The organism is Oryzisolibacter propanilivorax, from assembly GCF_900103645.1.
GTDB classification, from domain to species: domain Bacteria; phylum Pseudomonadota; class Gammaproteobacteria; order Burkholderiales; family Burkholderiaceae_C; genus Melaminivora; species Melaminivora propanilivorax.
In genome coordinates, this window is the sequence record NZ_FNHP01000011.1 from 1 (window position 1) to 54,365 (window position 54,365).

A 54,365-nucleotide genomic window follows, 5' to 3' on the forward strand; every position below is an offset into this window, starting at 1 on the left:
TGCAACTCAAAGCACTTCAACCACCACAGAGATCAATTAATCTTGCAACCCCGGACTTCCTCGTTATGAATGGCACGGCGGAAGGGGGCAGGTCATCAGCATGAAAACATGCCGAAGTCATTGTTTTACGTGGGCATGCAGCTCTCTTTTCGAGAGCACCCTTAAATCCGGTGATGCACCCGATCACTGGCGCCGCGCAGACGCGCGACCAGCGCCGGCGCGATCTGCGTCAGCGGCAGCACCTCATCGGCGGCGCCGTGGGCGATGGCCTCGCGCGGCATGCCGAAGACGATGCAGCTGGCCTCGTCCTGCACGTAGTTGTAGCTGCCGGCGTCCTTCATTTCGCGCATGGCGGCGGCGCCGTCGGCGCCCATGCCGGTCAGCATGATGCCGTAGGCGTTGCGCCCGACCACCGCCGCGGCCGACTTGAACAGCACCTCCACCGACGGCTTGTGCCGGTTCACCGGCGGGCCGTCGTCCACCACGGCGACGTAGTTGGCGCCGCTGCGCGCCAGGGCGAACTGCCTGCCGCCCGGGGCGATGTAGGCGTGGCCGGGCAAGATGCGCTCGCCGTGCACCGCCTCCTTGACGGTGATGCGGCACAGCCCGTCCAGGCGCGCGGCGAAGCTGGTGGTGAAGCCCGGCGGCATGTGCTGGGTGATGACGATGGCCGGCGAGTCGGCCGGCATGTGCACCAGCACCTCACGGATGGCTTCCGTGCCGCCGGTGGAGGCGCCGATGCAGATCACTTTCTCGGTCGACAGCCGGCCCAGCAGCGGCGACGCAGCGGGCCGCGCCGGCGCCGCGGCGTCGCCGGCCCCTGGGTGCACGATGGCCGCGGCGCTGGCCGCCGGCACGCGCCGCACCTGCGCCACGGCAGCCACACGGATCTTGTCCACGATTTGCGTGGCCAGCTCGTTCAGCCCACTGGCCAGCCCCACGCGCGGCTTGGCGACGAAGTCCACCGCGCCCAGCTCCAGCGCGCGCATGGTGACCTCGGCGCCGCGCTCGGTCAGCGTGGAGATCATGACCACCGGCATCGGCCGCAGGCGCATCAGCCGGCCCAGGAAGTCGATGCCGTCCATGCGCGGCATCTCCACGTCCAGCGTGATCACGTCGGGGTTCAGCTCGCGGATCAGCTCGCGCGCCACCAGCGGGTCGTTGGCGGTGCCGATGCACTCCATGTCGCCCTGGCGGTTGATGATCTCGCTCAGCAGGCTGCGCACCAGCGCCGAGTCGTCCACCACGATCACCCGAATCTTGCCCCTGCTCATCTTGTGTCTATCCTCTTCATCGATGGCCCACTGCCACAAGTCCTGACATCCGTCAGAACAGATCGATCGACCCGCCGTGGTTGACCTGCGCCACGACGGCGGCGTTGCCGCGCACCTTCTCCTGCACCAGCACGTCGGGATGGGCATGCGCCAGGCGCTTGACCATGGCCTTGCCGGTGGCCGGGAAGAACACCACCTTGCGCGGATGGATGTCCAGCACGTCCTCGGAGACGATGGGGATGCGCTCGGCGGCCAGGTAGTCCTGCACGAAGCGGGTATTGCGCTCGCCCACGTTCATGGTGGTGAAGTTGGCCATGACCTGCCCACCGCCGAAGATCTTGGCCTGCAGCGTCTCGCGGCGCGCGCCGCGCTTCATCATCTCGTTGATCAGCAACTCCATGGCATACGAGCCATAGCGGCCCGAGGTATCGCCGCTCTCGCCCTCGGGCAGCATGAAATGGTTCATGCCGCCCACGTGCGCGCGGCTGTCCCACAGGCAGGCGGCGATGCACGAGCCCAGCACGGTGACGATGGTCAGGCGCTCGCGGGCGACGAAATACTCGCCCGGCAGCACCTTCACCGCGTTGTGCTGGAAGTGGTGGTCGAAGAAGAAGAACGATGCCTGGCCCGGCTGGCGCGGCCGGGCCTTGAGCTCGTCCAGCGTCACCTCGGGCGCGGGAGCCGCGCTGCCCGGCACCGGAGCGACGCGCGGCACGTGCCGGCGCTCGTGCAGCGGCGCAGGCGCTGGCGCAGCGGCAGACGGGGAAAAGGCGCGGGGCAGGTTCATGGGGCTGTGGCTGGGCTTGCAGGTTCGGGGGTGCGGCCGGGCTGGTTCACGGGTCAGACGCGCTCGTACACCGTCTTGCCACGCAGCGCGAACAGGTCGCGCGAGTCGCTGAAGTTCTCCGCATGGCCGACGAACAGCATGCCGCCGGGCTTGAGCACGCGGTGGATGCGCTCGAGCACGCGCCGCTGGGTCGGGGCATCGAAATAGATCATGACGTTGCGGCAGAAGACCACGTCGAAGGGCTCGCGGAACGGCCAGTCGTCGCGGATCAGATTCACGCTGGTGAACTCGATGCAGCGGCGCAGTTCGGGCTTGACGCGCGCCAGGCCGGCGTTGCCGCCCTTGCCGCGCTGGAAGAAGCGCTGCAGCCGCTCGTGGCTCAGGCCCTTGAGGTTGTCGGCGCGGTACACGCCGGCGGCGGCCGTGGCCAGCACGCGCGAATCGATGTCGCTGGCCACCAGCTTGAAGCCGGCCTGGGGACTGAGCGACTCCAGCGCCGTCATGACGATGGAATACGGCTCCTCGCCGGTCGAGGCAGCGTTGCACCACACGCTCCACGGCCCGGCCGGGCGCTTTTTCAGCAGCGCCGCGAAGATCTCGAAGTGGTGCTGCTCGCGGAAGAACGCCGTCAGGTTGGTGGTCAGGGCGTTGACGAACTCCTGCCACTCCGGGCCATCGTGGCCGTCGAGCCAGTCCAGGTAGTCGCCGAAGCTGCGGTGGCCGGTCTCGCGCAGCCGGCGCGACAGCCGGCTGTAGACCATGGCGTGCTTGCCTTCGTGCAGGCTGATGCCGGCGTGCTGGTAGATCAGCCGGCGCACGCGCTCGAAGTCGGCCTGGCTCCAGGCGAACTCGCGCGCCTCGGGCACGGCGTCGGCGGGTACCGCGCCGCGGCGCACGGCGGTCGGGGATGCGGCGCGGTCGGGCAGCATCAGGCGCGCCTTCAGGTATCCGCGGCCGTCAGGCCCATGTCGGCGCCGGACATGAGCTTCTCGATATCCAGCAGGATCAGCATGCGCTCGCCCACCGCCCCCAGGCCGCGGATGCACTGGGAGTCGATGGCGCTGTCCACATCCGGCGCCGGGCGCATCTGCTCAGGCTTGAGCTCCAGCACGTCGCTGACCGAGTCCACCACGATGCCCACCACACGCTCGCGCAGGTTCAGCACGATGACCACGGTGAAGCTGTTGTATTCGGCCTGTGCGCAGTCCAGGCGCAGGCGCAGGTCGACGATCGGCACGATGGTGCCGCGCAGGTTGGTCACGCCCTTGATGAAGGCCGGCGCCGGCGAGATGCGGGTGGGCGGCTCGTAGCCGCGGATTTCCTGCACCTTCAGGATGTCGATGCCGTACTCCTCCTGTCCCAGGCGGAAGGTGAGGTATTCGCGGGCGCCCTGGGCCGCATCCGCGGCGGCGCTCCTGTCGTTCACGATTGCATTCATGGGCTGCTCTTGTAGGGTTGCGAGGGTCAGTGGCGTGCGCGGCGCACCAGCGCGCCGGTGTCCAGGATCAGCGCCACCGTGCCATCACCCAGGATGGTGGCGCCCGACACGTTGGGCACCTTGCGGTAGTTGGTCTCCAGGTTCTTCACCACCACCTGGTGCTGGCCCAGCAGCTCGTCCACCAGCACCGCCACGCGGCTGCCGTCGGCCTCGACCACCACCATGATGTTGTTGCTGGTGCTGCTTTGCGGGCGCGGCACCTGGAAGATGCGCTCCAGCGATACCACCGGCATGTACTCCTCGCGCACCTTGACCAGCTGCGAGCCCTGCGCCACGGTGTTGACCTGCTGCGGGTCGATCTGGAACGACTCGACCACCGAGGACAGCGGCAGGATGTACACCTCCTCGCCCACGCCCAGCGACATGCCGTCCATGATCGCCAGCGTCAGCGGCAGGCGCACTGCCACGCGCATGCCGTAGCCCTCGGCCGAGTCGATCTCGATGGAGCCGCCCAGCGCGGTGATGTTCTTCTTCACCACATCCATGCCCACGCCGCGCCCGGACACGTCGGTGACCACCTCGGCGGTGGAAAAGCCCGGCGCCAGGATCAGGTTCCAAACCTCGCCGTCCGCCATGCTGTCGGACACGTCCATGCCGCGCTCGCGCGCCTTCCTCAGGATCTTCTCGCGCGACAGGCCCTTGCCGTCATCGCGCACCTCGATGACGATCGAGCCGCCCTGGTGCGAGGCCGACAGGCTCAGCGTGCCATGCTCGGGCTTGCCGGCGGCCAGACGCTCCTCGGGCATTTCGATGCCGTGGTCGCAGCTGTTGCGCACCAGGTGCGTGAGCGGATCGGTGATCTTCTCGACCAGGCTCTTGTCCAGCTCGGTGGCCTCGCCGTGCGTGACGAAATCGACCTTCTTGCCCAGCTTGCCCGCCAGGTCGCGCAGCATGCGCGGGAAGCGGTTGAAGACCGTAGACATCGGAATCATTCGGATCGACATGACCGATTCCTGCAGATCGCGTGTGTTGCGGTCCAGGTCCGCCAGGCCAGCCAGCAGCTGCTGGTAGACACCGGCGTCCAGGTCGCGGCTGTTTTGCGCCAGCATGGCCTGGGTGATGACCAGCTCGCCCACCAGGTTGATCAGCTGGTCCACCTTGGAGACGGCCACGCGGATGGTGGTCGATTCCATGGACGAGGCGGCCGCCTTGCCTTCGCCGGCGGGCCGCGCGGCTGGCGCGCGCGCTGCCGCCGCGGGGCTGGCCTGCGGGGGGGGGCTGGCCGGCATGCCCGGGGCGCCGTCGAACAGTCCGTACGGCTCCTGCAGCGCAGCGGCCGGCGCCGTGTCCTCAGGCGGCGCGGACGAAGGCGCGCTCTCGCCCGCAGGGCGGATCGCCACCTGCTCCTTGGCCACGTGGAACACGAACAGGTCCAGCAGGTCCTCGTCACTGGAGCTGGTGTGCACCGCGAAACGGCGCATGCCGGGGCGCTCGTCGTCCAGGTCGGCGATGCGGCCCAGGCCGGGGATGTCGCGGAACAGCTCCTTGATGGCGTCGGCCAGCGCCGGCTGCGGCAGCGGACCGACATGGATTTCCAGGGCCCGCTCACCGGTGCTGGCAGGAGCGCCAGCAGGCACTGCAGCTGCAGCAGGTGCTGCTGGCGCAGGCGCAGGCGCCGGTGTGGGCGCAGGGGCCGGCCCGGCTTGCGGCACGGGCTGGGCCGGCGGCGCGGCGAAGCTGGGCACGGGCGCCATGCCCTGGCCGCCGGTCGCCAGCTCGCTGATGCTGCTCACCAGCTCGCGCGTGGACGGCGCCTCGCCTTGGCCACCGGCCTGGTGCCGCGCCAACAGGCTGCGCGAGGCATCGGCCGACTCCAGCAGCACATCCACCATCTGCGGAATGAGCTGCAGCTCGTGGCGCCGCAGCCGGTCCAGCAGCGACTCCATGTGGTGGGTGAGCTCGGCCACGTCGGAAAAGCCGAAGGTGGCCGAGCCGCCCTTGATCGAATGGGCGCAGCGGAAGATGCCGTTGAGCTCCTCGTCGTTGACCGCGTTCACGTCCAGGCCGAGCAGCATCTGCTCCATCTGGTCGAGGTTCTCGGCCGCCTCTTCGAAAAAGATTTGGTAGAACTGGCTCAGGTCGAAGTCCATGCCTGCGCCGCCTTGCTGAATGTCCGCCATGGGGAATTCCTGTATGCCGCTGCCCGCGTCGCGCGCGGTCAGCGGATGACCTTCTGGATGACCTCGATCAGTCGCGTCGGGTCGAACGGCTTGACCAGCCAGCCGGTGGCGCCGGCGCTGCGCCCGGCCTGCTTCATCTGGTCGCTGGACTCGGTGGTCAGGATGAGGATGGGGATGTTGCGAAAGCGCGGGTGCTCGCGCAGCCGGCGCGTCAGGCCGATGCCGTCCAGCCGCGGCATGTTCTGGTCGGCCAGCACCAAGTGGATCTCGTGGGTCTCGGCTTTTTCCAGCGCATCCTGGCCGTCCACCGCCTCGACGACATGGTAGCCCGCCCCGGTGAGGGTGAAGGACACCATCTTGCGCATGGACGGAGAATCATCGACCGCGAGAATGGACTGCATGTAGGGCTCCAACGACTTCAACTGGATGTAAGGGATGAATGGATGAACAGGCGGGCGCGGCGGCTTCAGAACAGCTCGACCGAGCCGGCCTGCATCTCGCTTTGCGTGACCGGGTTCGGCCGGCCCGGCATCAGCTCGGCGTCGGCGGCAGGCGCCTCGTCGTCGCTGCCGCCCATGGTCTCGGCCGCCAGGCGGAAGGCACAGCCCTGCAGCACCCGGCCGCTGTGGGCCAGCAACTGCGTGGCCATGTCATGGAATTGCAGCTCGGTCACCGCATCGCGCAGCGCGCTGCGCAGCGCCAGCAGGGGTGCGTTGTCCTGCACCACGGCATCGGGTAGCGCGGCGTTGGCCTCGCCGAAGCGCGCCAGCAGGTTGTCCGTGGCATGGTTGAGCAGCCCTTCCAGGCGCTGCAGGTCGTGCATCACCGTCAGCAGCGAATCCTGCAGCTCGGCCGCGACCAGCAGGGACACCGGCACGGCCGGATCGGATGAGGCATTGAGCGTAGATTGCATCGTGTTCGCGCCATGGCTGGCCAACGGCCCGGAGACAGGTCCGGCACCCACAGCCTGAAGGCAGCATTTGACCCAACTGTTCCAATATGTATCCCATGATACCCAACCCTGGCACCTGCGAGAGCCTGAAAAAACCCATGCTCGTCCTGCATCTCGAGGATTGCGATGCCGACCACGCGCTGGTGCGGCGCACCCTGCGCCGCGCTGGCCTGGTCCAGGACATCCAGCGGGTGGACACCCTGGCAGACTTCGCCGACTGGCTGGCGCGCGCGCCCTTTGACGTGATTGTGGCCGACTACCGCCTGCCCGGCTTCACCGCCATCGACGCCTGGAACCTGGCGCAGGCGCGCGGCGCGCACCCGCCTTTCGTGCTGCTCACCGGCGCCATCGGCGAGGCGGCGGCGGTGGAGGCGATGCGCCTGGGCTTTGCCGACTACCTGCTCAAGGACGACCTGGCGCGCCTGCCGCACGCCATCGAGCGCGCCGTCGAGGTGGCGCAGGCGCGGCGCGAGCGCGAGCAGGCGATTGCGCATCTGGCCGAGTCCGAGCAGCGTCTGGCCGACCTGGCCGAGCACCTGCAGACCTCCATCGAGGAGGAGCGCGCCGCCATCGCGCGCGAGATCCACGACGACATCGGCGGCGCGCTGACGGCGGTGAAGTTCGACCTGGCCTGGATCACCCGGCACGCGCCGCAAGGCGGCCTCGGCGAGCACGCCGCCAGCGCCGGCGAGATGCTGCAGCACGCCATCGATGCCAGTCAGCGCATCATGTTGAACCTGCGCCCGCCGGTGCTCGACCAGGGCCTGGTGGCTGCCGTGCAGTGGCTGGCCGAGACGTTCGAGCGGCGCACGCAGCTGCCCGTGCGCGTCAGCTGCGATTGCCGCGCCATCGATACCGCGCCGCCGGCGCTGCAGCTGGTGGCCTACCGCACGGCACAGGAGGCGCTGACCAACATCCACAAGCACGCGCAGGCGTCGCAGGTGCGCATCGAGCTGTCGGACCACGAAGGCGTGCTGACGGTGGAGGTCAGCGACGACGGCCGCGGCATCGCGCCCGAGATGCTGAAGAAACCCCGCTCCTTCGGCCTGCGCGGGCTGGCCGAACGCGCGCGCCGCGCCGGCGGCTGGCTGGACGTGAGCAGCCAGCCCGGGCGCGGCACGGCCATCATCCTGTCGCTGCCGCTGCGGCCGGAGGCGGCCGAAGCCGTGGACGGCGGTGCGGCGGCGCTACCATCGCAGCCGCCCGCCGCGCCGGGCGCGCCCTGACCGGGCACACAACAGGAACAGGAGGGATGCCGAGGTGATTCATGTGGTGCTGTGCGACGACCATGCCGTGCTCCGGCGCGGCATCCGCGACACGATCGTCGAGTCGCCCGACATCGTGGTGACCGGCGAGGCCGGCAGTTATTCCGAGCTGCGCGAGGTGCTGCGCCATGCTGCCTGCGACGTGCTGCTGCTGGACCTGAACCTGCCCGGGCGCAGTGGCCTGGAGGTGCTAGCAACGCTCAAGGAAACGCACCCGCAGATCCGCGTGCTGATCGTCTCCATGTACCCGGAAGACCAGTACGCGCTGCGCGCCATCCGCGCCGGCGCCTACGGCTATGCCAACAAGGCGGGCGACCCGCTGCAGCTGATCGCGGCCATCCACACCGTGGTGCAAGGGCGCAAGTACCTCACGCCCGAGGTGGCGCAGCTGCTGGCCGACAGCCTGGCGCAGCCGGCCAGCGAACTGCCGCACGAGCAGCTGTCCGAGCGCGAGCTGCAGACGCTGGTCAAGATCGCTTCCGGGCGCCGGCTGTCGGACATCGCCGAGGAGCTGATGCTCAGCCCGAAGACAGTGAGCGTGTACCGCGCGCGGGTGCTGCAAAAGCTGGCCTTGAGCAACAACGCCGAGCTGACGGTGTACGCCATCCGCAACCAGTTGGTATGAAAATGATAGCTGCAGGCCCTTTCAAAATAAGGGCTAGCAGCATATTTCGATGAAAACTGCGGCCCATGGCCTCACTGTGGGGCGAACAGGCCGATGGCGCGCTGCAGCAGCGCCAGCATGGGCTGCTCCAGCGTCGGCAGCGTGGCGGCGATGCCCAACAGCCCCACGGTAAGCGTGACCGGAAAGCCCACGGCGTAAATGTTCATCTGCGGCGCCACGCGCGAGATGATGCCCATGGTCAGGTTGACGAACAGCAGCAGCGCGATCATCGGCAGGGCGATCCACAGCGCGCTGGAAAACAGCGACGCCCCCAGCTCGTGCAGCCGCATCTGGGCCAGCGCCTGCATCCACTGCCCCTGCACCGGAAAGCGCTCGAAGCTCTTCACCACCGCCATCAGCACCAGCAGGTGCCCGTTGATGACCACGAACAGCAGCAGCGCGATGTTGCCGAAGAAGCGCGCCACGGCGCTGACCTGGGCGTTGCTGGCCGGGTCGAAGAAGGAGGCGAAGTTCAGACCCATCTGCAGGCCGATGACCTCGCCGGCCAGCTCGATGCTGGCGAACACCAGGCGAACGGCGAACCCGATGGCCAGGCCGATGGCCACCTGCTGCAGCGCCGCGCCCAGCGCCTCGCGGCCGTTCAGGCTGATGACCGGCTGCTCGGGCAGCACGCCTTGAGCGCACAGCGCGATGAAGAACGCCAGGCCGATGCGCGTGCGCGTGGGAATGGCGCGCATTGAGAATACCGGCGCCGCCGTGAACAGCGCCAGCACGCGCAGGAACGGCCACAGCACCGGCGACAGCCAGGCCATGATCTGCGCCTCGGAGAAGGTGATCACGCGCGCGAACCGGGCGAGTGCTAGCCGACCACGGAGGGAATGGCCTCGATGGTGCGGCGCAGGAAGTCCACCAGCGAGCTGATCATCCACGGCCCGGCGATGGCGAACACCACCACCGCCGCGATCAGCTTGGGCACGAAGGCCAGCGTGGCCTCGTGGATCTGGGTGACCGCCTGGAAGATGCTCACCAGCAGCCCCACCGCCATCACCACCCCCAGCACCGGCATGGCGATCATCAGCAGCATGGTGAGCGCATCGCGGCCCATGGTCAGGACGAACTGGGAAGTCATGCCGATTCCTTTCGAAAAACTGCGCCGGCATGTGCCGGCGACGCCTGGCACCGGCGCACCCCGGGCCAGCAGAAGCCGTGGATCTGGCTGTGCCAGGCCACTGGCGTCGTCCCCCTTCCCGCAAGGCGCAGCCTTGCGAGAGAAGGGGGAAGGCCCGCAGAGCCACAGGGGGATGTCACGAAAAACTCGCGGCGAGCGAGCCGATCAGCAGGTTCCAGCCGTCAGCCAGCACGAACAGCATCAGCTTGAACGGCAGCGCCACCAGCACCGGCGACAGCATCATCATGCCCAGCGACATCAGCACGCTGGAGACGATCATGTCGATGATCAGGAACGGGATGAAGACCATGAAGCCGATCTGGAACGCGGTCTTGAGCTCGCTGGTGACGAAGGCCGGCACCAGCACGCGCATCGGCGCGGTTTCGGCCGTGACGTTCGGCTCCAGCCTGGCCAAGCGGGCGAACAGCGCGAAATCCGACTGGCGCGTCTGCTTGAGCATGAAGCCGCGCATCGGCGCCTCGGCCTTTTGCACCGCCTGCTCGAAGGTGAGCTGGTTGGTGGTGTAGGGCACGTAGGCGTCCTGGTACACCCGGTCCAGCGTCGGGCCCATGACGAACAGCGTGAGGAACAGCGACAGGCCGATGACGACCTGGTTGGGCGGCGCCGACTGCGTGCCGAGGGCCTGGCGCAGCAGCGACAGCACGATGACGATGCGCGTGAAGCCGGTCATCATGAGCAGCACCGCCGGCAGAAACGACAGCGCGGTGAAGAACAGCAGCGTCTGGATCGGCACCGAATAGCTGGTGCCGCCCGCACCCGAACCGATGACCAGCGGCAGCGCGCCGGCGGCCGGCGCCGCGCCCTGCCCCTGCGCCCAGGCAGTGGCGGGCAGCAGCAGGCCCAGCGCCAGCAGGCCTGCGGCGCAGCACGCGCCCTTACCGCGCAGGCGCATCGCCCACCTCCTGTGCCTGGCGCGCCGCCGCGACCTCGCCGGCAAAGCCGGCGGCCGGCAGCACGTGCAGGCAGTTGATCTGCTGCGCCGTCACGCCCAGCACCAGCACCGCGCGCTGGTGCGCCGGCCCCACCTCGACGGTGACCACGCGCTGCTGCGGCCCCACGGCGACGGCCGACAGCACGCGGCTGGCGGCGCCCGCACCGCCCGGCAGCAGTCCCACCTGGCGCGCCTGCAGCCGGCGGATCAGCCACGGCAGCGCGCACAGCGCCGCCACGAACAGCACCACGATCAGCAGCGTCTGCGTCATGCCCGGACCCGTGCCTGCCTGCATGCCCGCTTCAGCCCCGGCTGACGCGGCGCAGCCGCTCGGACGGCGTGACCACGTCGGTCAGGCGGATGCCGAACTTGTCGTTCACCACCACCACCTCGCCCTGGGCGATCAGGTAGCCGTTGACCAGCACGTCCATGGGCTCGCCGGCCAGCGCGTCCAGTTCGACCACCGACCCTTGGGCCAGCTGCAGGATGTACTTGATCGGCACCTTGGTGCGGCCCAGTTCCACGGACAGCTGGACCGGGATGTCCAGCACCATGTTGATGTCGTGCACGTTCGGGTCGCCCGCCACCGACGACGGGCGCACGGCCTCGCCGGTCAGCGGGCCGCCCTGCTCGGCGTCCAGGGTGGCCGAGGCCGCGTCGGCGCTCTTTTGCTCTTCCAGCGCCTCGGCCCAGCCGGCGAACGCGTCGTCCGCGTCACCCTGTGGCAGGTCGTTCGGATCGTCAGTTGCCATGCTTTTCTCCCATCCAGCTGGCGTCCGCATTGCGCAGGCATTCCTCGATGCGGATCGCATATTTGGCGTTGTGCGTGCCGTACTGGCACTCGAACAGCGGCACCCCGCCGATAGAGGCCTGGATGCGCGGCTCGCGGTCAAGCTCGATGAAGTCGCCCGGCTTCATGGCCAGCAGCTGCTCCACGGTGGCGTCGGCCTTGGCCAGCTCGGCCACCAGCGTCACCTCGGCGGCCTGGATCTCGCGTGTCAGCACCTTGACCCAGCGCCGGTCGACCTCGATGGCATCGCCCTGCACGCTGGAATACAGCACGTCGCGGATCGGCTCCAGCGTGGCATAGGGCATGCAGATGTGGATGGCCCCGGCCAGGTCGCCGATCTCCAAGTGGAACGCCGTGGACACGACGATCTCGCTGGGCGTGGCGATGTTGGCGAACTGCGGCTGCATTTCCGAGCGCTGGTAGGCCAGCTCCAGCGGGTAAATCCCCTGCCAGGCCTTCTTGTATTCCTGGCAGATCACCTCCACCAGGCGGTTGATGACGCGCTGCTCGGTGGCCGAGAAGTCCCGCCCCTCGATGCGCGTCTGGAACTTGCCCGTGCCGCCGTACAGCGTGTCGATGATGCCGAACACCAGCGAGGGTTCGCACACCACCAGGCCGCTGCCGCGCAACGGGCGGATGGCGACGATGTTGAAGTTGGTCGGCACCACCAGTTCGCGCAAAAAGGCGTTGTAGCGCTGCACCGACACCGTGCCCACCGAGATCTCGGGGCTGCGGCGGATGAAGTTGAACAGGCCGATGCGCAGGTTGCGGGCAAAGCGCTCGTTGACGATCTCCATCGTCGGCATGCGCCCGCGCACGATGCGCTCCTGGCTGGAGATGTCGTAGTCGCGCACTGCGCCGGCCTCGATCTCCTCCTTGACGGTCTTCTGGCTCTCGCCGGTCACGCCCTCCAGCAGGGCATCGACCTCTTCCTGCGACAGAAAGGAATCGCTCATGGGAATACCTTGTTGCGGTTCACTGGATGATGAAACTGGAAAACAGCACCTGGCGTACCGGGTTGTCGTCGCGCCGGCGCGGCGGCGGGTCCTCTTCGTCCTCGTCGTCCTCCGGGTCGCGCTGCGCGGCGCGCTTTTTCGGCTTGGACACGCTGTAGCCCAGCGGGCGCGAGACCTCGCGGCGCACGTCCACGGCCAGCTTTTCCTTGCCCTCGCGCGTCAGCAGCTCGTCGGTGGTGCGCTGCGACACCAGCAGCAGCACGGCGCTGCGGATGCTGGGCATGAAGCCCTTGACCTGCTCGGCGGTCTTGGCGTCGGCCAGCTCCAGGGTGATGCCGACCTGCGCGAAGCGGTCGCCGCCGGGGTCGGCGAGGTTGACCACCATGTTGTCCATCGGCAGGTAGGTAGGCGGCCCCTTGGGCGCCGCCGGCTGGCTGGTGCGCGCGGGCTTGTCGCCGTCCTCGTCACCCTCCGCGGCGCGCTTGGACAGCAGCACCCAGGCCGCTGCGCCCCCCGCCACCACCAGCAGCACGACGACTGCCAGGATGATGATCAGCTTCTTGCTCTTGGCCGGAGCGGGGGCGGCAGTTTCGGACACGGCGGCTCTTTCTGGCGCTGCGGGCGCGCGGGGCGATGGGCGTTCAGCGCGGCCCCCACGAGGGCCAAGCGCTTTGCAATGGGGGCATTATTGGCCCGCGAGGGCGGGCATGATAGCCAGAATAGCCGCCGGAAACGCCGCCCTTTCAGGGCCTAGACGAAGACGTCCACGGAACGTTGCGCACCGCTGGCGCGCCGTGCCGGTGCGGCGCTGGCCTCTCCCGCAGCCGCCACCCGCGCTTGGCCGCGGCGCATGTCGGCGCCGGGCTGGCCGGACTCGCTACCCTGCCCGGCTTGGCCCTGGGCGCCGCCGCCCGACGGGCCCACGGTCACGCCGGCCAGCTGCAGGCCCTGGGCGTCCAGCAACGCGCGCAGGTCGGCCACATTGGCGTCCAGCAGCTGGCGCGCCTGCGCCTCGTCGCTGTGGAACACGATGTGCGCCTGGTCGCCGTTCAGCGTCACCTGCACCTGCACCGGCTGGCCGTCGGCGTCCAGCGTCAGCGCGGCGCTCTGCGTCTGCTGGCTGGCCCACCAGGCCACGTCCTCGGCCAGCTGCGCCTGGGCGTCGGCGGAGCCGTCCTGCCAGGCGCCGGAGGAAGCACCCTCGGTCCCGGGCACGGACTGGGTGCTGTCGATGCCCGGGGCAGCGGCGCCGATGGGTTCCTGCGCTACGGCGCGCGAGTCGCCGCGCCGCGCGGCTGGCGGGCCAGCATCAACGCCCTGCCCTGCGCCTTGCGCCAGAACGGCTTCGGCGGCACCGGCCGCCAATGGCATCGGCTGCCCCGCCGTGGCGGCATGCGGGCCCGAACCGGCAACGTCCTGGCGCGCTGGGCCGATCGCCACGCTGGCGCTGACCGGCACCGGTGCAGCGGGCTGCGCCAACACGGCAGCCGGCGCCTGGCGCCGGCCCGACAGCTGTTCGGAGGCAGCAGTGGAGGCAGCGGCCGCCGTCCAGGAGACGGCCGGACGCGGGCGCGCCGCGCCGGGCTGAGGCAGCGTCGGGACTGCCAGTCCGAGATCGACCTGCGCAGCGCTGGCGGCATCCAGCCGGCCGGTTTCGGCCACCAGACTGGTGGGCAGCCAGGGCATGCCGCCCTCCCCACTTCCCAGGGACGCTTGTGCCTGGGCACCAGCGCTGTCCGGCACGTTCGGCAATGTCTGCGAGACCAGCATTTGAATGGCCCAGGGCGAGGGCAGCAGTCCGCTTGCATCCGGCGCCTGCTCTTGCGGCTGCGGCACAGGAGCAGCATCGGCATGGAGTGCCTCGCCCCAACTCTCCAGGGCGTCCTGCGGGTCCTGCGGGTCCTGCGGGTCTTGCGGGTCTTGCAGCGAGCCGCGCACATCCGCCGGCTCATCCGGCAGCAGCGCCAGCGGGGCATCTTCCGGCCCACCCAGCAGTGACAGCATCAGCGCGAAACCGCCATCCGTGCCATCCGGGGCGTTCGCCTGGCCAGCAGCCATGCGGCCGGCCTGCACGGGGCGCGGGGTCTGTTCGATACGGTTCGGGGATGTCATGCGGATTCCTCCATGTCGCGGGACAGCGCAGCGGCTGCGCCCAGGCGCAGCGCGGCGCGCTCGTCGGTCTGTTTCTGTTCGCGGCGCTGCTGCGCGCGCGCTTGCTCGTCCTGGCGGCGCTGCAGCACCTTGCGCAGGCTGGCCAGGCGCAGCTCGGCCTGCACCAGCGCCTGGCGCGCCTGTTCCACGCGCTGCTGCTGGCTGCCGACCACGCGCGTCTGCAGGGCGATGGCATGCTCCAGCCGGCCCATGAACTGGTAGTGGTGCTGCAGCACCAGGGGCTGCAGCGTGCGCCCCTCGCTGGCGCCGAAGCGGCCCTGCGTCTCCACCGCATAGCCGTCCAGCTGTTGCAACTGCGCCTGTGCCGCGTGGCAGGCGCCCTGCACGTTCTTCAGCTGCTCGCGCGCCACATCGCGCTGGCGCTCGGCCAGCTCGACGGCGACGGTGAAGGCATGCAACGACGACATGGTTCAGACCTTGTTGAGAAAGCGGTCAGCCCGCGCCCAGCGCCTGCGCCATGCCGGCCACGCTGGCGTCCATGGGCGCGGCCTCAAACATGGTCTGCTGCAGGAAGGCCACCATGCCTGGCTGCAGGCGGATGGCCTCGTCCAGCTGCGGATCGGAGCCGGCGAGATAGGCGCCGACCTGAATCAGGTCGCTGCTCTTTTGGTAGCGCGAATACACGGCACGGAACTGCCGCGCCAACTCGAAATGCTCGCGCGGCACGACGTTGTGCATGACGCGTGAGGCGGATTGTTCGATGTCGATGGCCGGGTAGTGCCCGCCCTCGGCCAGCGCGCGCGACAGCACGATGTGCCCGTCCAGGATGGCGCGCGCGGCGTCGGCGATCGGGTCCTGTTGGTCATCGCCCTCGGACAGCACGGTGTAGAACGCGGTGATCGAGCCGACGCCGTTCAGGCCGTTGCCGCTCCTCTCGACCAGCGCCGGCAGCTTGGCGAAGCACGAAGGCGGATAACCCTTGGTGGCCGGCGGCTCGCCGATAGCCAGGGCGATCTCGCGCTGGGCCTGGGCATAGCGGGTGAGGGAGTCCATCAGCAGCAGCACGTGCTGGCCTTGGTCGCGGAAATGCTCGGCGATCGCCGTGGCATAGGCCGCGCCCTGCATGCGCAGCAGCGGCGGCGCATCGGCTGGCGCCGCCACCACCACGGCGCGGCCGCGGTCCTCCTCGCCCAGGATGTCCTCGACGAACTCCTTGACCTCGCGGCCGCGCTCGCCGATCAGGCCGACGACGATGACGTCGGCCTGGGTGTAGCGCGCCATCATGCCCAGCAGCACCGACTTGCCCACGCCCGAGCCGGCGAACAGGCCCAGGCGCTGGCCGCGGCCCACGGACAGCAGCGCGTTGATGGCTCGCACGCCGGTGTCCAGCGGCTCGCGCACCGGGTCGCGCTCCATGGCGTTGATGGGTGTGCGGTCCATGGCCTCGGCCTGCACGTCCTGCAGCGGCCCGTTGTGGTCCAGCGGCTGGCCCTGCGAATCGACCACCCGGCCCAGCAGGCCAGCGCCCATGGGCAGGCGCAGCACGCCGGCGGCGCCGGTGTCCGGCTCACGCTGTGATTCCGCCGACTGCCCCAGGCGCAGCGGCGGCACGAAGGCCGGCGCCGGGCTGACAATGGCGCCGCTGGACAGGCCGTGCACGTCGCCGGCCGGCATCAGGAAGGCCTTGTCGGTGGCAAAGCCGACGACCTCGGCCAGCACCGGCTCGCCGTTCTCGCCCATGCGCACTTGGCACTGCGCGCCCACCGGCACGCGCAGGCCGGCGGCCTCCAGCACCAGGCCCGTCAGGCGCGTGAGCGTGCCGCGCGTCTCCAGCGGCAGCCCATCCTGCAGCCGCGCGCGGGCGCGTGCGGCCAGGTCCTGCCAGGCGTCTGCGGTCTCAATCGTCATGCGGGGCCTCGCGCCAGGCGTCGGTCAGGCCCAGGGCGGCAATCGCCCGGGACCAGCGCTTGTCCAGCGTGCCGTCGATGGCCATGCCGGCCGACTCAACCAGGCAGCCGCCGGGCTGCACGCCGGCGTCGGGCAGCCACTCGATGCGCGGCGACGGGTGCTCGGCGCGCAGCGCCGCCTCCAGCGTCTGCCAGTCCTGCGGGTGCAGGCGCACTGTGGCCGGGCGGCTTTCGCCGGCCAGCATGCCCAGCGCCTCGCGCACCACCGGTAGCACGGCCTGGCGGTTCAGGTTCACCTCGCTGCGCACCACCTGCCGGGCGATGTCGCAGGCCAGCGCCAGCACCTGCTGCGCCATGTCCTGCTGCAGTCCGGCCAGACTGGATTCGAACGCCTGCGCCAGCTGCGCCAGTCGCGCGGCGGCTTCGCTGCCCTGGCCGCTGACGTACTCGTCCATGCGCCGCTGCCACTGCAGGCGCTCGCCCTCCTGGCCTTCGCGCAGGCCGTCGGCGTGGCCCTGGGCATGCGCCTGCCGCAGCAGCGCCTCATGCTCGTCCAGCGGTATCACCACGGGCGGCGGCGGTGCCGCTTCCTGCGGTTCAGGCTCGAGCACCGCCGGCTCGGCGATCAGCGGACCGAGCACGCCCGAGGCGCCGTCCACCGCGCCGAACTCCCAGCGGGTGACCTGGCCGAGCTCCTCGCGCGGAACGAAACGGGTGTAGTAGCGATTGGTGGCCATTTGCCGTACTCAAGTTGCAGTGACGGTCAGACGAAGGCGTCGTCGCCGCCGCCGGACATGGCCACCTGCCCCTCGTCGGCCAAGCGGCGCACGGTCTTCAGGATCTCGCGCTGCTGTGCCTCGACCTCGGACAGGCGCATCGGGCCGCGCGACTCCAGGTCCTCGCGCATGGCATCGGCGGCGCGGGTGGACATGTTGGCCAGGATCTTCTCGCGCACCTCGGGCTGCGCGCCTTTGAGCGCCACCACCAGCGTCTCGGACGCCACCTCGCGCAGCACGGTCTGGATGGCGCGCCCGTCCAGCTTGACCAGATCGTCGAAAACGAACATCTTGTCCATGATCTTCTGTGCCAGGTCGGGCTCGTGGCCGCGAATGGTCTCCAGCACAGCGGCATCCGCCCCGGAGCCCATCAGGTTGATGATTTCGGCCGCCGCCTTGACGCCGCCCAGCGAGCTCTTGCGCACCTTGTCGCCGCCGGCCAGCACGCGGAACAGCACCTCGTTCAGGTCCTTGAGCGCGGTGGGCTGGATGCCCTCCAGCGTGGCGATGCGCAGCATGATCTCGCCACGCTGGCGCTCGGTCAGGTGCATCAGGATGGCCGAGCTCTGCTCCACGTCCAGGTGCACCAGGATGGCGGCGACGATCTGCGGGTGCTCGTTGCGCAGCAGCTCGGCCACCGACAGCGGGTCCATCCATTTCAGGCTCTCGATGCCCGAAACGTCGCCGCCCTGCAGGATGCGGTCGATCAGCAGCGCCGCCTTGTCGTCGCCCAGGGCACGCTTGAGCACCGCGCGCACGTAGTTGCTGGTGTCGGACACCAGCAGGCTCTGCGCCGCCGCGTCGTTGGTGAAACGGCCGATGACCTCGTCCACCTTCTCGCGCGAGACGCTGCGCATGCGCGCGATGGTCTCGCCCAGCTTTTGCACCTCCTTGGGCGACAGGTGCTTGAAGACCTCGGCGGCTTCCTCCTCGCCCAGCGACATCAGCATGATGGCCGCGTCGTTCAGTCCTTGCTCATCCATATCGAACCACTCTTGTCTTGTCCGTCAACCACGACCGCCGGCAGTACGAACCAACATCCACGACCGCGCGACGCAGTGCCAGCGGCCACCGCGCAAGGGCCGCCCCGCCGCGCTGGTGGCGTCCCCCTTCCCGAAGCGCGCAGCGATTCGAGAGAAGGGGGAAGCGGCGCAGCCGCTCAGGGGGTTGTCCGAATTCATTCACCGTTTACCCACGTCTTGATGATGTTGGCCACCGCCACCGGGTTCTCGCGCGCCAGCGTACGGGCGTCATTCAGGCGCTGCTGCTCGGGCGTGACCTGCAACTCCAGCGCCGGCATGGCAGCCCCGTCCGGCCCTGGCAGCGCCGGGCGCTCCAGGCTCTCACCCTCGATGGCGTCCAACTTCGCGCCGGAGGCCAGGGTGGCAATGGCCAGCTCCTTGCTGCGGGCACGCGCCTTCAGCGCCGGGCGCAGCACGCCGATCAGCACGATGGCGGCGGCCAGCGAGATCCCCAGCGGCCAGGCCAGGTTGACGGCCAGCTCGCGCATCTCAGGCTGCTTCCACAGCGGCAACTCGGCGGGCGGCGGCGCCTCGACCAGGAACGGCGTGTTCATCAGGTTGACCGAATCGCCGCGCTCCTTGTTGAAGCCGATGGTCTCGCGCACCAGCGCCGTCATCTGTTCCAGCTGCTCGGGCTTGAAGGCCACGGCCTGCGCCGGCTTGCCGTCCTCGCCGGCGGCGTTGGTGTAGTTGATGACCACCGCCGCGTTCACGCGCTTGATGGCGCCGACCGCGTTGCGCGTCACCTGGGTGGTCTTGTCCACCTCGTAGTTGGTCACCGACTCGCGCTTGGTAGGGGCGCCGCCCTCCCCGCCGGCACCGCCGGCCGCCAGCTGCGGCGCCGGGCCATTGACCGGGGCGCCCGCGGCCTGCGGCGGCTGGTTGCTGACGGCACCTGGCACGCCCGAAGGCGGCTGGCCGCCGGCCGTGCCGCCGGTCTCCACCACCTGCTGGCTGCGCACGGCGCTGGCGTCGGCGGCCAGATTGGGGCGGTGCTGCTCGACGGTCGATTCGGTGCGGTTGAAGTCCACCTCGGCGCTGACCTGAGCGCGCACATTGTTCTTGCCCACCACCGGCTCCAGCAGGTCGATGATGCGGCGCGTGTACTGCTGCTCGATCTGCTGCACGTAGGCCAGCTGCTGGGCGTCGATGCTGCTGTCGTTGCCGCCGGCGCTGCCATCGGGCGACTGCGACAGCAGCTTGCCGGTGTCGTCCAGCACGCTCACCGCCTGCGGCGCCATCTCCGGCACGCTGGAGGACACCAAGTGCACGATGCCCGCCAGCTGCGTGCGGTCCAGGAAGCGCCCGGGGTACAGGCTGAGCAGCACCGAGGCCGAGGGCTTTTGCTGCTCACGGAAGAAACCGTTCTGGTTCGGCAGCGCCAGGTGCACGCGCGCGCTCTGCACCGAGGCCAGCGCCTGGATGGAGCGGGTCAGCTCGCCCTCGAGCCCGCGCTGGAAGTTCAGCCGCTCCTGGAACTGCGTGACGCCGAAGCGGCTGTTGTCCATCACCTCGAAGCCGGCGACCGAGCCCTTGGGCAGCCCTTGCGTGGCCAGGCGCAGGCGCACGTCGTGCACCCGGTCGGCCGGCACCAGGATGGCGCCGCCGCCTTCGCTGTACTGGTAGGGCACATTCATGGTGGCCAGCTGCGCGACGATGGCGCCGCCGTCCTTGTCGTTCACGCCGGCGAACAGCACCCGATAGTCGGGCTGGCGGCTGTAGAAGAAAGCACCGATGGCGGCCACCACCAGCAGCGCGGCCAGGGCGCCCCAGCGCAGACGCGCGGCGCGGTCCAGGCTGCCCAGGCGCTGCAGCAGGCCAGGCGCGGGCACCCCGGCGGGTGCGGGCATGGGGACTTCGGCAACGGCGGCGGAGGACATCGTGGCAGGTGCTGGCTAGAGAAGAAAGGTTGCGGGCTGCCGAGGCAGCCACGCCCGGCAAGGCACCGGGTCGTGCGGCGATTATCGAGACAGCCCCCTGGCCGCGTTCGGCCGATAAGGCGCCCGAACCGGCCGCTATTTGCCCCTCTGCGCCGCGGCCCGCGCCCTACCATGACGCCAGTCCTGAAAGGCCGCCCGCCCTTTCATGCTTTCTTTTGGCGGCTGTGCCGCAGCTTCTTCACCCCCACACCGCCTGGCCCGCAGGCCCTTGCACCATGGACATGCGCATCACCAGCACCCCCAGCCCCCTGACCGCCACGCAACTGGCCCGCCGCGCCACGGCGCCGCAGCCGGCGGAAGGCGGCGGCTTCGGCACTGCGTTCAAGGACGCGCTGCAGTCCGTCAGCCAGGCGCAGGACCGCGCCAGCGGCCTGCAGCAAGAGGTGCAGCTGGAAAACCCCAACGTCAGCCTGGAAGAGACCATGGTCGCCATGCAGAAGGCGCAGGTGGGTTTCCAGGCGACGCTGCACGTGCGCAACCGCATGGTGCAGGCCTATACCGATATCATGAACATGCAGGTGTGAGCGGCCTGCCGGCACTCACCTTTTCATAGCTGGAGGCCCTTTATCCATCGGGGCTGAAGGCATATTTCACCCAAAAACGGCAAAGCCGGCCACCTTGCGGTGCCGGCTTTGTGCATTGGTGCGCCTGACCCGGACCTGAAAAAAGTCCGGGCGGCGACCCACTGTCAGTGCATGACCTGCGGCTGGCCTTCGAACAGGTGTTCGAACTGCGCCATCCACGGCTCGGCCAGCACGCGGATCTGCGCGTCGTTGCGCAGGATGCGCTGCATGATGCGCGCCTTTTCCTTGCGGTGCTCGGGGGCCAGCTCCTGCTGGCCAGACTGGAAGCGCAGCTGCTCGATCAGCACCGCGCAGGCGCTCTCGCAGCGCACCACTTCGTCCCAGTCCTTCAGGCGGGCCGCTTCGAGCATGCGGGCGCTGCTTTGCTCGATGGCCTTGTAGTAGTCGATGAGCATGTCGGGCATATCAGGCCTCCGCGGCCGCGAGGCGCAGGGTGTCGTTGGCGGCATTCTGCGGCTGGGGATGCTTGATCTCACTCCAGCCCTGAGCGATGGGCTCGATCAGGCGCGCAACTTCCTGCAAGAGCGCGTCGTCGTTCTTCGCATTGGCCAGAATGAGCCGCTGCAAGGCATAGCCATATACCGTGTCCAGGTTGGCCGCCAGTTCACCGCCTGCCTCACGGTCCAGCGCCGTCATCAGACCTTCTTCCAGGATACGCACCGCCTTGGACAGGCTGTTGCACTTGGTCAGTACGTCACCACGCGCCAATGCGCCTCGGGCGGTGGCAATCGACTGCAGCAGGCCCTGGTACAGCAGGCTGACCAACTGGTGCTGGTCAATGGTGTGCATGCTGGTTTCGACGTTGATCCGTTGATAAGCGGAAGCGGTTCGAGAGGCAAATGGCGTGAACATGGTGGTGATCCTCGGCTGGCTGCTGTGTTATTCATCGGCAGTCCTACCGGAAACTGAAGGCCGGGAAACGGTATGAATGCCCTACTGTTCAGCCCTTATTGTTGTTCCAGGTCGTCACTTGCTGGGCGATATAGGCGTTGAGCGCGTTGAGCTTGCTCATTTGGCTGTCCAGCGCGGTATAGCGCGCTGAAAGCAGTGCTTCGGTGCTGTCGGCGCGCGCGTTCACGCGCTTGATTTCATCGGCATTGCGCTTGAGCACATCCTTGAGTTGCGCATCCTTGTAGGCGAAAAATCCTTCTGCGCTCAGCAGCTTGGAAGTCGCCGCCTTGATCTTTTCCCCCACTCCGTCCTCGGTGGTGGACAGGCCATCGGCCCCAATGAAAAGGGCCTTGAGCGCATCCGGGTTCTTCAGCGCTTCGCTCAGCTTGGTGCTGTCGATGGACAGATCTCCGCCCTGGATCTTGCCCAAACCTATGTCGGAGAGGCGCTGGAACGGGCCAGTGCTGCTGGACAGCGACTCCACCACGTTGCGCAGGCTGTTCTGCAGCCCGACCACGGTCGAATCACCCTGCAGCAAGCCGCCCTGTCCGGTGCCCTTGTCGAACTTCGTCAGGTCATTGAGCGCTTGGTTGACCGCGTTGTAGGCCAGCACGAAATCCTCGATATTCTTTTGCACCGCAGAGCTGTTCTTGGTCACCGACAGCTCAACCGGCGCACTGCTCACCTTTTCGGCCTTGAAAGTCACGCCGGCCACAGCGTTCTCGAAAGTGTTGGTAGCCGAACGCACATTGAACTGCCCGTTGATCTGAGCCAGCGCGTCGGCAGCTGCGCCAGCGCCGGGGTCCGTTGACAAGCCAGCCGCGAGACGCGACAGACCAGCACCGGGATCTCCATCGGTGTCGGTCACACTCAGCTGAAAACCTGCTTCTTCGCCTGTAGCCTTGCTGCGCAGCATCAGCCGCTGCCCATCGGCATCCGTCAGGATGGTCGCGGTGACGGCTGCACCCGCGCCGTTGATCTTGCCGGCAATGTCGGCCAACGTATCGCCCGCTCCCACGGAAACCTCCAGCGCAGGTGTTCCACCCTCAGTGAAGTTGCCGCCGTTCCAGCGTCCGACCTGCAGCGTGAGCGTGCCGGCACCGACCGCCTGCCCAGCCGGCAGCCCATCCGACGTGGATACTTGTGCACGGGCGAGCTGCTGCACGGTGACGCTGAAGGTCGTCTCCACCGTGCCCCCGACAGCTGTAGCGGACACGCTTTTGTCGTCCGACGAAGAGGCCTGCACAGCGTTCCAGCCTGTGATGCTGCTGAGCTTGCTGGCTGCTGTCTGCAATGTCGACACGAGTGACTTGAGCTGGCCGAAGGTGGAGATCTTGGTTTCCGCCAGCTTGGCTTGGTAGTTCAGTCCATTGGGTCTGGTGATTGGAAGCTTGACCGCATCCACCGACGCCTTGATCAGGGCGTTGACATCGACGTTTCCGCCCAGCCCGACACCAATTGAAGAAAAGCTGGCCATGACTCACTCCTGTACTCGATGCCGAACCGACTTCCACACACATTATCGGCAGCCTCGGGCCACCTCATGGGGCGAAAAAGCATGGTGCATGCACCGCACTTCTCGCCACCTGCGCTTCTGCACCGGCATTCATACCTCGTCCCTGCAATGCAAAAGCGGCGAGGACCGAAGCCCCCGCCGCTTTCAATTTCCATTCTGAAGGGCAGAGCCTGCACTGCTCCCGCTACAGACCCGCTCCTTCAGGAACCTCCCATCAGCGCAGCAGGGACAGCACGCCCTGGGGCAGCTGGTTGGCCTGCGCCACCATGGCGGTGCCGGCCTGCTGCAGGATCTGCGCGCGCGAGAGGTTGGCGGTCTCGGCCGCGAAGTCGGCGTCCAGGATGCGTCCGCGCGAGGCCGACATGTTCTCCGACGTCACTTGCAGATTGCCGATCGCGGTCTCGAAGCGCGACTGCAAGGCGCCCAGCTTGGCGCGCTCGCCGTTGATATGGCCCAGGGCCGAGTCAATGGTCTTGAGCGCGTCCGTGGCCTTGGTGAAGCTGGTCACGTCCAGGTCAGAGACCTTCTTGAGGGTTGAGGCCGTGCCGGCGCTGCCAAAGGCGTTGCCCCCCGAACTGCCCACAGCGGAGAAGGATTTGTCGGAATCCAGCGTGATGTAGCCGCTGACCAAGCTGTTATCGGCGGTGGTGTCGGCGGTCAGCGTGGCGGGGCCGCCCTGGTCCACAGCTTTGCCATCGGTGCCCACAGCCTTCTTTTGCACCGTGACGTTGCCGGCGTTTTGCACCGCCGTGTCGGCCACGCGGATGTCGTTGCCGGTGTTGTTGGTGAGCACGACCTTAGTGCCGTCTTCGTTGAGCGCGGCGGTGATGCCAGTCTTGGAGGACTGCTCGTTGATCGCCGAGATGGCCGACGACAGGCCGTCAGCATTGTTGTTAGCTGACAGAGTGAACGACACCTCCACGTCAGCGCCGTTGTCCGAGCGCAGTGCCAGAGTGTGTGAGCCGGCCGAGGCGAAACTCAACTCGGCCATGGAACGCGCGGTGGCGCCCACGCCAGTATCGCCCTTCACGCGGTTGATGTTGTCGGCAATGGTCTTGGCAGAGTCATTGGCAGCGATGGTCACGGCTTTGGTACCGGCGAAGCCCTTGAGCGTTACTGAGCCGGCAGACACACCATTAGCGCCCCAGGCGCCACTGGCGCCCGTGCCCGAGGCCGCGCCTACGCCATTGGCAGCCACTTGGTTGTTGCCATAGTTGTTGGTGCGCAGATTGGCCGTGGCCGCCACGATGGTCTGGTTGGCGTTGGCGCCGACCTGGAACTGCTGCGTGCCGAACGAGCCGTCCAGCAGCTTGGCGCCGTTGAACTCGGTGGTCTGCGAGATGCGGTCCAGTTCGGAGACAAGCTGCGAAACTTCCTGCTGCAGGGCCTGGCGGTCGCCGGCGCTGTTGGATGCGTTGGCCGACTGCACGGCCAGCTCACGCACGCGCTGCAGGATGTCGCCCGAAGCCTTGAGCGCGCCCTCGGCCGTCTGCGCCAGCGAGATGCCATCGTTGGCGTTGCGCACGGCCTGGTTCAGGCCGCGGATCTGGCTGGTGAAGCGCTCGGAGATCGCCAGGCCGGCGGCATCGTCCTTGGCGCTGTTGATGCGCAGGCCGGACGACAGGCGCTGGATGGATGTGTTGAGGGATGCTTGGCCAACGCCCAGGTTGCGCTGGGCCGTGAGCGAGGCGACGTTGGTGTTGATGGTGGAAGCCATGGCAAAACTCCTGAAGGAACTGACTAAATATGGCGTTGCCGCCAACTGGGCCCAGAACGGTCTGGCCTCGTTACTCGCGTCCTGGCGTCACGCCCGGCCGCTGACCGACGGGACACTCTGTCGTGATTCGCTTGTCCCGTTGAAGAGGTTTTCGGGTGGTTGGCGGAAAACTTTAGATACCAAATGAAGGAATGGAAGGTTTTTTGCGTGCTTATCGGCCCATCGTGCGTCCTGAAGGCTTTGGACAATCCGTGCACGGTTCTCGTATCTGTCGCCATACGGCCGTTTTCGCGCCGGCGACCCCTTCTTCGCCCATCCAGGATTCACACCATGGCTTCCACCATCAACACCAACGTGGCCTCGCTGACCGCCCAGCGCAACCTGGGGGTCAGCCAGGGATCGCTGAACACCTCCATCCAGCGCCTGTCGTCCGGCCTGCGCATCAACAGCGCCAAGGACGATGCTGCCGGCCTGGCGATCTCCGAGCGCTTCACCAGCCAGATCCGCGGCCTGAACCAGGCCGTGCGCAACGCCAACGATGGCATCTCGCTGGCGCAGGTGGCGGAAGGCGCGCTCAAGGCTTCGGGCGACATCCTGCAGCGCGTGCGCGAGCTGGCCGTGCAGTCGGCCAACGCATCCAATTCGGCATCTGACCGCCAAGCGTTGAACCAAGAAGTAGGGCAACTGGTGGCCGAACTGGACCGCATCTCGCAGACCACCGAGTTCAACGGCGCCAAGCTGCTGGACGGCTCGTTCGGCACGCAGCAGTTCCAGGTCGGCGCCAACGCCAACCAGACCATCGTGGCGGCCACGGCCAATCTGCGCACCAACAACTACGGCAACAACCAAGTGGCCGCAGGCGGTGCCTCTACCGGTTCGGGCGCATGGGGCGCCAACGGCACCCCCCAGGGCACGGTCGATCTCAAAGGCTTTGCCGGCTCCAAGACGGTGACCATTGCTGCCAACGATTCCGCGCAAACCATCGCCGACAACATCAACCGCGTCAAGGGCGACACCGGCGTTGCGGCCACTGCGCGCACCATGGCAGAAGTGACGTTTCAGTCGGCAGGCTCGTACTCGCTCGACCTGCGCTCGGATAACGGCGCGGACGTGAACATCTCTTTCACCCTACCGGCCAGTAATACACCCGACGGCCTGTCCTCGGCCATCTCGGCGATCAACGAGCAGTCCTCCAAGACAGGCATCATCGCCGCCCTCAGCGAAGACGGCGCCAAGGTCGTGCTCACTAACAACACCGGCAACGACATCCGCGTGGCCGACACGGCGGTGCAGAACGCGGGCGCTGTGCAGGTACAAAAAATGCAGGTCGGCACAGATGGCAAGGCTGCTGCAGTAGGCGGCCCCGTCACGCTGGCGGCCGACACCAATGCCAACAACAGCATCGTCAGCGGCTACGTCACGCTGGACTCCGACAAGTCCTTCTCGGCCGTGGGTGGCACTGCTGGGGGCGCCTTCTCCAGCTCTGGTTCACCTTCAACGCTCAAGAAAGTTTCGGACCTGGATGTGACGACGTTCTCCAAGGCCACGGACGCGCTGAAAACCGTGGACTCGGCCCTGGGCCATATCAACGGCGAGCGTGCCAAGCTGGGCGCCCTGCAGTCGCGCTTCGAGACCGCCATTGCCAGCCTGCAGGTGACGTCGGAGAACATGTCGGCCTCGCGCGGACGCATCCTGGACGCCGACTTCGCGGCCGAGACCGCCAACCTCTCGCGCGCGCAGATCCTGCAGCAGGCCGGCACCGCCATGGTGGCGCAGGCCAACCAGATTCCGCAAGGAGTTCTGTCCCTGCTTAAAGGCTGATAGGCGCTGGTCGGGCGCGCCTGCTCCCTCGCTTGCGCGTTTGCACTTCAACTTTTTGGGGTCCCTCTCATGCCTCCACCGGTCCGCCAGTACGCTGGCTCGTCGCTACCCGCACGTCTGGTCGCTGCGCACGCTTCACGCAATTGGCAACAACTGACCAAGCTGTGCCGCCAAGTCCTGCGCTACAACCCACGCGACTTGCAAGCGCACCGCCTGCTGGGCTTTGCACTGCAGCAACAGGACCACATGCCTGCGGCACTACACGCCTTCGAGGCGGCCACGAAACACCATCCGGAGGATGGCGAGCTGCTGCTCGACTACGCGAACGTGCTGCTGCAACTGGGCCAGGCGGGCCGCGCCCGGGCGTTGCTGGAAACCATGGTGCTTCTGCACCCGGACAGCGCCATGCCTTGGATCATGCTGGCGCAAAGCTGTTACGGAGTAGCGGACAACCATCGCGGCTTTGAGGCTGCGCAGCGTGCGTTGGCGCTGGCTGGTGCGGACAATGCTGTGCGTGCGGCAGCCCTCAACCAATGCGCCCTGCACCGACGCGAGCAGGGCCAAGTGCGGGAGGCGGTGCGCGACTGCGAGGCCGCCATCGCCCTGATGCCGCAAGACTTCGCCACCTATGCCAACTGTCTGCTGTTCATGCTGGCCGACCCGGAGCGGAACGTGCGCGATTTCATGCGCGTCGGTCGCGCGCTTGCCGAGGCTTATGAAAAGCCCTTGCGCCAGCACTGGCCACGCTTTGAGGACGTGCAACACCAGCCCTGGCGGCGTCTGCGCATTGGCTTTGTTTCACCTGATTTCCGTGACCATGCGGTGATGTATTTCATCGAGGGGCTGCTCGCGCAACTGGACCGGCGTATGTTCGAGGTGGTGGCGTTCTATCTCCATCCGGTAGAGGACGCCGTCACCGCGCGGGTGAAATGCCACGTGGACCACTTCATCCCGTTGGCGGGCAAGACCCCTGTGGAGCAGGCAACGGCCATCCGCGCAGCGCGCATCGACATCGCCATCGACCTGGCCGGCCACACCGGCTACAGCGGGCTGCCGGCGCTGGCGTACAAGCCGGCGCCGGTGCAAGTGTCCTGGCTCGGCTTTCCGGCAACCACAGGTCTGTCCTCCATTGATTACAAGTTCACCGACGAGGTGACTGATGCCGAAGGCGCGGACGATGAATACGTCGAGCGCCTATACCGTCTGCCGACGCTGTTTTGCAGCTACCGGCCGCTGATCCGCGCGCCGCTGTACCGCTACCAGCCGCGCTACCTGGTGCGTCGCGCTCCAGCCCTGGACAATGGCTACGTCACCTTCGGCTCGTGCAACAACCTGGGAAAGCTGACTGACGAGGTGCTGGCGCTTTGGGGACGCATCCTGCGCGCCGTGCCCACCGCGCGGCTGCTGATCGAGGGCAAGGGCCTGGGCGAGACGGCTAGCGCTGATGCCTACCGCCAACGCTGCGCGGGACTGGGCGTGGACCCTGAACGCCTATTCCTGGTTGGCCTGGATCGTCGCAACCAATACTTGACCTACCACCGCATCGATATCGCGCTGGACCCATTTCCGCTGACCGGCGGCACCACCACCTTCGACGTCCTGTGGATGGGGGTGCCGCTGGTGTCCATGGTCGGAGCAAGTTTCAAGAGCCGCCTGAGCACTAGTATTCTGGCCTATTTGGGCCGCGCCGAGTGGCTGGCGCAGGACGCGGACGACTATGTCCGCATCGCTCAAGAGTTGGCGCAGGAACCGCGGCAACTCAACGCCCTGCGCCTGGGCCTGCGCCAAGAGGTGGAGCAGTCGGCGCTGATGCGCGAGGACCTACATACTCACCATTTCGGCGAGGGCCTGCGCGTGATGTGGCTGCAGTGGCTGGCCGAACGCCAGCACCCAAACGACGCGCCCGCGCAGCAGCAAGTCATGCACGACTGGCTGCGGGACGTGCCGCCCGAGTGGGCGACGGCGCCCGTTCCCGGTGTCGGCGTGGCGCCGGGCGAGCGCATCCCGCTGCCCCAGGCCCATGCGCGCCTACAGGCGTTGGTGGACCAAGCCAAGGCCGAGCCACCGCCCGAGGGACAGAACATTGTTAGCCCAAGCTGGATCGCGCTGACCGAGTTGGCCGAGACCGTGCTGTGCGCCGTGCCACACGACCCAATGGCGCTGGCCTGCCTGGCCGAGGTGGAACAGGCGCATGGCCATGCCGACTTCGCCATGACCTACCTGCATTACGCCACCAAGGCACTGGCGCTGCAGCACTGATGTGCCATGCCGCTAGGGCCGCCTCTGCGCTGGCAATTACCCAGGCGGCGAGCGAAAGATGTCGGCCAGCACGTCACGGCGGCGCGGTCCGAACACCACCCCCGCGCCCGTGGACGTACCAAACACCGTGCAATGCCCGGGCGCGTCGGTATTGACCAAACTCGCCCCTTGCGCCAGCACGGTGCCGTCGCCCACCCGGCAGCGGCCAATGATGGCCGTATTCGGATATAGCACCACGCCCTCGCCCAGCACCGGTGCTACGCCATGGTTCTTGCCCACAGTGGAGTTCTGGTATGCCACCAGAAAGTTGCCGTACGTAGCCTTGGCGAAAACGATGCCCACCGAGTGGCCAATGAAGAACACTTCGGGCAGGTCGATTTCATAAAACAGGTCGATGCCGTTCAGGGCCTTGTTCAAGAGGAACAGGCGCGTGGGCGTCTCGGTGGTGGCCGTGCGGCGCCAGATGGTGTGCGCCAGAAAATAGAGAAAGCTGCAGTACTGCGTGGAATGCAGCGGATCGAAGCGGTCCTGCCTCCAGGGCCGCACGGCATTGATGCACACGTTCAGGCGGGCCAGCGCTTCGTCCAGGTGCGCGTCCAGGTCCGCGCGGGGGTCAAAATCGTCGGGCAGCGTGTGGTGCAGCTGCTGCGCCACATAGCGCAGCAGCCGTGCGCGGTCCATTCGCAAGATTTCCATGCGCTGCCTCCTTCCCGACGCCTCCCGGCCCGCTCAGGTCCGGGTCAGATGCAGTTGCATGTGCACCAGGCTGGCCGGTGCATCGGCGGCCTGCGGGTCCTCCGACCAGTCCACGCCGCCCGGCACGGTGCGGGCCACGATGGGCACCCGCTGGTATTCCTGGAAGCCCACCTTGCGGTAGAACTCGACCGCCGGGTTGTCCGAGCGCACCCGCACCGCGAGTGTCTGCAACCCGAGCGCCTCGTGCGCCCAGCGCATCAGCACCAGCAGCGAGGCCTTCATCAGCCCTGGGGGCGACGCCCCGCCGCTCACGATGGCATCCGCTTCGCCGTAGCCGCGCTGCCAGTCGATGAAGCCGAGCCCGACGTGCCCCACACGCTCGCCGCCCAGCGTTTCCACCATGAACAGCATCTTGCCCGGGTTCTGGTGGACCGCGCCCGCCAGCCAGGCGGCCGTGCGCTCGGGGGTCGAGACGAATTCGGTCAGGAAGGATTTGACGTGGCGGTTGCGCCACTCGGTGAGCAGTTGCGCGTCGACGGCGTCGATATGGCCGGGAACGGTCGCGATCGGCCGGACCACGGCCGTGAGCGGCTGGCCGACCGGCAGCACCAGGCCGGTCTCGCCGGCACGGGCCGTCTCTTTGATGGCAGCCAGAAGCTGCTGTCCAGGCGTTGGCGAGTGCATGATGGCGGCCTCTTCAAACCTGGGCGAAGTAGCGGCGCACCTGCTCGGCCACGGTGTCCACGCTCTCCAGCGGCATGCACGAGTGCAGCGGCAGCGAAAGAATGCCCTTGCCGACCGCGTCGGTCACCGACAGGTCCCCGGCCCGGCAGTCCTTCCAGAGCGAGAACCAGTGCCCCGGCTGCCAGTGGATGCCGGTGTCCACACCGTTGGCCTTCAGGAAGTCGCGCAGCGCATCGCGGTGCTCTGCGGGCACCCGGATGTAGTACAGGAACGGGTTGACGTCCGCAAAGTCCGTGGGAGGCGTGCGCACCTGCGCAATGCCCTGCAGCTTCTCGTTGTACCGGCGCGATGCCGCTTGGCGGCTCGACTTGATCACATCGAGCTTGCCCAGTTGTGCGAGGCCGATGGCGGCGTGCATGTTGAGCATGTGGTAGCGAAAGCCCACGCGCTCCACGTCGAAGGTCCAGGCGCGCTTGTTCTGGTACATCACCTCGGCGGGCTGCTGCATGCCCAGCAGGCGCAGCTCGTGCACCCGGCGCAGTTCCTCTTCGGTGCGCACGACCACGGTGCCGCCGTCCAGGCAGGTCACGGTCTTGACCGGGTCGTGGCTGAACACGCAGATGTCCGAGAAGCTGCCCACCATGCGCCCCTTGTAGCTGGAGCCGAACGAGTGCGCCGCGTCGTGGATGACGCGCAGCTTGTGGCGCTCGGCAAAGGCGGCAATGGCTTCGTGGTCGCTGATGATGCAGTCGTAGTCCATCACGATGATGGCCTTGGTGCGCGGGCCCACCAGGGATTCGGCCTTGGCCAGGTCCAGCTCGAGCGTGTCGTCGGCGCAGTCGCAGAACACGATGTCGGCGCCCACCCAGGTGATGGCCTGGTAGTCGGCCGAACAATTGAAGGCCGACACGATCACCTCGTCCCCCGGCCCCACGCCGGCCAGCAGCAGCGCGATGTGCAGGCCCGCGGTGCCGGTACTGACGGCTGCCACATGCCGGTCGGGCGCCTGCAGGATCTCCTTGACCTTCTTTTCAAAGCCGGACACGTAGCTGCCCATACCGAGCCAGCCCAGCTCCAGCGACTCGCGGCTGGCATCGATTTCTTCCTGCTGGATCAGGGGTTTAAACATTGGGATCATGGTGGTCTCCTTCGGTGGTGTCTGATGGAAATGGGGTGGCGACGGCGGTGCGACTACCAGACGTCAAGGCGGGGCACGGCGGTGGCGAACCGGCCTCCCCAGTCACGGATGTAGTCGAGCTGCTCGGCCACCTCGCTGCGCAGGTTCCACGGCAGGATCAGGATGCGGTCCGGCCGGTGGGCGCGCAGGTGTGCCTCGCCCACCACCGGAATGCGGCTGCCGGGCAGGCACTGGCCTTGCTTGGCGGGGTTCTTGTCCACCACGTATGGCAGCAGGTCGGGCCGCACGCCCGCGAAGTTGAGCAGCGTGTTGCCTTTGGCCGCCGCGCCGTACGCGCCCACGGTGGAGCCGTCGGCCTGGCACTGCAATAAAAAAGTCAGCAGCTCGCGCTTGATGCGCAAGGCCTGGACCTGGAAATCGCCATAGAAACCCTCTCCCAGCATGCCGGCCGCCGCTTCGGCAGCCAGCAGCTGCCGCACCCGGGCCGCGCCTTCGGCCGTGGCCTGTAGGTGGGCGGCGGCATCGGCGCGGCCGGCGAACACGCGCAGGCTGCCGCCATGGGTAGGCAGCTCCTGCACGTCCAGCACCGTGAGGCCGTTGGCCGCGAAGATGCGCTGCACGGCCGTGAGCGACAGGTAGGAGTAGTGCTCGTGGTAGGCGGTGTCGAACTGGCAGCCTTCGACCATGCGCAGCAGGTGCGGGAACTCGAACGTGGCCACGCCGTGGGCCTTGAGCAGCCGGGCGAACCCGCCCACGAAGTCGTTGATGTCGGGCACGTGCGCCAGCACGTTGTTCGCGGCAATCAGGTCGGCCTGGCGGCCGGCGTGGGCCAGCTCGCCGGCCAAGGCCACGCCAAAGAAGCGCTCGACCACTTCGATGCCCTTGGCACGGGCTGCTGCGGCCGTGCTGGCCGTGGGCTCCACGCCGTAGCAGGGGATGCCGGCGGCCTGCACGTACTGCAGCAGGTAGCCGTCGTTTGATGCGACCTCGACCACTCGGCTGTCGCTGGTGAGCGCTAGGCGTCCGCGCATCGCCTGGACATAGGCCTCGGCATGGGCCAGCCAGGACGACGAGAACGAACTGAAGTAGGCGTAGTCATCGCTGAACAGCGCCTCGCGCCCGGCGTGGTCCTCGGTCTGCACCAGCCAGCAGTGCTGGCACACCAGCAGGCGCAGCGGGTACCAGACTTCCGGCGCGCGCAGCGCGGCTTCGCTCAGGTAGGCGTTGGACGGCGGGGCGCTGCCCAGGTCCAGGAAGGTCAGATGCAGCGGCTGGCCGCAGTGGCGGCAGTTCACAGGCGCACTCCTTGAAAGTCGAGGGTCAGTGGCGCGTGGCCCTGGTCGCGCGGCGACAGGCCGGTCACCGGCAGCGGCCAGGCGATGTCCAGGCGCGCGTCCTGTGGGTGCAGCCCGGCCTCGAAACCGGGGGCATGCGGCGTGTCGTGGCAGTACAGCAGTTCGGCATCGTCGCTCAGGGCTTGGAAGCCATGGGCGAAGCCTGGCGGGATCAGCAGCGCACAGGCGTTGTCCGCGCTCAAGCATTCGGCATGCCAGCGCAGGAAAGTCGGCGAGCCGGCGCGCAGGTCCACCGCCACGTCCCAGACGGCGCCGCGCAGGCAGCCGACCAGCTTGGTCTCGGCGTGCGGCGGCAGCTGGTAATGCAGGCCGCGCACGCTGCCGCGCTGGCGTGTGAGGCTGCGGTTGAGCTGGGCGATGGGCCGCGCCCAGCCGGCGGCGGCCAGCTCGTCGGCGCAGAACCATCGCTCGAATGAGCCACGCGCGTCGTGCGCTGGCTGGCGCTGCACGCGCACCAGGCCGGGCAGTGGCAGCGGGGTGAGCAGCAGCCGTCTCATGCCGCGTCCTCCGCCGGCATGTCCGTGGCTTGCGTTTCTTCCCAGGCCTGCAGGTCGGCCAGGCACAGCGCCCGTGCATCGGCGCCGGCCGCCTGGGCGCGGTACCAGTTCATGGTGCGCGCCACGGCGGTGGCCAGCGGCCAGCGCGGCGCAACGCCCAGCACTTGGCGCGCCAGCGCCGTCTCCAGCGCCAGCCAGCCGGCTTCGTGTGGGCCTGCACTCTCTATTTCATAGCTGCAAGCCTGCGCAGAATATAGGCTGGAGGCCATTTTGATCACATTGCCGACGCTGGCTGCCTCGTGCGGCAGCGGGCCGAAGTTGTAGGCCCCGGCCAGCTGCGGCGCCTGCCACAGCCGCTCGGCCAGGCACAGATAGGCGGCCAGTGGCTCGATGACGTGCTGCCAGGGCCGTGTCGCGTGCGGGTGGCGGATGTGCAGCGTCTGCCCGGCGCTCCAGGCACGCACGGCGTCGGGCAGCAGCCGGTCGGCGGCCCAGTCGCCGCCGCCGATGACGTTGCCGGCACGCGCGCTGGCCACCGCCACGTCCTGCGCGGCCAGGAAGGCGTCGCGGTAGCTGGCGGTCACCAGCTCGGCCGCGGCCTTGCTGGCGCTGTAGGGGTCGTGCCCGCCCAGCGGGTCGTCCTCGCGATAGGGATAGGCCCACTCGCGGTTGCGATAGACCTTGTCGGTCGTCACCACCAGCGCCACGCGCACCTGCGGCTGGTCGCGCAGCGCGTCCAGCACATGCGCGGTGCCCATCACGTTGGTGGCGTGGGTGCCCAGCGGGTCGGCGTAGCCGGCGCGCACCAGCGCCTGCGCGGCCAGGTGCAGCACCAGCTGCGGGCGCGCATCGCGCACCACGCGTGCCACGGCGCTGGCGTCGCGAATGTCCACCTGGTGGCTGGCATGCAGCCCCTGCCCCACCCGCGCCAGGGTGTACAGCGCCGGCTCGGCGCCGGGGGGCAGGGCCAGGCCGGTGACCTGCGCGCCCAGGCGCTGCAGCCACAGCGCCAGCCAGGCGCCCTTGAAGCCGGTGTGGCCGGTCAGCAGCACGCGCTTGCCGCGCCAGAAGGCGGCATCGGGACTGGCGGTCACGGCGGCGGGCATCACCAGCACTTCCACGGCGCCTGACCGCTTTGCCACAGCTGCTCCAGCAGGTTCTTCTCGCGCAGCGTGTCCATGGGCTGCCAGAAGCCGGCATGCTCGAACGCCTGCATCTGGCCGTCGCGCGCCAGGTGCTGCATAGGTTCGGCCTCCCAGGACTTGTCGTCGCCGGCGACGTAGTCGACCGCCTCAGGCTGCAGCACGAAGAAGCCGCCGTTGATCCAGCCCCCATCGCCGCGCGGCTTTTCCTCGAACGATGCCACCGCCGTGCCGTCGCAGATCAGCGCACCGTAGCGCCCGGGAGGCTGCACCGCCGTGACCGTGGCCAGCCGGCCGTGTGCCCGGTGGAAGGCGAACTGCGCCGCCATGTCCAGGTCAGCCACGCCATCGCCATAGGTGAAGCAGAACGGCTCGCCCGCAGGCAGGTATTCGCGCACGCGGCGCAGCCGGCCGCCGGTCAGCGTGTCCTCGCCGGTATCCACCAGCGTCACGCGCCAGGGCTCGGCGTGGCGCTGGTGCACCTCCATGCGGTTTTCCGCCATGTCGAAGGTGACGTCGGACATGTGCAGGAAGTAGTTGGCGAAGTACTCCTTGATGACGTAGCCGCGGTAGCCCAGGCAGATGATGAAGTCGTTCACCCCGTGGGCCGAATACATCTTCATGATGTGCCACAGGATGGGACGCCCGCCGATCTCGATCATCGGTTTGGGGCGCAGGTGCGACTCCTCGGAGATGCGGGTTCCGAGCCCGCCGGCCAGCAGTACGGCTTTCATAGTCGCCAAGCATAGAAGGCGGTCGGGGGCTCAAAGCGTGGGCAAGGCAGGCAAAGGGCGCATTTCTCGTGCTTTCGGCCTCAAGCACAGCGGGTTTTCATCCGAAATACGACACAGGCAGATACATCTGACCGACACGCGCCTGGCAAACAGCCCCGGTTCTCGCCTGCTGATCGGCGCTTCAAGCCGCAAGGTGCTCTGACACAATCCCCGCCCATGTTCGTCATCCTCGGCTACCTCATCACCTTCGGCTGCGTGTTCGGCGTGTTCATCGCCCACGGCGGCAACATCAAGGTCGTGCTGGAGGCGCTGCCGTTCGAGATGATCACCATCGGCGGCGCTGCCCTGGGCGCGTTCATCGTGAACAACCAGCCCAAGGTGCTGAAAGCGACGGCCAAGCTGCTGCCGCAGGTGCTCAAAGGCAACAAGTACACCAAGGCGCGCTACCTGGAGCTGCTGTCCATGCTCTACGAGATCCTCCAAAAAGCGCGCAAGGAAGGCCTGATGGCCATCGAGGCCGACGTGGAGGAGCCGGAAAAGTCCGAGATCTTCAAGAAATACCCGGCCGTGGGCAGCGACCACCACGTCATCGAGTTCACCACCGACTACCTGCGCATGATGGTCTCGGGCAACCTGAACGCGCACGAGATCGAGTCGCTGATGGACGCCGAGATCGAGACCCACCACCAGGAGGCGCACGCCCCGGTGGCGGCGCTGACTCGCCTGGCTGGCGCCCTGCCCGCCTTCGGCATCGTCGCTGCCGTGCTGGGGGTGGTGAACACCATGGGCTCGGTCGGCCAGGCGCCGGCGGTGCTGGGCGGCATGATCGCCTCGGCGCTGGTGGGCACCTTCCTGGGCATCCTGCTGGCCTATGGGGCGGTCGAGCCGCTGGCCGGGCTGCTGGAGCAAAAGGCCGAGGACGCCTCGAAAGAATTCGCCTGCATCAAGTCCACGCTGCTGGCCAGCATGCAGGGCTACAACCCGGCCACCGCCATCGAGTTCGGGCGCAAGGTGCTGTTCTCGGGTGACCGGCCGGGTTTTGCCGAGCTCGAAGCACACGTCAAGGGCAAGAAGTAAGGGCGACCCGGGACTGCTGCCATGGCCGAGAAAAAGCTCCAGCCGATCATCATCAAGCGCGTGAAGAAGGGCGGCCACGCCGCGCATGGCGGCGCCTGGAAGATTGCCTATGCCGACTTCGTGACGGCGATGATGGCGTTCTTCCTGCTGATGTGGCTGCTCGGCTCCACGGCCAAGGGCGAACTGCAGGGCATCGCCTCCTATTTCGCCTCGCCGCTGAAGGTGTCGATGCAGGGCGGCGACGGCTCGGGCAACAGCTCCAGCGTCATCCCGGGCGGCGGCAACGACCTGTCCAAGGTGCATGGCCAGGTGCGCCGATCCGATTCCGACGACGCCACCAACCGGCGCACCAGCGTGGACACCGCGCGCGCCGAGCGCGCGCGCATTGACGCCCAGCGACTCAAGGCGCTGCAGGCCAAGATCGACGCCATCATCACCGAGAACCCGCGCCTGAACGAATACCGCTCGCAGATCCGCATCGACGTGACGCCCGACGGGCTGCAGATCCAGATCGTGGACGACCAGAACCGGCCCATGTTCGACAGCGGCAGCGCGCTGGTCAAACCCTACATGCGCGACATCCTGCGCGAGATCGGCGCCGCCCTGGGCGGGGTGCAGAACCGCATCAGCCTGGCCGGCCACACCGACGCCGCGCCGTATGGCAACGGCGAGCGCGGCTACAGCAACTGGGAGCTGTCGGCCGACCGGGCCAACGCCTCGCGGCGCGAGCTGGTGGCCGCCGGCATGCCCGACGGCAAGCTGGGGCGCGTGGTCGGCCTGGCCGCCAGCGACCTGCTGGAGCCGCAGGACCCGCGCGCCGCGGTGAACCGGCGCATCACCATCACGGTGCTGACGCACGAGGCCGAGGAGCGTCTGCTGGGCCGCCGCGCGGCCGCGGCGCCTGTTCCGCCCCCGGCTGCCCCGGATGCCGAAAGGCCCGACAATCGGCCTTCCGCCCCGCAGGGTTAGCAACAACTTGTCACAATCGCGCTTTGCCGCGACCATCTGGCTTTGCCCGTAATCCCGACCGAAAGGGTCTTTTGTGTCTTCTGCCCTTCGTTTTCTGATCGTTGACGATTTCTCCACCATGCGGCGCATCGTGCGCAACCTGCTCAAGGAAAGCGGCTTCGCCGACGCCGACGAGGCCGAGGACGGCGTGGCCGCGCTCAACAAGCTGCGCAACAGCAAGTTTGACTTCGTCGTCACCGACATCAACATGCCCAACATGAACGGCTTTCAGCTGCTGGGCGAGATCAAGAAGGACGACAAGCTCAAGCACCTGCCGGTGCTGATGGTCACCGCCGAGGCGCGCAAGGAGGACATCGTCGCCGCCGCGCAAGGCGGCGCCGCCGGCTACATCGTCAAGCCCTTCACCAAGGCCACGCTGGAGGAGAAGGTCAACCTGATCATCCAGAAGCTGGGACTGTGACATGCAGCAGCCCGACAACCCCTGCGAGGCCGAATCCGCCCAGGACGTGCACCTGAAGATTGGCCAGCTCACGCGCCAGCTGCACAACGCGCTGAACGAACTGGGCTACGCCGACCAGCTGCGCGGCTCGATGGGCGAGCTGCCGGACGCGCAAAGCCGCCTGTCCTACATCGCCCGGCTGACCGGCGAGGCGGCCGAGAAAGTGCTGACCCGCGTCGAGCAGGCCAAGGCGCAGAACGACCACCTGGCCAGCGAGACGCAGCGCGTGCTGAGCGCGCTGGTGACCGACCCGGTGGCGGCCGTGGCCAAGGGCGAGGTCTACAACCACCTGACGGAAGTCGAGCAGGTGGCGCAGGGCATGGACACGCACCTGACCGAGATCATGATGGCGCAGGACTTCCACGACCTCACGGGCCAGGTCATTGCCCGCGTGGTCAACCTGGCCGCCACCATCGAGCAGCAGCTGGTGCAACTGGTGATCCAGACCGCCCCGCCCGGCAGCGCGCCCCCGGCGCCGGCGGCGGCGCCTGCACCCGAGCGCCTGCAGGGCCCGGTGGTGAACCCTGAATCGACGCCGGACGTGGTCACCAGCCAGTCGCAGGTGGACGACCTGCTGGCCAGCCTGGGGTTTTGAGGGTTTTTGAGGCCCAATCGGCCTCCAGCCCTTTGTTTACAAGGGCGGACAGCTATCAAATCAGGAGTCTGACGGGCCTTCCCAGGGCGCCGAGAAGCGCCCTCTCCTGCCCGCTATTCGGGCTTTAGCTTTTCCTGCTGCTCCCGACAATCGGCGTGACCTTCTCTGTCGTCACGCCATGAGCTCCAGCCAGGACAAAAACCTACCCGCCACCGAGCGCAAGCTGCAAAAGACGCGCCAGGACGGCCAGGCCGCGCGCTCGCGCGACCTGTCGCACCTGGCGATCCTGGGCGTGGGCGCGCTGGCGCTGCTGCTGCTGGCGCCGCACTTCGTCGAGTGGCTGCAGCGCGCGCTGCAGCACAGCCTGCGCTTCGATGCCGCCACGGTGCGCACGCCCGGCGCGATGCTCGAGCGCCTGCAGCCGCTGGTGCTGCTGGGTGTGGCCGGCAGCGCGGCCTTCGCGGCGCTGACCAGCTTCGCGGCGCTGGTGGCCGGCGTGGGCGCAGGCGGGCTGGTGTTCAGCCTGAAGCCCATCAGCCCGCAGTTCAACCGGCTCAACCCGCTCAAGGGCGCGGCCAACCTGTTTTCCAAGCAGCAGCTGGCCAACGTGGCCAAGATGGTGCTGATGACGGCCATCCTGGCCACCGTCGCCTGGCACTTCATGGGCAACGGCATCGAATCCATGGCGCAGCTGGTGCTGCAGCCCTCGCCGGTGGCGCTGCGGCATGTGGGCGAGTGGATCGTCTCGGGCATGGCGCTGCTGCTGCTGGTGGTGTTCCTGTTCGCCGTGGTGGACGTGCCGCTGCAGGCGTTCTTCTTCAAGTCGCGCCTGAAGATGAGCCACGAGGAGGTCAAACAGGAGCACAAGGAAAGCGACGGCAACCCGCAGCTCAAGGGCCGCATGCGCCAGAAGGCGCGCGAGATCGCCGACGGCATGAGCATCGCCGCCGTCCCGAAGGCCGACTTCGTGCTGATGAACCCCACGCACTACGCCGTGGCGCTGCGCTACGACGAGGCCGCCATGGGCGCGCCGCAGGTCATCTCCAAGGGCACCGACCTGCTGGCCTTCAAGATCCGCGAGGTGGCGCAGGCGCACGGCGTGCCGGTGCTGCAGTCGCCCATGCTGGCGCGCGCGCTGTACGCCCACGCCGAGTTGGAGCAGCCCATCCCGCAGCAGCTCTACACCGCCGTGGCGCAGGTGCTGGCCTATGTCTATCGCCTGAAGGCCGCCATGCGCGGCGAGGGCCGCATGCCGCTGGAGCAGCCCGACCCGCAGGTGCCGCCCGAGCTGGACCCGCACTCACCCCAGGCGCAGCGCCCGAGCCCGCGCCGCCGCGCGCCCCGCCCTACTTCTGACTGACGCCCGACCATGTCTGCTTCCTCGATGAACTCCATGCGCCAGTGGGCCGGCAGCCACCGCTCGGCCCTGGCCGGCCTGTCGGCGCCGCTGCTGGTGGTCGCCATCCTGGCGCTGATGGTGCTGCCGATTCCGGCCTGGCTGCTGGACACCTTCTTCACCCTGAACATCGCCGTGGCGCTGATGGTGATGATGGTGGCGGCCTACATGCTGCGCCCGCTGGACTTCGCGGCGTTCCCGTCGGTGCTGCTGCTCACCACCCTGATGCGGCTGTCGCTGAACGTGGCCTCCACGCGCGTGGTGCTGCTGGAGGGCCACACCGGCGCGGGCGCCGCCGGCAAGGTGATCGAGGCCTTCGGGCACTTTTTGATCGGCGGCAACTTCGCCGTCGGCCTGATCGTCTTCGCCATCCTGGTGGTCATCAACTTCGTGGTGGTGACCAAGGGCGCCGAGCGCATCGCCGAGGTGTCGGCCCGCTTCACCCTGGACGCCATGCCCGGCAAGCAGATGGCGGTGGACGCCGACCTGAATGCCGGCCTGATCGACGAGAAGGAAGCCAAGCGCCGCCGCCTGGAGGTGCAGGAAGAGGCCAACTTCTTCGGCTCCATGGACGGTGCCAGCAAGTTCGTGCGCGGCGACGCGATTGCCGGCATCCTGATCCTGATCATCAACATCATCGGCGGCTTCGCCATCGGCATGCTGTCGCACGGGCTGTCGGCCAGCGATGCGGCCAACAGCTACATCCTGCTGGCGGTGGGCGACGCGCTGGTGGCGCAGATTCCAGGCCTCTTGATTTCCGTGGCCGCGGCGATGGTCATCTCGCGCGTGGGCAAGGACAACGACATGGGCCAGCAGATCGTGCAGCAGCTGTTCATGTCGCCGCGCGTGCTGGGCGTGGCCGGCGGCATCCTGATCCTGCTGGGCCTCATCCCGGGCATGCCGCACGCGGTGTTTCTGATCATGGGCAGCGCCCTGGCCTGGGGCGCCTGGCTGCTGCTCAAGCGCCAGCGCCAGCCGGCGCCGGTCGAGGAAGCGCCGGTGGCGCCCGCTGGCGACGGCGAGGCCAGCTGGGACGACCTGCAGCCCGTGGACCTGCTGGGCCTGGAGCTGGGCTACCGCCTGATCGCGCTGGTGGACAAGAACCGCCAGGGCGACCTGCTCACGCGCATCAAGGGCGTGCGGCGCAAGTTCGCGCAGGAGGTGGGCTTTCTGCCGCCCGCGGTGCACGTGCGCGACAACCTGGAGCTCAAACCCAGCGCCTACCGCATCACGCTGCGCGGCGTGGTGGTCGGCGAGGGCGAGGCGCACCCGGGCATGTTCCTGGCCATCAACCCCGGCGGCATCTCCACGCCGCTGATCGGCACCGCCACCACCGACCCGGCCTTCGGCCTGCCGGCGCACTGGATCGACGCGGCCCAACGTGAAGCGGCGCAAATGGCGGGCTTTACCGTCGTTGATTCGGAAACCGTCATGGCCACCCATTTGTCACACTTGATGCAAGTGCAGGCCGCCAAGCTCTTGTCCCGTACCGAGACGCAGCAACTGGTCGAGCACGTGACGCGCCTGGCGCCCAAACTCATCGAGGAAGTCGTGCCCAAGATGGTCTCCATCACCGTGTTCCAGAAGGTGCTGCAGCTGCTGCTGGAGGAATCCGTGCACATCCGCGACATCCGCACCATCATCGAGACGCTGGCCGAGCACGCCGGCAGCACGCAGGACGCGGCCGAGCTGGCGCGGCGCGTGCGCATCGCGCTGTCGCCGGCCATCGTGCAGCAGATCTACGGCCCGACGCGCGAGCTGAACGTCATCGCCATCGAGCCTGGCCTGGAGCGCCTGCTGATGCAGGCCCTGGGCAACGCCAACGGCCCGTCGCTGGACCCGGGCGTGGCCGATCTGCTGGGCGCGCGCGCCGCCGAGGTGGCACTGAAGCAGGAAGAAATGGGCATGCCCGCCTGCCTGCTGGTGCCCGACGCCATCCGCAGTGCCATCGCCCGCCTGGTGCGCCGCGTGGCGCCGCGCCTGCAAGTGCTGGCGCACAGCGAAATCCCTGAAACCCACACCATCCGCATCGGCCCGATCCTGCAAGGGGCATCCGCATGAACATCCAACGCTTCACCGCTCCCACCGCCCGCGAGGCCCTGGCCAAGGCCCGCATGGCCTTCGGCGACGGCACGCTGATCCTGTCCAACCGCCCCATCCCCGGCGGCGTCGAGGTCATGGCCACGGCGGAGGAATCGCTGTCCGGCCTGCAGGACGGTCAGCAGGTGCAGGTGGCCCAGGCCGCCCCCGCCCCGGCCCGCCAGCCGGCCAGCCGGCTGCAGGAGCGCGCCGACGACCTGGCGGCCAGCCCGGTGCGCCAGCAGCAGCAGCCCCAGCCCTATGCCCTGGCGCGCCAGGCCGGCAGCGCCCCCACGCCCGTGCCGGCACGCAGCGCCGTGGCGCAGGACACCGAGCAGCTGGCCATGAGCACGCTGTCGTTCCAGGACTATGTACGCGAGCGCATGCTGCGCCGCCGCCACGAGGCCCTGCACGGCAGCGCCCCGACGCCGCTGGATGAGCCGCCGGCGGCGCCGCAGCGCCCGGCGCCGCGCGCCATGCCGCGCCCGGCCCAGCCGACGTTTGCCGAATCGCCGCAGCAGCAGCCGCAGCCGGCCCCGGTGGCCCGCCACAACCCGCTGCGCCCGCCGGTCATGCACGCCGCCCTGGGCGCCGAGCAGATCGGCACGCGCCGCGCCGCGCCGCCGGCGCCCACGCTGGCCAGTGGCGCCGACCAGCAGCACCTGATGAAGGAGCTGCAGTCCATGAAGGATCTGATCGAGGAGCGGTTCAACACCCTGTCCTGGCTGGGCCAGGCACGGCAGGACCCGATCCAGTCCAACCTGATGCTGAAGCTCATCCGCGCCGGCCTCTCGCCCGCGCTGTCGCGCGCGGTGCTGGAGCACCTGCCCGCCGACCTGGGCGCGCCCGAGGCGGTGCGCTGGATGATGGAGGTGCTCGAGCGCAACCTGCGCACCGACGCGCAGGCGCTGCCGCTGCACGAGGAAGGCGGCATCTGGGCGCTGGTCGGCCCCACCGGCGTGGGCAAGACCACCACCACCGCCAAACTGGCCGCGCAGTGCGCGCGCGTGCACGGCCCGGCCAGCGTCGGCCTGATCACGCTGGACACCTACCGCATGGGCGCGCACGAGCAGCTGCGCTCCTACGGCCGCATGCTGGGCGTGGTGGCGCACTTGGCGCACGACCAGGCGGCGCTGCAGGACCTGCTGGGCCTGCTGGCCAACAAGAAGATGGTGCTGATCGACACCACCGGCGTGGCCCCGCGCGACCCGCGCCGGCGCGACCTGCTGAACGTGCTCGACCTGCCGGGCGTGCAGCGCCTGTTGGTGCTCAACGCCGCCAGCCACGGCGACACGCTGGACGACGTGTTCACTGGCTTCAAGAGCGCCGGCACGCAGCAGGCCATCCTGTCCAAGGTGGATGAGGCGGTGAAGCTGGGCCCGGCCATCGATGCGTTGATCCGCCACCAGATGGTGCTGCGCGGCGTGACCAACGGCCAGCGCGTGCCCGAGGACTGGGAGCCGGCCAGCGCGCACAAGCTGGTGGCCGCCGCCATGCGCGCCAATGTGCGCTCGGCATTCGACCCGCGCGAGGTCGACCTGAACTTCATCTTCTCGCCCGCAGCCCCCGCCGCCGGCAGCGAAAGGAACCTGGGCCATGTGGCTTGACACTGCCCTGCACCAGGCCGCCGGCCTGCACAGCTTCACGCCCGAGCGCCAGCTACGCCTGCTGCCCGTGGTCAGCCAGTCGAATGCCGCCGGCAGCACCGAGCTGGAGATGCTCTGGCAGCTGTGCTCCAGCCTGCAACGCCTGTCGTACGCGGTGGTGGTGCTGGACGGTACCGCGCTGGAGGATGAGCGCACCCCGGGCCTGGCGCAGCTGCTGGGTGGCCTGGACTGGCCCGGCAGCACCGGCGCGGCCGATGGGGCCTCGCTGGCGGTGGTGCCGGCCGCACGCGGCCTGGCGCAACTGGCACGGCACACCGGGCCGGTGGCGCTGACGCGCCTGGCCGGGCTGTTTCGCAGCTACGCGGTGGCGGTGCTGTACGCGCCGGTCGAGCGCTTGAGCTGCCTGGTGCAGGCCAGCGCCGGCGTGCCACTGGTCATGACCGGCCCGGCCGCGCAGGGCTTGGTGGGCGCATACCGTCAGCTCAAGCACCTGGCGCTGCATGCCGGCCCGCCGGCGTGCGTCGTCGCCTCCGTGCGCCCGCCCGGTGCGCGCATGCCGCCGGCGCAGACCGCCGAGGCCCTGGCCACGCTGCAGCACAGCGCGCAGGCGCAGCTGGGCCTGCGCGTGCACACCACCGCCGTGGACGCCGCGCGCGCCCAGGACATCCAGCGCCTGGCCTTGCAGCTGCTGGAAAACGCCTGCACCATGCAGGCCGACATCCCCTGCACGGCCGCCGGCGCCTTCGCGGCGCCCCCACTGGAACCGAGGCACTAGCCATGTACACCGCGAAAGGCCAGCTCGACCGCGACGCCATGCTGCGCCAGCACCTGCCGCTGGTGCGCCGCATCGCGCACCACATGATCGCCAAGCTGCCGCCCAACGTGGAGCTGGACGACCTGATCCAGGTCGGCATGATCGGCCTGACCGACGCGCTATCGCGCTATGAAGTGGCGCAGGGCGTGCAGTTCGAGACCTTCGCCAGCCAGCGCATCCGCGGCGCCATGCTGGACGAGCTGCGCGGCGGCGACTGGATGAGCCGCAGCTCGCGCAAGAGCCAAAAAGAGATCGAGCAGGCCCTGCATCGCGCCGAGCAGCGCCTGGGCCGCAGTCCGATCGAGTCGGAAATCGCCCAGGAACTGGGCATGGAGCTGGACGAGTACCAGAGCCTGCTGGCGCGCGTGCGCGGCACGCAGCTGGTGTACCTGGAGGACATGCACCAGGGCGACAGCGAGGGTGACGAGGGCTTTCTGGACCGGCACGTGGCCGACGCCGGCGCCGACCCGATGGCGCTGCTGCGCGACCAGCGCCTGCGCTCGTCGCTGGTGCAGGCCATCAAGACCCTGCCCGAGCGCGAGCAGTACATCATGGGCATGTACTACGAGCAGGACATGAACCTGAAGGAAATCGCCGCCGTGCTGGGCGTGACCGAGTCGCGCGTGTGCCAGCTGCACAGCCAGGCGATTGCGCGGCTGCGCACGAAGATGAGGAGTCACTAGAGGGCAACCCCCTGAGCGGCTGCGCCGCTTTCCCCCTTCTCTGGCGCGCGCTGCGCGCGCTGGGAAGGGGGACGACGCTGGTGGACTGGCGAAGCCAGATCCACGGCGTCTGCTGGTGTTGGGGGCGCGCCGGTTTTGGACGGCACGGGTCGTTACGGACACTTCAGCGCGTTTTAGCGCGGGGCACTAGCCGGGCACTGTTGCCCGGCTTTTTTACGTCAAAAGTGCCCCCAGCCCTTTAAACGCACAGGCTTCCAGCTACAAATCAGATAGCATTCAGCCCGGTGCGCGGTAGATGCGCGGGGCGTTGCTGGGGGCGCTGCCGTAGGTCACGGGGTCCAGCGGCGGCAGCAGCGTGGCGGCCTGCTGCTGGGTCAGGGCCAGCACGCGGGCGAGCTGGTCGCGCACCTGGGTGAGCTGCCGGGCCAGGGCCTGGATGCGCTCCGGGTCGCGCACCGGGGCGGCGGCCAGGGCGGCGGCGGCTTGGCGCAGGGCGGCTGCGGCCTGCTCGAAACTCACGGGGTTGGAAGCAAGCAGCGCAGCCTGCAATTCCTGCAGCTGCGCTTCGATGGAAGAAAGGAGGTCCTGCTCGGCCATGGCGGCAGTCTAGGGCAGGACGCGGCGGCCGCGTCAGCTCAGCCCTGGGACGACGAGCGCGACAGCGTCTCGTAGGCGTTGGCCAGCAGCTTGTCGGCCACGGCTTCGGCATCGACGCGGAAGGTGCCGTTCTCGATGGCGGCCTTCACGGCCTTGACCTTGGCGGCGTCGAAGTCGCCCGTGCCGCGGCTGCCTTCCACGCCGCGCGCGGCGCTGGACAGGGTGACCGGCACGCCGGCGGCAGCAGCGCCGCCGGTGGCCAGCCGCGTCGCGCCCTGCGCGGCGGCCTCGGCGGCGGGCGCGGGTGCGGCGGCCTTGCCCTGCTGGCGGGCAGCCGTGGCTTGCGCCGAACGCGCGTTCGTCAGTTCCGGGTTGTTGCCTGTGATCTTCATCGCACTCTCCACCACCCCGAGGATGGGGCCAGTGGTGGCTTATTCGACCATCGTGCCGCCAACTTGAGGCCGAAGGATGCAAGAAAACGTCACAACGCCGCCTGCACCGTCCCATCCTCGGACACAGTACCCCCCACGATTCGGCCATTGGTCATGCGGATGCGCACATTTTGCCCCACCGCGCCCGCTGTCAGCGCCTGCCCCGACGAGGTCACGGCGTAGCCCGGCCCTTGCACCAGCACCTTCACCGGCGTGCCGGCCTTGAACAGCTCGGGCGCGCGCACCATGCCCTGGCGCAGCGCCTGCCCCGGCACCAGGGTGCGGGTGGCGGTCTGGCCGACCCAGGCGCCCGGCTGGGCGATGACGGCAGCGTGCTCGGCCGCCCAGTCCACCTCGGCCTGGATGGCGTCGGCCTCGGACAGCGTGGCGCCCGCGGCCACCTGGCCGGCCAGCACCCACGCCGGCCCGAAGGCCTTCACCGTGAGCGGCAGAAAGACGTTCCAGCGCGTCTCGCCCTGCACGCAGCGCAGCCCCAGCCGGGTGCGGCCCCACAGGCGCGTGCCGGCGGGCAGGTACGGCTCGACCCGCTCGCAGGGCGCCAGGCGCAGGCGCGGGTCGAGCCGGCCGACCTCGACCTCCATGCGCAGCGGCATGGCGCCGCCCGCCTGGGCCTGGGCCAGCGCGTCGTCCACCCAGCGCTGCGCCTGCTCGCCCAGCGCATCACCGGCCGGCGCCGCGGTCGGCTGGGCCGAGGCGGCCACCGCGGCGCAGGCCAGGGCCAGGCCGGGCAGCAGGCGGCGCTTGAACAGGGAAAGGACGGGGGTCGAGGCGGGCATGGCGGCTCCTGGGCAGCGCGGGCCGCACAGGGCAAAGGTGCGCGGCCAGGGTTTTTTCACCCCTCGCACTGTAGGCGCGGCGCCCGGCGCGCATGGCGCGAACAACAGGCCAAAGGCTGCGTTCTTCGCGCCTTCGAGAAAACCGCCGCTGCCCACAATCGCTGCACGCCCCCAGGCCGTCTGCGCCCTGGGGCACCCCACCACCCAACCGACTGTTTCCGCCCATGCTCGACAAGCTCACCCAGCGACTGGACCTGCACGGCAGCGCCCTGCTGCTGCGCGCCGAGCGCCAGCGCACCATCGCCAGCAACATCGCCAATGCCGACACGCCCGGCTACGTGGCGCGCGACTTCAAGTTCGCCGATGCCATGCGCGCGGTGACCGAGCAGCAGTCGGGCAGCGCCAGCGCGCTGCGCCAGGCCAGCACCAGCGATGCGCGCCACATCCCGCTGCCCGTTGTGGGCGAGCTGGGCAGCGCCACCAGCACGCTGGCCTATTCCCGCCAGTCGCAGCCCAGCCTGGACCAGAACAGCGTGGACATGGACCGCGAGCGCGCCGCCTTCGTGGACAACGCCGTGCGCTACGAGGCCACGCTGCGCTTCATCAACGGCAACGCCAAGACCATGCTCAGCGCCATCCAGGGCCAGTAAGCCTTAAGGAACTGCAACTGCCATGTCGATGTTCTCCATTTTCAACGTCTCGGGCAGCGCCATCAGCGCGCAGTCGCAGCGCCTGAACGTCGTGGCCAGCAACCTGGCCAACGTGGACGCCGTGGCCGGCCCGGACGGCCAGGCCTACAAGTCGCGCCAGGTGGTCTTCCAGACCGCGCCCATGGGCGGCGAGGGCGCGGCCGGCGTACGCGTCTCGTCCATCCAGGAAAGCGAGCTGCCCGGGCGGCGCGTGCACGACCCGGCCAACCCGCTGGCCGACGCCGACGGCTACGTGACGCATTCCAACGTCAACGCGGTGGAGGAGATGGTCAACATGATCTCCGCCTCGCGCTCCTACCAAAACAACGTCGAGGTCATGAACACGGCCAAGACGCTGCTGCTGAAAACCCTGCAGATGGGGCAGTGACCATGATCCTCAATCCAGTCGGCTCCACGGCCACCGTCCACGAAGGCCCCTCGGCCAACGCCAGCAACGACCCGGCCGCGATGCAGGACCGGTTCCTGAAGCTGCTGGTCGCGCAGCTGAACAACCAGGACCCGATGAACCCCCTGGACAACGCGCAGATGACCACGCAGATGGCGCAGATCAACACCGTCACCGGCATCCAGACGCTGAACCTGACGATGCAGACCATGGCCGAGCAGTTCGCCACCATGCAGCAGATCCAGGGCATTTCCATGATCGGCCGCTCGGTGCTGACCGAGGGCGACCGGTTGGCGGTCAGTGACCAGGGCGAGGGCAGCGGCGCCTTCGAGCTGGCCGGCGCCGCCACCGACGTCAAGGTCGAGGTTGTCACCCCCGGCGGGCTGGTGGTGGACACGCTGGCGCTGGGCGCGCAGGACAAGGGCCGGCACGACTTCCAGTGGGACGCCAGCAAGTACAGCGGAGACACGTCCGACCTGCGCTTTCGCGTCACTGCCAGCAGCAAGGACAGCGCCGTGGCGGCCACGCCGCTCATGCAGTCGCAGGTGGTCGCCACCGGCTCGGCCAACGGCCAGTTCACGCTGACCCTGGGCGGCGGCGAAACCGTGAATTACGCCAACGTGCGCGGCGTGCTCTGAGCGGGCAGCGCATCCAACTTTCCCATCCACGCAGCAGGAGCACACCATGGGATTTCAGCAAGGCCTGTCGGGCCTGAACGCCTCGTCCAAGAACCTGGACGTCATCGGCCACAACATCGCCAACTCCAACACCACCGGCTTCAAGGCCTCGCGCACCGAGTTCGCGGCCATGGTGGCGTCGGCCATCGGTACCTCGGGCGGCAGCAACGTCGGCATCGGCGTGGAGACCGCGGCCATCGCCCAGCAGTTCGATCAGGGCAGCCTCACGGTCACCGGCAACAGCTTGGACGTGGCCATCAACGGCAACGGCTTCTTCACGCTGCAGATGCCCGATGGCACGCCGGCCTATACCCGCGCGGGCAATTTCAAGATGGACGACGCCGGGCACATCATCACCAACGGTGGTGCGCGCGTGATGGGGGTGCCGGTGAATCCGATGACGGGTGAGGCGATGCGCGGAGCAGATGCAGTGCCGATGCAGCTACCTACCGGGACACCTATTGCCGCCAAGGAAACGCGCCTGATCAATGCGTCGTTCAACCTGGACGCCCGCGCCAAGGACGCTGCTGGCAATCCGACCGCAACGCCGCCTATCCCTGCCACGCCGCGCGCCACTTACGGCACCTCGGTGAACGTCTATGACAGCCAGGGCGTGGCCACGCCGGTGACGCTGTATTTCATGAAGACCGCCAATGCCAACGAGTGGGGCGTGTACACGACGCTGGACGAGACCTCCCAACCCACTGGCTCGCCGCCGTTCACCATCAGCTTTGATGACTCGGGCAAGATTACCGGGCCGACGGCGCAGCACCCCTACACCGCTGTCGACACTGCGGGCTTTTACCTATCCGATGTGGTGCCTACCAACAATCCCAACGTGACCGATCCGCTGGACAACCAGACGGACCCCATGAACCATCCCAGCGTGACCGAAGCGGGCGTCTTCCTGGACCTGTCGGCGGTTACCCAGTTCGGCACCAAGTTCGCCGTCTCCGACCTGACGCAAAGCGGCTACGCCTCGGGCTCGCTCACCGGCGTGAGCATCGCCGACGACGGCAAGATCATGGCGCGCTACTCCAACGGGGTTTCACGCGCCGAGGGACAGCTGACGCTGGCGTCCTTTCGCAACACCCAGGGCCTGACGGCGCTGGACGGCAACAACTGGGTCGCCACCGCCTCTTCCGGCCCGGCCGTGATGGGCAGTGCCGGCGAGGGCAACTTCGGCTCGCTGCGCTCCGGCGCGCTGGAAGACTCCAACGTCGACCTCACCGCCGAGCTGGTCAACATGATGACCGCCCAGCGCGCCTACCAGGCCAACGCGCAGACCATCAAGACCCAGGACCAGGTGCTGTCCACCCTGGTGAACCTGCGCTGATACCGCCCTGACCGCCTGAGACGACCGGAGTTCCGCCATGGACCGCATCATCTACACCTCCATGACCGGCGCCAGCGCCGCCGCACAGCGCCAGGCGGTGCTGGCCAACAACCTGGCCAACGCCTCCACGGCGGGCTTCCGCGCCGAGATGTCCAACTTCCGCTCGGTGCCGCTGCAGGGCAGCGGCGCAACCACCCGCGTGTTCGCGCTGGAGGCGACCAGCGGCCATGTCGAGACCGCCGGCCCGGCGCAGACCACCGGCCGGGCGCTGGACGCCATGGCCGAGGGCAACGCCTGGTTCGCCGTGCAGGGCCTGGACGGACTGGAGACCTACACCCGCGCCGGACACTTCGAGGTCTCCACCACCGGCCAGCTGGTCACCCCGAACGGCCAGGCCGTGCTGTCCGACGGCGGTGCACCCATCGACGTGCCGCAGGGCGCCGAGGTGGTGCTGGGCCACGACGGCACCGTCACCGCGCGCACGAGCGGCCAGCCGCCGCAGGCGCTGGGCCGGCTCAAGCTGGCCACCCCCGGCGCTCAGGACCCCCTGCAGCGCGGCGACGACGGCGCGTTTCGCACCGCCAGCGGCGAGCCGCTGCCGGCCGACCCGAACGCGCGCCTGCGCCCGGGCGTGCTGGAGGGCTCGAACGTCAATCCGGTGGAGTGCATGGTCGGGATGATCGCCGCCGCACGCCAGTTCGAGCAGCAGATGCGCCTGCTGTCCACCGCCGAGAGCAGCGACAAGAGCGCCGGCCAGCTGCTGAGCCTGAATTGAACGAACGGCCGAACCCGACCTGAGGAGCCCCCGCCATGATGAATTCCCTGTGGATCGCCAAGACCGGCATGACCGCCCAGCAAACGCAGCTGGACGTGATCTCGCACAACCTGTCCAACGTCTCGACCACTGGCTACAAGCGCAACAGCGCCATGTTCCAGGATTTGATCTACCAGAACCTGCGCCAGGTCGGCAGCCAGACCAACGAGGACAGCCAGCTGCCCACCGGCATGCACCTGGGCCTGGGCGTGAACGTGGTCGCCACCAGCCGCAACTTCACCCAGGGCAGCCTGCAGCAGTCGGGCAACAACCTGGACGTGGCCATCGACGGCAATGGCTTCTTCGAGGTGCAGCTGCCCGACGGCACCACCGGCTACACGCGCGACGGCTCTTTCAAGCTTGATTCGCAGGGCCGCGTGGTGACCAACGCCGGCCTGCCCATCGCCCCGGGCGTGACCATTCCCGCCGACGCCAAGAGCATCAGCATCAGCGAGTCCGGCCAGGTCAGCGTGACCACCGCCGGCAACCCGACGCCGCAGCAGGTCGGCCAGCTGGCCATGTCCAGTTTCATCAACGCCGCCGGCCTGGAGCCGGTCGGGCAGAACCTGTACCGCGAGTCCGCCGCCTCCGGCGCGCCGCAGCAGGGCCAGCCCGGCACCAACGGGCTGGGCATCATCAAGCAGGGCTTCCTGGAGAACTCCAACGTCAACGTGGTCGAGGAACTGGTCGGGATGATCCAGACCCAGCGCGCCTACGAGATGAACTCCAAGGCCATCCAGACCAGCGACCAGATGCTGGCCAAGCTGGCGCAGCTGTGAGCGCCGTTCTCTTTTCTTGCCAAGGAAACCCGCCATGCACGCCGTATTGCGCCTGATGGCCTGCGCCGCCACCGCCCTGCTGGCCGTGGGCTGCGCCAGCGTCAACCCGCCCCCGCCGGTGGACGTGCTGCCCACGCAGCTGCCCATCGTCGAGGCCCCCGCCAACCCGGCGCTGATGGGCGCGCGTCCGACCGGCAGCCTGTTCCACGCCGGAAGCTACCGCCCCGGCTTCGAGGACCCGCGCGCGCGCTACGTGGGCGACCTGGTGACCATCGCCATCCAGGAAAAGATCGACGCCCGCCAAGGCAGCAAATCCAACGTGGACCGCAAGTCCGGTGCCGAGGGCGGCATCACCGGCCTGCCCATCCTGCCAAGCAAGTTGGTGGGCAAGATCGCCGACCACTCGAAGATCGGCGCCGAGTACGGCAGCAACTTCAAGGGCAGCGGCGACACGTCGAGCAACAACGAGTTCGAAAGCTCGATCACCGCCGTCGTCACCGAGGTTCTGCCCAACGGCCACCTGGTCATCACCGGCGAGAAGCAGGTCGGCGTGAACCGCAGCGTGGACGTGCTGCGCTTTTCCGGCATCGTCGACCCGCGCAACCTGCGCCGCGGCGCGGGCGGGCATGCCGGCAGCGTGATCGATTCGCGCTATGTGGCCAACCTGCGCGTGGTCTCGCGCGGGCTGGGCGACCAGGCCGAGGCGCAGGCCGTGGGCTGGCTGGCCAGGGCATTCAATGCGGTGTCGCCGTTCTGAGCGAGAATCAAAAAGTTACAAAAAGGAGGATTTCCCTATGCAACGTCGCATCATCGTGTTGGCCGCCAGCACAGTCCTGGGATGCGCAAGCGCGCTGGCCGCTGGCACCACGCCACTGCCTTATGCCTACAGCGCCAGTATCGCCGTCAGTGTGCCCAAGAACTCGGCGGGCGAAGCCAACGCCAAGCTCAAGGGCCAGCCGACTGCGACGCGCTTCACGCCGTGCAACAGCGGTAAGGATCAGCTGCTGTTCACGCTGAAGTACGACGCTGGCAAGGACAGCACCTCGCCCATCCTGGACACCTACGTGCTGTTTCGCAGCCCGGGTGGGGTTTTCTTCACGCTGGCACGCCAGCAGTCCAACGCGATCGGCCCGGTGATGCGGATGTACCCTACCGTGGCCGCGCTGGACGACCCCGATCCCGCCCCGCCTTCCCCCGACGTGCCACCCAATCCGGTTGCAGCCACGCAGACATACACCGCCGCGGCGAACTACCTGGGCGGGCTCAAGAACGAGGCCTTGCTCGGCGGCGAGCTGGCGCTGGAAGGGTTGGAAGAAGGCGTCTGGATGGTCAGCGCCATCGTCGCCGACAGCGCCAGCGTGAAGTTTGGCGACCCTGCCACCTGGAAAGCCTGGGATACGGCCACCTTCATGGTGGGCAAGCCATGGACTGGCACGACGCCCCCGACGACGTGCAATTGAGCTGCGGGTCCGGGCGGCGCCTGGCTTCTCAGGCCGCGCCAGCGCCGTCTGCTCGGCTCTGGCCGCTCGGGCTGCTGCTTCTGCTGCTGTGCTTGGTCCTGCCGGCACATGCGCAGGATTTCCGCGACCCGCCCGCCCAGCCCTTCACCGTCTGGCCCAACATCCCGGTCATCCGCGCCGCCGACCTGGCCGACTACGAGGCCGACCGCAAGCTGTTCGGCGACCTGCACGCCGACAAGGCCGATCCGGCCAAGGTGACGGCGGCGCTGCAGGCGGTGGACCGCCTGCAGGCGCACCACGAGCGCCGCGCCATGGCGCAGCTCGGGCGCAGCGTGAACACGCAGCTGATCGCCGAACTCGACCGGCTGGCGCGCGATGCGCGCCTGGCCCGTCCGAAGCTGCGCTTCGACTTCGCCGACCTCACGCCGGAAGATCTGCAGAACCCCACGCCGCCGGCGGAGCTGAAGGCCAAGGCCGCGCGCATCCAGCTGGCAGCCTACATCACCTACACCCGGCTGGAAGGCAGCCTGGTGCAGGCTTCGGCGACGCTGGTGAAGCTCAGGACCGGCGCCTCGCAGAGCTTTTCCGTCACCGCGCCGGTCACCAAGGTGGCCGATGCGCTGGCGCGCGAGCTGTTCGACTATTTCGAGGGCACCCGCTTCGCCGCGCCGCGCGCGCCGCTGCCGGGCGTGCAGTGGCTGCCGGCCGCGCCGGGGCATGCCGACCAGCTGGTCTCGCGCGACGCAGCGCAGGCCTGGTGCCAGGCGCAGGGCGCGCAGCTGCCCACCGCCGCCGAGCTGCAGGCGGCCGAGGCGGCGGGCTTTCACGCCGGCGGCGTGGCGCTGCGCCCGGCCGGCGCATATCACGTGCAGTCCGGCCTGTACGACACGGCCACGGCCGCGGCCGGCGCCGGCGCGCTGCGCGAGAATCACTTGGGCAGCGTGCCCAACGGCAGCTACTACTGCGTGCGCCATTCGGCGCCCGTGCCGGGCGTGCGGCGTGCCAGTGCGGGCCGGTCCGATCGCTCCTGAAACCATAGCTGCAAGCCGATGAAACATAGGGGCTGGAGGCCGTTTTGACCTGAGACCCGGCGCTGCGCATCGAACCAGCGCCGTGCAGCGCCGGATTGCCGATCAGGCCCCGTTTCCGCCCGCTTTTCAGCGCATGGCCCGTTGCAGGCCGCCGGGACAATCGGGGCATGAAACCCCTGTCCCTGCCCCGTTACCTGCTTCGCTCCGTGTGGCTGGCGCTGCTGGCGCTGGCATGCAGCGCGCCGGCGCACGCGCTGCGCATCAAGGAGATCGCCGCCGTGCAGGGCGTGCGCAGCAACCAGCTGTCCGGCTATGGCCTGGTGGTGGGGCTGGACGGCACGGGCGACCAGTCCACGCAGATGCCGATCACCGCGCAGGCGATGAGCAACTACCTGCAGCAGATGGGCATCTCGCTGCCCCCCGGCGCCAGCGTGCCGCAACTGAAGAACGT

At 68.4% G+C, this 54,365-nt stretch carries 58 protein-coding genes (1 of these 58 running past the window's edge); 24 read left to right on the forward strand and 34 right to left on the reverse strand.

The annotated features are described in order from the left end of the window. Nucleotides 1–161: 161 nt before the first annotated feature. From BLQ61_RS15005 to BLQ61_RS15035, 7 genes are all read right to left on the reverse strand, one after another. Nucleotides 162–1,274 carry a protein-glutamate methylesterase/protein-glutamine glutaminase gene (locus BLQ61_RS15005; protein ID WP_091572108.1) on the reverse strand — a complete coding sequence of 371 codons (1,113 nt, stop codon included), beginning with the start codon at nucleotides 1,272–1,274 and terminating at the stop codon, nucleotides 162–164. A 52-nt stretch (nucleotides 1,275–1,326) separates the two neighbouring features. After that, a complete protein-coding gene (cheD, locus tag BLQ61_RS15010; protein WP_091572111.1) occupies nucleotides 1,327–2,061 on the reverse strand; it encodes a chemoreceptor glutamine deamidase CheD in 735 nt (244 codons plus the stop codon). A gap of 53 nt (nucleotides 2,062–2,114) precedes the next feature. Continuing rightward, entirely contained in the window at nucleotides 2,115–2,990 is an 876-nt protein-coding gene (locus tag BLQ61_RS15015) for a CheR family methyltransferase (protein WP_091572115.1), read from the reverse strand. An 11-nt stretch (nucleotides 2,991–3,001) separates the two neighbouring features. Continuing rightward, entirely contained in the window at nucleotides 3,002–3,499 is a 498-nt protein-coding gene (locus BLQ61_RS15020; RefSeq protein ID WP_091572118.1) for a chemotaxis protein CheW, read from the reverse strand. A gap of 26 nt (nucleotides 3,500–3,525) precedes the next feature. Further along, complete coding sequence (locus BLQ61_RS15025) at nucleotides 3,526–5,679, reverse strand: chemotaxis protein CheW (RefSeq protein WP_091572121.1); 2,154 nt, start codon at nucleotides 5,677–5,679, stop codon at nucleotides 3,526–3,528. A 38-nt stretch (nucleotides 5,680–5,717) separates the two neighbouring features. Further along, nucleotides 5,718–6,080, reverse strand: coding sequence for a response regulator (locus tag BLQ61_RS15030; RefSeq protein ID WP_091572376.1), 363 nt, complete (start codon nucleotides 6,078–6,080; stop codon nucleotides 5,718–5,720). A gap of 65 nt (nucleotides 6,081–6,145) precedes the next feature. Continuing rightward, nucleotides 6,146–6,592 (reverse strand): hypothetical protein, encoded by a 447-nt coding sequence (locus BLQ61_RS15035; RefSeq protein ID WP_091572379.1) that lies wholly within the window; start codon nucleotides 6,590–6,592, stop codon nucleotides 6,146–6,148. Between the two features lie 95 nt (nucleotides 6,593–6,687). Here BLQ61_RS15035 and BLQ61_RS15040 point away from each other — a divergent pair, with 95 nt between their 5' ends. Together BLQ61_RS15040 and BLQ61_RS15045 are read left to right on the forward strand one after the other, a co-directional pair. After that, on the forward strand, nucleotides 6,688–7,857 hold the full coding sequence (locus BLQ61_RS15040; RefSeq protein ID WP_091572382.1) for a hybrid sensor histidine kinase/response regulator: 1,170 nt from the start codon (nucleotides 6,688–6,690) through the stop codon (nucleotides 7,855–7,857). 34 nt (nucleotides 7,858–7,891) lie between these two features. Next, nucleotides 7,892–8,521 carry a response regulator gene (locus BLQ61_RS15045; protein ID WP_091572123.1) on the forward strand — a complete coding sequence of 210 codons (630 nt, stop codon included), beginning with the start codon at nucleotides 7,892–7,894 and terminating at the stop codon, nucleotides 8,519–8,521. Nucleotides 8,522–8,592: 71 nt separating this feature from the next. On the opposite strand, the gene fliR is transcribed toward BLQ61_RS15045, so the two are convergent. From fliR to fliF, 13 genes are all read right to left on the reverse strand, one after another. Next, entirely contained in the window at nucleotides 8,593–9,360 is a 768-nt protein-coding gene (gene fliR / locus BLQ61_RS15050) for a flagellar biosynthetic protein FliR (RefSeq protein WP_091572125.1), read from the reverse strand. 20 nt (nucleotides 9,361–9,380) lie between these two features. After that, nucleotides 9,381–9,650, reverse strand: a complete 270-nt coding sequence (gene fliQ, locus BLQ61_RS15055; RefSeq protein ID WP_091572127.1) for a flagellar biosynthesis protein FliQ — start codon at nucleotides 9,648–9,650, stop codon at nucleotides 9,381–9,383. A 175-nt stretch (nucleotides 9,651–9,825) separates the two neighbouring features. Next, nucleotides 9,826–10,602: a flagellar type III secretion system pore protein FliP gene (gene fliP, locus BLQ61_RS15060; RefSeq protein WP_091572130.1), complete on the reverse strand. Its 777-nt coding sequence runs from the start codon at nucleotides 10,600–10,602 to the stop codon at nucleotides 9,826–9,828. Beyond that, nucleotides 10,586–10,912 carry a FliO/MopB family protein gene (locus tag BLQ61_RS15065; protein ID WP_091572133.1) on the reverse strand — a complete coding sequence of 109 codons (327 nt, stop codon included), beginning with the start codon at nucleotides 10,910–10,912 and terminating at the stop codon, nucleotides 10,586–10,588. Before BLQ61_RS15065 ends, fliP begins: the two co-directional genes overlap by 17 nt. A gap of 31 nt (nucleotides 10,913–10,943) precedes the next feature. Beyond that, nucleotides 10,944–11,393: a flagellar motor switch protein FliN gene (gene fliN / locus BLQ61_RS15070; RefSeq protein ID WP_091572135.1), complete on the reverse strand. Its 450-nt coding sequence runs from the start codon at nucleotides 11,391–11,393 to the stop codon at nucleotides 10,944–10,946. Further along, the gene (fliM, locus tag BLQ61_RS15075; protein WP_091572138.1) at nucleotides 11,383–12,387 is read right to left on the reverse strand and encodes a flagellar motor switch protein FliM; all 1,005 of its coding nucleotides are present in this window, start codon (nucleotides 12,385–12,387) and stop codon (nucleotides 11,383–11,385) included. The genes fliN and fliM overlap by 11 nt, the downstream gene beginning before the upstream one ends. 19 nt (nucleotides 12,388–12,406) lie before the next feature. Then, nucleotides 12,407–12,985, reverse strand: a complete 579-nt coding sequence (locus BLQ61_RS15080; RefSeq protein WP_091572140.1) for a flagellar basal body-associated FliL family protein — start codon at nucleotides 12,983–12,985, stop codon at nucleotides 12,407–12,409. Nucleotides 12,986–13,137: 152 nt separating this feature from the next. Then, on the reverse strand, nucleotides 13,138–14,499 hold the full coding sequence (locus BLQ61_RS15085; protein WP_091572143.1) for a flagellar hook-length control protein FliK: 1,362 nt from the start codon (nucleotides 14,497–14,499) through the stop codon (nucleotides 13,138–13,140). Then, entirely contained in the window at nucleotides 14,496–14,966 is a 471-nt protein-coding gene (gene fliJ / locus BLQ61_RS15090; RefSeq protein ID WP_091572146.1) for a flagellar export protein FliJ, read from the reverse strand. The genes BLQ61_RS15085 and fliJ overlap by 4 nt, the downstream gene beginning before the upstream one ends. 25 nt (nucleotides 14,967–14,991) lie before the next feature. Beyond that, complete coding sequence (gene fliI / locus BLQ61_RS15095) at nucleotides 14,992–16,407, reverse strand: flagellar protein export ATPase FliI (protein ID WP_091572148.1); 1,416 nt, start codon at nucleotides 16,405–16,407, stop codon at nucleotides 14,992–14,994. Next, on the reverse strand, nucleotides 16,397–17,143 hold the full coding sequence (locus BLQ61_RS15100; RefSeq protein WP_091572151.1) for a FliH/SctL family protein: 747 nt from the start codon (nucleotides 17,141–17,143) through the stop codon (nucleotides 16,397–16,399). Before BLQ61_RS15100 ends, fliI begins: the two co-directional genes overlap by 11 nt. 26 nt (nucleotides 17,144–17,169) lie before the next feature. Further along, complete coding sequence (gene fliG, locus BLQ61_RS15105) at nucleotides 17,170–18,165, reverse strand: flagellar motor switch protein FliG (RefSeq protein ID WP_091572154.1); 996 nt, start codon at nucleotides 18,163–18,165, stop codon at nucleotides 17,170–17,172. Nucleotides 18,166–18,359: 194 nt separating this feature from the next. Continuing rightward, nucleotides 18,360–20,084 (reverse strand): flagellar basal-body MS-ring/collar protein FliF, encoded by a 1,725-nt coding sequence (gene fliF / locus BLQ61_RS15115; RefSeq protein WP_091572159.1) that lies wholly within the window; start codon nucleotides 20,082–20,084, stop codon nucleotides 18,360–18,362. 275 nt (nucleotides 20,085–20,359) lie between these two features. On the opposite strand from fliF, the gene fliE reads away from it, so the two are divergent. Further along, a complete protein-coding gene (gene fliE, locus BLQ61_RS15120) occupies nucleotides 20,360–20,668 on the forward strand; it encodes a flagellar hook-basal body complex protein FliE (RefSeq protein WP_091572161.1) in 309 nt (102 codons plus the stop codon). 164 nt (nucleotides 20,669–20,832) lie between these two features. Here the strand turns inward: fliE and BLQ61_RS15125 are convergent, their stop codons facing one another. The 4 genes from BLQ61_RS15125 to BLQ61_RS15140 form a co-directional block, all read right to left on the reverse strand. Further along, entirely contained in the window at nucleotides 20,833–21,132 is a 300-nt protein-coding gene (locus BLQ61_RS15125) for a flagellar protein FliT (protein ID WP_091572164.1), read from the reverse strand. 1 nt (nucleotide 21,133) lies between these two features. Further along, nucleotides 21,134–21,580, reverse strand: coding sequence for a flagellar export chaperone FliS (gene fliS, locus BLQ61_RS15130; RefSeq protein ID WP_091572166.1), 447 nt, complete (start codon nucleotides 21,578–21,580; stop codon nucleotides 21,134–21,136). A gap of 88 nt (nucleotides 21,581–21,668) precedes the next feature. Further along, nucleotides 21,669–23,096, reverse strand: a complete 1,428-nt coding sequence (fliD, locus tag BLQ61_RS15135) for a flagellar filament capping protein FliD (protein WP_091572169.1) — start codon at nucleotides 23,094–23,096, stop codon at nucleotides 21,669–21,671. A gap of 253 nt (nucleotides 23,097–23,349) precedes the next feature. Further along, the gene (locus BLQ61_RS15140; protein ID WP_091572171.1) at nucleotides 23,350–24,852 is read right to left on the reverse strand and encodes a flagellin N-terminal helical domain-containing protein; all 1,503 of its coding nucleotides are present in this window, start codon (nucleotides 24,850–24,852) and stop codon (nucleotides 23,350–23,352) included. Between the two features lie 330 nt (nucleotides 24,853–25,182). Here BLQ61_RS15140 and BLQ61_RS15145 point away from each other — a divergent pair, with 330 nt between their 5' ends. Further along, nucleotides 25,183–26,673 (forward strand): flagellin N-terminal helical domain-containing protein, encoded by a 1,491-nt coding sequence (locus tag BLQ61_RS15145; protein WP_091572174.1) that lies wholly within the window; start codon nucleotides 25,183–25,185, stop codon nucleotides 26,671–26,673. Between the two features lie 69 nt (nucleotides 26,674–26,742). Continuing rightward, nucleotides 26,743–28,932: an O-linked N-acetylglucosamine transferase, SPINDLY family protein gene (locus tag BLQ61_RS15150; protein WP_091572176.1), complete on the forward strand. Its 2,190-nt coding sequence runs from the start codon at nucleotides 26,743–26,745 to the stop codon at nucleotides 28,930–28,932. A gap of 36 nt (nucleotides 28,933–28,968) precedes the next feature. Here the strand turns inward: BLQ61_RS15150 and BLQ61_RS15155 are convergent, their stop codons facing one another. From BLQ61_RS15155 to rfbF, 7 genes are read right to left on the reverse strand one after another with little or no spacing between them, the layout of a single operon-like run. Beyond that, on the reverse strand, nucleotides 28,969–29,628 hold the full coding sequence (locus BLQ61_RS15155) for an LbetaH domain-containing protein (RefSeq protein ID WP_139182764.1): 660 nt from the start codon (nucleotides 29,626–29,628) through the stop codon (nucleotides 28,969–28,971). A 33-nt stretch (nucleotides 29,629–29,661) separates the two neighbouring features. Continuing rightward, on the reverse strand, nucleotides 29,662–30,312 hold the full coding sequence (locus BLQ61_RS15160; RefSeq protein WP_091572179.1) for a GNAT family N-acetyltransferase: 651 nt from the start codon (nucleotides 30,310–30,312) through the stop codon (nucleotides 29,662–29,664). A gap of 13 nt (nucleotides 30,313–30,325) precedes the next feature. Next, nucleotides 30,326–31,450 carry a DegT/DnrJ/EryC1/StrS family aminotransferase gene (locus BLQ61_RS15165; protein WP_091572181.1) on the reverse strand — a complete coding sequence of 375 codons (1,125 nt, stop codon included), beginning with the start codon at nucleotides 31,448–31,450 and terminating at the stop codon, nucleotides 30,326–30,328. A gap of 53 nt (nucleotides 31,451–31,503) precedes the next feature. After that, nucleotides 31,504–32,745, reverse strand: a complete 1,242-nt coding sequence (locus tag BLQ61_RS15170; protein WP_091572183.1) for a class I SAM-dependent methyltransferase — start codon at nucleotides 32,743–32,745, stop codon at nucleotides 31,504–31,506. After that, nucleotides 32,742–33,302: a dTDP-4-dehydrorhamnose 3,5-epimerase family protein gene (locus BLQ61_RS15175; RefSeq protein ID WP_091572186.1), complete on the reverse strand. Its 561-nt coding sequence runs from the start codon at nucleotides 33,300–33,302 to the stop codon at nucleotides 32,742–32,744. The genes BLQ61_RS15170 and BLQ61_RS15175 overlap by 4 nt, the downstream gene beginning before the upstream one ends. Further along, complete coding sequence (gene rfbG, locus BLQ61_RS15180; RefSeq protein WP_091572388.1) at nucleotides 33,299–34,408, reverse strand: CDP-glucose 4,6-dehydratase; 1,110 nt, start codon at nucleotides 34,406–34,408, stop codon at nucleotides 33,299–33,301. The genes BLQ61_RS15175 and rfbG overlap by 4 nt, the downstream gene beginning before the upstream one ends. After that, nucleotides 34,408–35,178: a glucose-1-phosphate cytidylyltransferase gene (gene rfbF / locus BLQ61_RS15185; protein WP_091572188.1), complete on the reverse strand. Its 771-nt coding sequence runs from the start codon at nucleotides 35,176–35,178 to the stop codon at nucleotides 34,408–34,410. The genes rfbG and rfbF overlap by 1 nt, the downstream gene beginning before the upstream one ends. Nucleotides 35,179–35,394: 216 nt before the next feature. Here rfbF and motA point away from each other — a divergent pair, with 216 nt between their 5' ends. The 9 genes from motA (at nucleotide 35,395) to BLQ61_RS15230 (ending at nucleotide 44,897) form a co-directional block, all read left to right on the forward strand. Then, on the forward strand, nucleotides 35,395–36,255 hold the full coding sequence (gene motA, locus BLQ61_RS15190; RefSeq protein ID WP_091572194.1) for a flagellar motor stator protein MotA: 861 nt from the start codon (nucleotides 35,395–35,397) through the stop codon (nucleotides 36,253–36,255). Between the two features lie 21 nt (nucleotides 36,256–36,276). Next, entirely contained in the window at nucleotides 36,277–37,224 is a 948-nt protein-coding gene (gene motB / locus BLQ61_RS15195; RefSeq protein ID WP_091572197.1) for a flagellar motor protein MotB, read from the forward strand. Between the two features lie 73 nt (nucleotides 37,225–37,297). After that, nucleotides 37,298–37,684, forward strand: coding sequence for a chemotaxis response regulator CheY (gene cheY / locus BLQ61_RS15200; RefSeq protein WP_091572199.1), 387 nt, complete (start codon nucleotides 37,298–37,300; stop codon nucleotides 37,682–37,684). Between the two features lies 1 nt (nucleotide 37,685). After that, on the forward strand, nucleotides 37,686–38,318 hold the full coding sequence (locus BLQ61_RS15205) for a protein phosphatase CheZ (protein WP_091572203.1): 633 nt from the start codon (nucleotides 37,686–37,688) through the stop codon (nucleotides 38,316–38,318). A 178-nt stretch (nucleotides 38,319–38,496) separates the two neighbouring features. Further along, nucleotides 38,497–39,678 carry an EscU/YscU/HrcU family type III secretion system export apparatus switch protein gene (locus BLQ61_RS15210; protein ID WP_091572206.1) on the forward strand — a complete coding sequence of 394 codons (1,182 nt, stop codon included), beginning with the start codon at nucleotides 38,497–38,499 and terminating at the stop codon, nucleotides 39,676–39,678. A gap of 24 nt (nucleotides 39,679–39,702) precedes the next feature. Further along, nucleotides 39,703–41,775 (forward strand): flagellar biosynthesis protein FlhA, encoded by a 2,073-nt coding sequence (gene flhA / locus BLQ61_RS15215; protein WP_425415627.1) that lies wholly within the window; start codon nucleotides 39,703–39,705, stop codon nucleotides 41,773–41,775. After that, nucleotides 41,772–43,400, forward strand: coding sequence for a flagellar biosynthesis GTPase FlhF (gene flhF / locus BLQ61_RS15220; RefSeq protein WP_091572211.1), 1,629 nt, complete (start codon nucleotides 41,772–41,774; stop codon nucleotides 43,398–43,400). The genes flhA and flhF overlap by 4 nt, the downstream gene beginning before the upstream one ends. Next, nucleotides 43,390–44,175, forward strand: a complete 786-nt coding sequence (locus tag BLQ61_RS15225) for a hypothetical protein (protein WP_091572213.1) — start codon at nucleotides 43,390–43,392, stop codon at nucleotides 44,173–44,175. The genes flhF and BLQ61_RS15225 overlap by 11 nt, the downstream gene beginning before the upstream one ends. Nucleotides 44,176–44,177: 2 nt before the next feature. Next, nucleotides 44,178–44,897: an RNA polymerase sigma factor FliA gene (locus BLQ61_RS15230; protein WP_091572216.1), complete on the forward strand. Its 720-nt coding sequence runs from the start codon at nucleotides 44,178–44,180 to the stop codon at nucleotides 44,895–44,897. 276 nt (nucleotides 44,898–45,173) lie between these two features. Here BLQ61_RS15230 and BLQ61_RS15235 read toward each other — a convergent pair whose 3' ends face one another. The 3 genes from BLQ61_RS15235 to flgA all read right to left on the reverse strand — a co-directional run bounded on the left by BLQ61_RS15235 (nucleotide 45,174) and on the right by flgA (nucleotide 46,722). Continuing rightward, complete coding sequence (locus tag BLQ61_RS15235; RefSeq protein ID WP_091572218.1) at nucleotides 45,174–45,494, reverse strand: hypothetical protein; 321 nt, start codon at nucleotides 45,492–45,494, stop codon at nucleotides 45,174–45,176. A gap of 38 nt (nucleotides 45,495–45,532) precedes the next feature. Beyond that, on the reverse strand, nucleotides 45,533–45,886 hold the full coding sequence (gene flgM, locus BLQ61_RS15240; protein WP_091572221.1) for a flagellar biosynthesis anti-sigma factor FlgM: 354 nt from the start codon (nucleotides 45,884–45,886) through the stop codon (nucleotides 45,533–45,535). Nucleotides 45,887–45,975: 89 nt separating this feature from the next. Continuing rightward, on the reverse strand, nucleotides 45,976–46,722 hold the full coding sequence (gene flgA, locus BLQ61_RS15245; RefSeq protein ID WP_091572224.1) for a flagellar basal body P-ring formation chaperone FlgA: 747 nt from the start codon (nucleotides 46,720–46,722) through the stop codon (nucleotides 45,976–45,978). A gap of 224 nt (nucleotides 46,723–46,946) precedes the next feature. On the opposite strand from flgA, the gene flgB reads away from it, so the two are divergent. From flgB to BLQ61_RS15295, 10 genes are all read left to right on the forward strand, one after another. Next, nucleotides 46,947–47,372 carry a flagellar basal body rod protein FlgB gene (flgB, locus tag BLQ61_RS15250; protein ID WP_091572226.1) on the forward strand — a complete coding sequence of 142 codons (426 nt, stop codon included), beginning with the start codon at nucleotides 46,947–46,949 and terminating at the stop codon, nucleotides 47,370–47,372. 22 nt (nucleotides 47,373–47,394) lie between these two features. Then, nucleotides 47,395–47,799, forward strand: a complete 405-nt coding sequence (gene flgC, locus BLQ61_RS15255) for a flagellar basal body rod protein FlgC (protein WP_091572229.1) — start codon at nucleotides 47,395–47,397, stop codon at nucleotides 47,797–47,799. Between the two features lie 2 nt (nucleotides 47,800–47,801). Beyond that, nucleotides 47,802–48,455: a flagellar hook assembly protein FlgD gene (locus BLQ61_RS15260; RefSeq protein ID WP_091572232.1), complete on the forward strand. Its 654-nt coding sequence runs from the start codon at nucleotides 47,802–47,804 to the stop codon at nucleotides 48,453–48,455. Between the two features lie 46 nt (nucleotides 48,456–48,501). Next, the gene (gene flgE, locus BLQ61_RS15265; protein WP_091572233.1) at nucleotides 48,502–49,830 is read left to right on the forward strand and encodes a flagellar hook protein FlgE; all 1,329 of its coding nucleotides are present in this window, start codon (nucleotides 48,502–48,504) and stop codon (nucleotides 49,828–49,830) included. 37 nt (nucleotides 49,831–49,867) lie between these two features. Then, nucleotides 49,868–50,605 (forward strand): flagellar basal body rod protein FlgF, encoded by a 738-nt coding sequence (locus tag BLQ61_RS15270; protein WP_091572236.1) that lies wholly within the window; start codon nucleotides 49,868–49,870, stop codon nucleotides 50,603–50,605. Between the two features lie 35 nt (nucleotides 50,606–50,640). Further along, entirely contained in the window at nucleotides 50,641–51,423 is a 783-nt protein-coding gene (gene flgG, locus BLQ61_RS15275; RefSeq protein ID WP_091572238.1) for a flagellar basal-body rod protein FlgG, read from the forward strand. Between the two features lie 34 nt (nucleotides 51,424–51,457). Further along, entirely contained in the window at nucleotides 51,458–52,180 is a 723-nt protein-coding gene (locus BLQ61_RS15280; protein ID WP_091572241.1) for a flagellar basal body L-ring protein FlgH, read from the forward strand. A 37-nt stretch (nucleotides 52,181–52,217) separates the two neighbouring features. Then, nucleotides 52,218–52,883: a hypothetical protein gene (locus BLQ61_RS15285; protein ID WP_091572243.1), complete on the forward strand. Its 666-nt coding sequence runs from the start codon at nucleotides 52,218–52,220 to the stop codon at nucleotides 52,881–52,883. Next, a complete protein-coding gene (locus tag BLQ61_RS15290; RefSeq protein ID WP_245704095.1) occupies nucleotides 52,847–53,914 on the forward strand; it encodes a hypothetical protein in 1,068 nt (355 codons plus the stop codon). Before BLQ61_RS15285 ends, BLQ61_RS15290 begins: the two co-directional genes overlap by 37 nt. A 167-nt stretch (nucleotides 53,915–54,081) precedes the next feature. Further along, nucleotides 54,082–54,365 carry the start of a flagellar basal body P-ring protein FlgI gene (locus BLQ61_RS15295; RefSeq protein WP_091572246.1) on the forward strand. The gene runs 844 nt beyond the window's last position, so only the first 284 of its 1,128 coding nucleotides appear in the window; it begins with the start codon at nucleotides 54,082–54,084; its stop codon lies beyond the right edge, outside the window.

Bases quoted from the DNA above. Each gene is read 5' to 3' on its own strand.
- BLQ61_RS15225 (WP_091572213.1), top strand. From the start codon at position 43,390: ATGTGGCTTGACACTGCCCTGCACCAGGCCGCCGGCCTGCACAGCTTC.
- BLQ61_RS15175 (WP_091572186.1), bottom strand. From the start codon at position 33,302: ATGAGACGGCTGCTGCTCACCCCGCTGCCACTGCCCGGCCTGGTGCGC.
- BLQ61_RS15035 (WP_091572379.1), bottom strand. From the start codon at position 6,592: ATGCAATCTACGCTCAATGCCTCATCCGATCCGGCCGTGCCGGTGTCC.
- fliG (WP_091572154.1), bottom strand. From the start codon at position 18,165: ATGGATGAGCAAGGACTGAACGACGCGGCCATCATGCTGATGTCGCTG.
- flhA (WP_425415627.1), top strand. From the start codon at position 39,703: ATGAACTCCATGCGCCAGTGGGCCGGCAGCCACCGCTCGGCCCTGGCC.
- fliN (WP_091572135.1), bottom strand. From the start codon at position 11,393: ATGGCAACTGACGATCCGAACGACCTGCCACAGGGTGACGCGGACGAC.
- fliI (WP_091572148.1), bottom strand. From the start codon at position 16,407: ATGACGATTGAGACCGCAGACGCCTGGCAGGACCTGGCCGCACGCGCC.
- cheD (WP_091572111.1), bottom strand. From the start codon at position 2,061: ATGAACCTGCCCCGCGCCTTTTCCCCGTCTGCCGCTGCGCCAGCGCCT.
- fliD (WP_091572169.1), bottom strand. From the start codon at position 23,096: ATGGCCAGCTTTTCTTCAATTGGTGTCGGGCTGGGCGGAAACGTCGAT.
- flgC (WP_091572229.1), top strand. From the start codon at position 47,395: ATGTCGATGTTCTCCATTTTCAACGTCTCGGGCAGCGCCATCAGCGCG.
- rfbF (WP_091572188.1), bottom strand. From the start codon at position 35,178: ATGAAAGCCGTACTGCTGGCCGGCGGGCTCGGAACCCGCATCTCCGAG.
- rfbG (WP_091572388.1), bottom strand. From the start codon at position 34,408: ATGCCCGCCGCCGTGACCGCCAGTCCCGATGCCGCCTTCTGGCGCGGC.
- flgG (WP_091572238.1), top strand. From the start codon at position 50,641: ATGATGAATTCCCTGTGGATCGCCAAGACCGGCATGACCGCCCAGCAA.
- flhF (WP_091572211.1), top strand. From the start codon at position 41,772: ATGAACATCCAACGCTTCACCGCTCCCACCGCCCGCGAGGCCCTGGCC.
- BLQ61_RS15040 (WP_091572382.1), top strand. From the start codon at position 6,688: ATGATACCCAACCCTGGCACCTGCGAGAGCCTGAAAAAACCCATGCTC.
- BLQ61_RS15065 (WP_091572133.1), bottom strand. From the start codon at position 10,912: ATGACGCAGACGCTGCTGATCGTGGTGCTGTTCGTGGCGGCGCTGTGC.
- BLQ61_RS15165 (WP_091572181.1), bottom strand. From the start codon at position 31,450: ATGATCCCAATGTTTAAACCCCTGATCCAGCAGGAAGAAATCGATGCC.
- BLQ61_RS15230 (WP_091572216.1), top strand. From the start codon at position 44,178: ATGTACACCGCGAAAGGCCAGCTCGACCGCGACGCCATGCTGCGCCAG.
- flgE (WP_091572233.1), top strand. From the start codon at position 48,502: ATGGGATTTCAGCAAGGCCTGTCGGGCCTGAACGCCTCGTCCAAGAAC.
- BLQ61_RS15020 (WP_091572118.1), bottom strand. From the start codon at position 3,499: ATGAATGCAATCGTGAACGACAGGAGCGCCGCCGCGGATGCGGCCCAG.
- BLQ61_RS15280 (WP_091572241.1), top strand. From the start codon at position 51,458: ATGCACGCCGTATTGCGCCTGATGGCCTGCGCCGCCACCGCCCTGCTG.
- BLQ61_RS15025 (WP_091572121.1), bottom strand. From the start codon at position 5,679: ATGGCGGACATTCAGCAAGGCGGCGCAGGCATGGACTTCGACCTGAGC.
- fliQ (WP_091572127.1), bottom strand. From the start codon at position 9,650: ATGACTTCCCAGTTCGTCCTGACCATGGGCCGCGATGCGCTCACCATG.
- BLQ61_RS15100 (WP_091572151.1), bottom strand. From the start codon at position 17,143: ATGGCCACCAATCGCTACTACACCCGTTTCGTTCCGCGCGAGGAGCTC.
- BLQ61_RS15125 (WP_091572164.1), bottom strand. From the start codon at position 21,132: ATGCCCGACATGCTCATCGACTACTACAAGGCCATCGAGCAAAGCAGC.
- fliF (WP_091572159.1), bottom strand. From the start codon at position 20,084: ATGTCCTCCGCCGCCGTTGCCGAAGTCCCCATGCCCGCACCCGCCGGG.
- BLQ61_RS15270 (WP_091572236.1), top strand. From the start codon at position 49,868: ATGGACCGCATCATCTACACCTCCATGACCGGCGCCAGCGCCGCCGCA.
- motA (WP_091572194.1), top strand. From the start codon at position 35,395: ATGTTCGTCATCCTCGGCTACCTCATCACCTTCGGCTGCGTGTTCGGC.
- BLQ61_RS15205 (WP_091572203.1), top strand. From the start codon at position 37,686: ATGCAGCAGCCCGACAACCCCTGCGAGGCCGAATCCGCCCAGGACGTG.
- fliE (WP_091572161.1), top strand. From the start codon at position 20,360: ATGGACATGCGCATCACCAGCACCCCCAGCCCCCTGACCGCCACGCAA.
- BLQ61_RS15235 (WP_091572218.1), bottom strand. From the start codon at position 45,494: ATGGCCGAGCAGGACCTCCTTTCTTCCATCGAAGCGCAGCTGCAGGAA.
- BLQ61_RS15260 (WP_091572232.1), top strand. From the start codon at position 47,802: ATGATCCTCAATCCAGTCGGCTCCACGGCCACCGTCCACGAAGGCCCC.
- flgA (WP_091572224.1), bottom strand. From the start codon at position 46,722: ATGCCCGCCTCGACCCCCGTCCTTTCCCTGTTCAAGCGCCGCCTGCTG.
- fliP (WP_091572130.1), bottom strand. From the start codon at position 10,602: ATGCGCCTGCGCGGTAAGGGCGCGTGCTGCGCCGCAGGCCTGCTGGCG.
- BLQ61_RS15085 (WP_091572143.1), bottom strand. From the start codon at position 14,499: ATGACATCCCCGAACCGTATCGAACAGACCCCGCGCCCCGTGCAGGCC.
- BLQ61_RS15015 (WP_091572115.1), bottom strand. From the start codon at position 2,990: ATGCTGCCCGACCGCGCCGCATCCCCGACCGCCGTGCGCCGCGGCGCG.
- fliM (WP_091572138.1), bottom strand. From the start codon at position 12,387: ATGAGCGATTCCTTTCTGTCGCAGGAAGAGGTCGATGCCCTGCTGGAG.
- BLQ61_RS15150 (WP_091572176.1), top strand. From the start codon at position 26,743: ATGCCTCCACCGGTCCGCCAGTACGCTGGCTCGTCGCTACCCGCACGT.
- fliS (WP_091572166.1), bottom strand. From the start codon at position 21,580: ATGTTCACGCCATTTGCCTCTCGAACCGCTTCCGCTTATCAACGGATC.
- flgM (WP_091572221.1), bottom strand. From the start codon at position 45,886: ATGAAGATCACAGGCAACAACCCGGAACTGACGAACGCGCGTTCGGCG.
- BLQ61_RS15160 (WP_091572179.1), bottom strand. From the start codon at position 30,312: ATGCACTCGCCAACGCCTGGACAGCAGCTTCTGGCTGCCATCAAAGAG.
- flgB (WP_091572226.1), top strand. From the start codon at position 46,947: ATGCTCGACAAGCTCACCCAGCGACTGGACCTGCACGGCAGCGCCCTG.
- BLQ61_RS15155 (WP_139182764.1), bottom strand. From the start codon at position 29,628: ATGGAAATCTTGCGAATGGACCGCGCACGGCTGCTGCGCTATGTGGCG.
- BLQ61_RS15290 (WP_245704095.1), top strand. From the start codon at position 52,847: ATGGACTGGCACGACGCCCCCGACGACGTGCAATTGAGCTGCGGGTCC.
- motB (WP_091572197.1), top strand. From the start codon at position 36,277: ATGGCCGAGAAAAAGCTCCAGCCGATCATCATCAAGCGCGTGAAGAAG.
- BLQ61_RS15005 (WP_091572108.1), bottom strand. From the start codon at position 1,274: ATGAGCAGGGGCAAGATTCGGGTGATCGTGGTGGACGACTCGGCGCTG.
- fliJ (WP_091572146.1), bottom strand. From the start codon at position 14,966: ATGTCGTCGTTGCATGCCTTCACCGTCGCCGTCGAGCTGGCCGAGCGC.
- BLQ61_RS15145 (WP_091572174.1), top strand. From the start codon at position 25,183: ATGGCTTCCACCATCAACACCAACGTGGCCTCGCTGACCGCCCAGCGC.
- BLQ61_RS15285 (WP_091572243.1), top strand. From the start codon at position 52,218: ATGCAACGTCGCATCATCGTGTTGGCCGCCAGCACAGTCCTGGGATGC.
- BLQ61_RS15140 (WP_091572171.1), bottom strand. From the start codon at position 24,852: ATGGCTTCCACCATCAACACCAACGTCGCCTCGCTCACGGCCCAGCGC.
- BLQ61_RS15030 (WP_091572376.1), bottom strand. From the start codon at position 6,080: ATGCAGTCCATTCTCGCGGTCGATGATTCTCCGTCCATGCGCAAGATG.
- BLQ61_RS15210 (WP_091572206.1), top strand. From the start codon at position 38,497: ATGAGCTCCAGCCAGGACAAAAACCTACCCGCCACCGAGCGCAAGCTG.